This is a genomic window from Shewanella xiamenensis (genome assembly GCF_014647135.1).
Lineage (GTDB): Bacteria > Pseudomonadota > Gammaproteobacteria > Enterobacterales > Shewanellaceae > Shewanella > Shewanella xiamenensis.
Genome location: NZ_BMOP01000001.1, coordinates 173,015 through 230,685 on the forward strand (window position 1 = coordinate 173,015; position 57,671 = coordinate 230,685).

55 protein-coding genes and 1 pseudogene (2 of these 56 running past the window's edge) are annotated in these 57,671 nt (G+C 45.0%); 29 read left to right on the forward strand and 27 right to left on the reverse strand.

The window, feature by feature from the left end:
- Window positions 1-307, reverse strand: the 5' portion of a protein-coding gene (locus IEY09_RS00705) for a GGDEF domain-containing protein (protein ID WP_051714211.1). 1,634 nt of this gene lie to the left of the window's left edge; 307 of the gene's 1,941 nt are visible here — the first part of the coding sequence; the start codon lies at window positions 305-307; its stop codon lies beyond the left edge, outside the window.
- Between the two features lie 114 nt (window positions 308-421).
- On the opposite strand from IEY09_RS00705, the gene IEY09_RS00710 reads away from it, so the two are divergent.
- Window positions 422-949, forward strand: coding sequence for a phosphatase PAP2 family protein (locus IEY09_RS00710; RefSeq protein WP_037422195.1), 528 nt, complete (start codon window positions 422-424; stop codon window positions 947-949).
- Window positions 950-972: 23 nt separating this feature from the next.
- On the forward strand, window positions 973-1,407 hold the full coding sequence (locus tag IEY09_RS00715; RefSeq protein WP_037422197.1) for a DUF3069 domain-containing protein: 435 nt from the start codon (window positions 973-975) through the stop codon (window positions 1,405-1,407).
- Between the two features lie 66 nt (window positions 1,408-1,473).
- On the opposite strand, the gene IEY09_RS00720 is transcribed toward IEY09_RS00715, so the two are convergent.
- The 4 genes from IEY09_RS00720 to IEY09_RS00735 form a co-directional block, all read right to left on the reverse strand.
- Entirely contained in the window at window positions 1,474-3,162 is a 1,689-nt protein-coding gene (locus IEY09_RS00720; RefSeq protein ID WP_023268525.1) for an NAD-dependent malic enzyme, read from the reverse strand.
- 267 nt (window positions 3,163-3,429) lie between these two features.
- Window positions 3,430-3,894, reverse strand: a complete 465-nt coding sequence (locus tag IEY09_RS00725; protein WP_055647712.1) for a YehS family protein — start codon at window positions 3,892-3,894, stop codon at window positions 3,430-3,432.
- 130 nt (window positions 3,895-4,024) lie between these two features.
- Window positions 4,025-5,308 (reverse strand): Nramp family divalent metal transporter, encoded by a 1,284-nt coding sequence (locus IEY09_RS00730; protein WP_188869437.1) that lies wholly within the window; start codon window positions 5,306-5,308, stop codon window positions 4,025-4,027.
- 83 nt (window positions 5,309-5,391) lie between these two features.
- Window positions 5,392-5,934 carry a PH domain-containing protein gene (locus IEY09_RS00735; RefSeq protein ID WP_047539409.1) on the reverse strand — a complete coding sequence of 181 codons (543 nt, stop codon included), beginning with the start codon at window positions 5,932-5,934 and terminating at the stop codon, window positions 5,392-5,394.
- Window positions 5,935-6,137: 203 nt separating this feature from the next.
- On the opposite strand from IEY09_RS00735, the gene IEY09_RS00740 reads away from it, so the two are divergent.
- Window positions 6,138-8,723, forward strand: a complete 2,586-nt coding sequence (locus tag IEY09_RS00740) for a TonB-dependent receptor plug domain-containing protein (protein ID WP_037422221.1) — start codon at window positions 6,138-6,140, stop codon at window positions 8,721-8,723.
- 117 nt (window positions 8,724-8,840) lie between these two features.
- Window positions 8,841-9,470: a glutathione S-transferase family protein gene (locus IEY09_RS00745; RefSeq protein ID WP_144374929.1), complete on the forward strand. Its 630-nt coding sequence runs from the start codon at window positions 8,841-8,843 to the stop codon at window positions 9,468-9,470.
- A gap of 70 nt (window positions 9,471-9,540) precedes the next feature.
- Here the strand turns inward: IEY09_RS00745 and IEY09_RS00750 are convergent, their stop codons facing one another.
- The 4 genes from IEY09_RS00750 to IEY09_RS00765 all read right to left on the reverse strand — a co-directional run bounded on the left by IEY09_RS00750 (window position 9,541) and on the right by IEY09_RS00765 (window position 14,087).
- The gene (locus IEY09_RS00750; RefSeq protein ID WP_011623924.1) at window positions 9,541-10,041 is read right to left on the reverse strand and encodes a DUF4447 family protein; all 501 of its coding nucleotides are present in this window, start codon (window positions 10,039-10,041) and stop codon (window positions 9,541-9,543) included.
- Between the two features lie 41 nt (window positions 10,042-10,082).
- Window positions 10,083-10,490 (reverse strand): SMI1/KNR4 family protein, encoded by a 408-nt coding sequence (locus IEY09_RS00755; RefSeq protein ID WP_011623923.1) that lies wholly within the window; start codon window positions 10,488-10,490, stop codon window positions 10,083-10,085.
- Window positions 10,491-10,738: 248 nt separating this feature from the next.
- Window positions 10,739-11,524, reverse strand: coding sequence for a RelA/SpoT domain-containing protein (locus IEY09_RS00760; RefSeq protein ID WP_188869439.1), 786 nt, complete (start codon window positions 11,522-11,524; stop codon window positions 10,739-10,741).
- A 478-nt stretch (window positions 11,525-12,002) separates the two neighbouring features.
- Window positions 12,003-14,087: a M13 family metallopeptidase gene (locus IEY09_RS00765; protein WP_169547137.1), complete on the reverse strand. Its 2,085-nt coding sequence runs from the start codon at window positions 14,085-14,087 to the stop codon at window positions 12,003-12,005.
- A 345-nt stretch (window positions 14,088-14,432) separates the two neighbouring features.
- On the opposite strand from IEY09_RS00765, the gene rsuA reads away from it, so the two are divergent.
- Entirely contained in the window at window positions 14,433-15,122 is a 690-nt protein-coding gene (rsuA, locus tag IEY09_RS00770; RefSeq protein WP_037427857.1) for a 16S rRNA pseudouridine(516) synthase RsuA, read from the forward strand.
- A gap of 84 nt (window positions 15,123-15,206) precedes the next feature.
- Here the strand turns inward: rsuA and IEY09_RS00775 are convergent, their stop codons facing one another.
- The 3 genes from IEY09_RS00775 to IEY09_RS00785 are packed head-to-tail and all read right to left on the reverse strand — an operon-like array spanning window position 15,207 to window position 17,271.
- Window positions 15,207-16,163 carry a DUF4097 family beta strand repeat-containing protein gene (locus IEY09_RS00775; protein WP_188869441.1) on the reverse strand — a complete coding sequence of 319 codons (957 nt, stop codon included), beginning with the start codon at window positions 16,161-16,163 and terminating at the stop codon, window positions 15,207-15,209.
- Window positions 16,160-16,738, reverse strand: coding sequence for an anti-sigma factor (locus tag IEY09_RS00780; RefSeq protein ID WP_037427854.1), 579 nt, complete (start codon window positions 16,736-16,738; stop codon window positions 16,160-16,162). Before IEY09_RS00780 ends, IEY09_RS00775 begins: the two co-directional genes overlap by 4 nt.
- Window positions 16,738-17,271: an RNA polymerase sigma factor gene (locus IEY09_RS00785; RefSeq protein ID WP_037422238.1), complete on the reverse strand. Its 534-nt coding sequence runs from the start codon at window positions 17,269-17,271 to the stop codon at window positions 16,738-16,740. The genes IEY09_RS00780 and IEY09_RS00785 overlap by 1 nt, the downstream gene beginning before the upstream one ends.
- Before the next feature lie 403 nt (window positions 17,272-17,674).
- On the opposite strand from IEY09_RS00785, the gene IEY09_RS00790 reads away from it, so the two are divergent.
- Complete coding sequence (locus IEY09_RS00790; protein ID WP_037427852.1) at window positions 17,675-19,537, forward strand: methyl-accepting chemotaxis protein; 1,863 nt, start codon at window positions 17,675-17,677, stop codon at window positions 19,535-19,537.
- Between the two features lie 174 nt (window positions 19,538-19,711).
- On the opposite strand, the gene IEY09_RS00795 is transcribed toward IEY09_RS00790, so the two are convergent.
- The 3 genes from IEY09_RS00795 to lolB all read right to left on the reverse strand — a co-directional run bounded on the left by IEY09_RS00795 (window position 19,712) and on the right by lolB (window position 22,273).
- On the reverse strand, window positions 19,712-20,659 hold the full coding sequence (locus tag IEY09_RS00795; protein WP_037422243.1) for a ribose-phosphate pyrophosphokinase: 948 nt from the start codon (window positions 20,657-20,659) through the stop codon (window positions 19,712-19,714).
- A gap of 113 nt (window positions 20,660-20,772) precedes the next feature.
- The gene (ispE, locus tag IEY09_RS00800) at window positions 20,773-21,627 is read right to left on the reverse strand and encodes a 4-(cytidine 5'-diphospho)-2-C-methyl-D-erythritol kinase (protein ID WP_188869443.1); all 855 of its coding nucleotides are present in this window, start codon (window positions 21,625-21,627) and stop codon (window positions 20,773-20,775) included.
- 1 nt (window position 21,628) lies between these two features.
- On the reverse strand, window positions 21,629-22,273 hold the full coding sequence (lolB, locus tag IEY09_RS00805) for a lipoprotein insertase outer membrane protein LolB (RefSeq protein ID WP_088586711.1): 645 nt from the start codon (window positions 22,271-22,273) through the stop codon (window positions 21,629-21,631).
- Between the two features lie 254 nt (window positions 22,274-22,527).
- On the opposite strand from lolB, the gene hemA reads away from it, so the two are divergent.
- From hemA to prmC, 3 genes are read left to right on the forward strand one after another with little or no spacing between them, the layout of a single operon-like run.
- Window positions 22,528-23,778, forward strand: a complete 1,251-nt coding sequence (gene hemA, locus IEY09_RS00810) for a glutamyl-tRNA reductase (RefSeq protein WP_037422253.1) — start codon at window positions 22,528-22,530, stop codon at window positions 23,776-23,778.
- Window positions 23,779-23,792: 14 nt separating this feature from the next.
- Window positions 23,793-24,884, forward strand: coding sequence for a peptide chain release factor 1 (prfA, locus tag IEY09_RS00815; RefSeq protein ID WP_037422256.1), 1,092 nt, complete (start codon window positions 23,793-23,795; stop codon window positions 24,882-24,884).
- A 2-nt stretch (window positions 24,885-24,886) separates the two neighbouring features.
- Entirely contained in the window at window positions 24,887-25,747 is an 861-nt protein-coding gene (gene prmC, locus IEY09_RS00820) for a peptide chain release factor N(5)-glutamine methyltransferase (protein WP_037427846.1), read from the forward strand.
- A gap of 141 nt (window positions 25,748-25,888) precedes the next feature.
- On the opposite strand, the gene IEY09_RS00825 is transcribed toward prmC, so the two are convergent.
- A complete protein-coding gene (locus IEY09_RS00825) occupies window positions 25,889-26,302 on the reverse strand; it encodes a GNAT family N-acetyltransferase (RefSeq protein ID WP_188869445.1) in 414 nt (137 codons plus the stop codon).
- A 117-nt stretch (window positions 26,303-26,419) separates the two neighbouring features.
- On the opposite strand from IEY09_RS00825, the gene IEY09_RS00830 reads away from it, so the two are divergent.
- The 4 genes from IEY09_RS00830 (at window position 26,420) to kdsA (ending at window position 29,906) form a co-directional block, all read left to right on the forward strand.
- Window positions 26,420-26,815 (forward strand): SirB2 family protein, encoded by a 396-nt coding sequence (locus tag IEY09_RS00830; RefSeq protein ID WP_037422264.1) that lies wholly within the window; start codon window positions 26,420-26,422, stop codon window positions 26,813-26,815.
- Window positions 26,815-27,603 carry a transglutaminase family protein gene (locus IEY09_RS00835; protein ID WP_144345991.1) on the forward strand — a complete coding sequence of 263 codons (789 nt, stop codon included), beginning with the start codon at window positions 26,815-26,817 and terminating at the stop codon, window positions 27,601-27,603. Before IEY09_RS00830 ends, IEY09_RS00835 begins: the two co-directional genes overlap by 1 nt.
- Window positions 27,604-27,745: 142 nt before the next feature.
- The gene (locus IEY09_RS00840; protein ID WP_037422269.1) at window positions 27,746-28,993 is read left to right on the forward strand and encodes a DUF819 family protein; all 1,248 of its coding nucleotides are present in this window, start codon (window positions 27,746-27,748) and stop codon (window positions 28,991-28,993) included.
- Between the two features lie 64 nt (window positions 28,994-29,057).
- Window positions 29,058-29,906: a 3-deoxy-8-phosphooctulonate synthase gene (gene kdsA / locus IEY09_RS00845; RefSeq protein ID WP_037422272.1), complete on the forward strand. Its 849-nt coding sequence runs from the start codon at window positions 29,058-29,060 to the stop codon at window positions 29,904-29,906.
- A 157-nt stretch (window positions 29,907-30,063) separates the two neighbouring features.
- Here the strand turns inward: kdsA and IEY09_RS00850 are convergent, their stop codons facing one another.
- Window positions 30,064-31,833 carry a flavocytochrome c gene (locus IEY09_RS00850; protein ID WP_188869447.1) on the reverse strand — a complete coding sequence of 590 codons (1,770 nt, stop codon included), beginning with the start codon at window positions 31,831-31,833 and terminating at the stop codon, window positions 30,064-30,066.
- A 228-nt stretch (window positions 31,834-32,061) separates the two neighbouring features.
- Between IEY09_RS00850 and IEY09_RS00855 the strand changes: the two genes are divergently transcribed.
- The 5 genes from IEY09_RS00855 to IEY09_RS00875 all read left to right on the forward strand — a co-directional run bounded on the left by IEY09_RS00855 (window position 32,062) and on the right by IEY09_RS00875 (window position 38,026).
- Window positions 32,062-33,090: a porin gene (locus tag IEY09_RS00855; RefSeq protein ID WP_037427838.1), complete on the forward strand. Its 1,029-nt coding sequence runs from the start codon at window positions 32,062-32,064 to the stop codon at window positions 33,088-33,090.
- Between the two features lie 114 nt (window positions 33,091-33,204).
- A complete protein-coding gene (locus IEY09_RS00860; RefSeq protein ID WP_037422278.1) occupies window positions 33,205-34,089 on the forward strand; it encodes a LysR family transcriptional regulator in 885 nt (294 codons plus the stop codon).
- A gap of 16 nt (window positions 34,090-34,105) precedes the next feature.
- Window positions 34,106-35,329, forward strand: a complete 1,224-nt coding sequence (locus IEY09_RS00865) for a DUF819 family protein (protein WP_188869449.1) — start codon at window positions 34,106-34,108, stop codon at window positions 35,327-35,329.
- Between the two features lie 192 nt (window positions 35,330-35,521).
- Window positions 35,522-36,394 (forward strand): EamA family transporter, encoded by an 873-nt coding sequence (locus tag IEY09_RS00870; protein ID WP_069454304.1) that lies wholly within the window; start codon window positions 35,522-35,524, stop codon window positions 36,392-36,394.
- 87 nt (window positions 36,395-36,481) lie between these two features.
- Entirely contained in the window at window positions 36,482-38,026 is a 1,545-nt protein-coding gene (locus tag IEY09_RS00875) for an EAL domain-containing protein (RefSeq protein WP_188869451.1), read from the forward strand.
- A 59-nt stretch (window positions 38,027-38,085) separates the two neighbouring features.
- Here IEY09_RS00875 and IEY09_RS00880 read toward each other — a convergent pair whose 3' ends face one another.
- From IEY09_RS00880 to IEY09_RS00895, 4 genes are all read right to left on the reverse strand, one after another.
- Window positions 38,086-39,402: an ammonium transporter gene (locus IEY09_RS00880; RefSeq protein ID WP_055647726.1), complete on the reverse strand. Its 1,317-nt coding sequence runs from the start codon at window positions 39,400-39,402 to the stop codon at window positions 38,086-38,088.
- Window positions 39,399-39,737 (reverse strand): P-II family nitrogen regulator, encoded by a 339-nt coding sequence (locus IEY09_RS00885; RefSeq protein WP_037422289.1) that lies wholly within the window; start codon window positions 39,735-39,737, stop codon window positions 39,399-39,401. The genes IEY09_RS00880 and IEY09_RS00885 overlap by 4 nt, the downstream gene beginning before the upstream one ends.
- 294 nt (window positions 39,738-40,031) lie before the next feature.
- Window positions 40,032-41,015 carry a ketopantoate reductase family protein gene (locus IEY09_RS00890; RefSeq protein ID WP_188869453.1) on the reverse strand — a complete coding sequence of 328 codons (984 nt, stop codon included), beginning with the start codon at window positions 41,013-41,015 and terminating at the stop codon, window positions 40,032-40,034.
- Window positions 41,015-41,377: a VanZ family protein gene (locus tag IEY09_RS00895; protein ID WP_037422291.1), complete on the reverse strand. Its 363-nt coding sequence runs from the start codon at window positions 41,375-41,377 to the stop codon at window positions 41,015-41,017. The genes IEY09_RS00890 and IEY09_RS00895 overlap by 1 nt, the downstream gene beginning before the upstream one ends.
- A 162-nt stretch (window positions 41,378-41,539) precedes the next feature.
- On the opposite strand from IEY09_RS00895, the gene IEY09_RS00900 reads away from it, so the two are divergent.
- The gene (locus IEY09_RS00900) at window positions 41,540-42,025 is read left to right on the forward strand and encodes a YajQ family cyclic di-GMP-binding protein (RefSeq protein ID WP_011073585.1); all 486 of its coding nucleotides are present in this window, start codon (window positions 41,540-41,542) and stop codon (window positions 42,023-42,025) included.
- 96 nt (window positions 42,026-42,121) lie between these two features.
- On the opposite strand, the gene IEY09_RS00905 is transcribed toward IEY09_RS00900, so the two are convergent.
- From IEY09_RS00905 to IEY09_RS00920, 4 genes are all read right to left on the reverse strand, one after another.
- Window positions 42,122-43,507 carry an AmpG family muropeptide MFS transporter gene (locus tag IEY09_RS00905; RefSeq protein WP_188869455.1) on the reverse strand — a complete coding sequence of 462 codons (1,386 nt, stop codon included), beginning with the start codon at window positions 43,505-43,507 and terminating at the stop codon, window positions 42,122-42,124.
- Window positions 43,508-43,663: 156 nt separating this feature from the next.
- Window positions 43,664-43,984, reverse strand: coding sequence for a hypothetical protein (locus IEY09_RS00910; RefSeq protein WP_188869457.1), 321 nt, complete (start codon window positions 43,982-43,984; stop codon window positions 43,664-43,666).
- A gap of 66 nt (window positions 43,985-44,050) precedes the next feature.
- Complete coding sequence (locus IEY09_RS00915; RefSeq protein WP_188869459.1) at window positions 44,051-44,638, reverse strand: peptidylprolyl isomerase; 588 nt, start codon at window positions 44,636-44,638, stop codon at window positions 44,051-44,053.
- Window positions 44,639-44,671: 33 nt separating this feature from the next.
- Window positions 44,672-45,238, reverse strand: coding sequence for a YajG family lipoprotein (locus IEY09_RS00920; protein ID WP_188869461.1), 567 nt, complete (start codon window positions 45,236-45,238; stop codon window positions 44,672-44,674).
- Window positions 45,239-45,374: 136 nt separating this feature from the next.
- On the opposite strand from IEY09_RS00920, the gene IEY09_RS00925 reads away from it, so the two are divergent.
- From IEY09_RS00925 to IEY09_RS00970, 10 genes are all read left to right on the forward strand, one after another.
- On the forward strand, window positions 45,375-45,938 hold the full coding sequence (locus IEY09_RS00925) for a porin family protein (protein WP_144345543.1): 564 nt from the start codon (window positions 45,375-45,377) through the stop codon (window positions 45,936-45,938).
- 242 nt (window positions 45,939-46,180) lie between these two features.
- Window positions 46,181-47,212 carry a DUF2804 domain-containing protein gene (locus IEY09_RS00930; protein WP_188869463.1) on the forward strand — a complete coding sequence of 344 codons (1,032 nt, stop codon included), beginning with the start codon at window positions 46,181-46,183 and terminating at the stop codon, window positions 47,210-47,212.
- Between the two features lie 52 nt (window positions 47,213-47,264).
- Window positions 47,265-48,128 (forward strand): sterol desaturase family protein, encoded by an 864-nt coding sequence (locus IEY09_RS00935; RefSeq protein WP_037427826.1) that lies wholly within the window; start codon window positions 47,265-47,267, stop codon window positions 48,126-48,128.
- Between the two features lie 176 nt (window positions 48,129-48,304).
- Window positions 48,305-48,940: a hypothetical protein gene (locus tag IEY09_RS00940; protein ID WP_037421848.1), complete on the forward strand. Its 636-nt coding sequence runs from the start codon at window positions 48,305-48,307 to the stop codon at window positions 48,938-48,940.
- Window positions 48,941-49,108: 168 nt separating this feature from the next.
- Entirely contained in the window at window positions 49,109-50,506 is a 1,398-nt protein-coding gene (gene mpl, locus IEY09_RS00945) for a UDP-N-acetylmuramate:L-alanyl-gamma-D-glutamyl-meso-diaminopimelate ligase (RefSeq protein WP_188869465.1), read from the forward strand.
- A gap of 1 nt (window position 50,507) precedes the next feature.
- A complete protein-coding gene (locus tag IEY09_RS00950; RefSeq protein WP_047539467.1) occupies window positions 50,508-51,167 on the forward strand; it encodes a flavin prenyltransferase UbiX in 660 nt (219 codons plus the stop codon).
- Window positions 51,168-51,174: 7 nt separating this feature from the next.
- Window positions 51,175-51,705 (forward strand): hypoxanthine phosphoribosyltransferase, encoded by a 531-nt coding sequence (hpt, locus tag IEY09_RS00955; protein WP_037421839.1) that lies wholly within the window; start codon window positions 51,175-51,177, stop codon window positions 51,703-51,705.
- Between the two features lie 251 nt (window positions 51,706-51,956).
- Entirely contained in the window at window positions 51,957-52,895 is a 939-nt protein-coding gene (locus IEY09_RS00960; protein WP_172589962.1) for an ABC transporter ATP-binding protein, read from the forward strand.
- The gene (locus IEY09_RS00965; protein ID WP_011715945.1) at window positions 52,892-53,662 is read left to right on the forward strand and encodes an ABC transporter permease; all 771 of its coding nucleotides are present in this window, start codon (window positions 52,892-52,894) and stop codon (window positions 53,660-53,662) included. The genes IEY09_RS00960 and IEY09_RS00965 overlap by 4 nt, the downstream gene beginning before the upstream one ends.
- Before the next feature lie 146 nt (window positions 53,663-53,808).
- Entirely contained in the window at window positions 53,809-54,312 is a 504-nt protein-coding gene (locus IEY09_RS00970; RefSeq protein WP_188869466.1) for a hypothetical protein, read from the forward strand.
- A gap of 53 nt (window positions 54,313-54,365) precedes the next feature.
- Here IEY09_RS00970 and IEY09_RS00975 read toward each other — a convergent pair.
- Window positions 54,366-55,531, reverse strand: a pseudogene (locus IEY09_RS00975) (IS3 family transposase).
- A 149-nt stretch (window positions 55,532-55,680) separates the two neighbouring features.
- Window positions 55,681-57,671, reverse strand: the 3' portion of a protein-coding gene (locus tag IEY09_RS00980; protein WP_188869468.1) for a rhombosortase-dependent M36 family metallopeptidase. 2,191 nt of this gene lie beyond the right edge of the window; only the last 1,991 of its 4,182 coding nucleotides appear in the window; its start codon lies beyond the right edge, outside the window; its stop codon occupies window positions 55,681-55,683.

Sequence of the window (57,671 nt, forward strand, 5' to 3'; positions counted from 1 at the left end):
CGTTAGTTATTTGGCCTTCATCATCTGAAGGTTGGCTCCAGCACTTGATTTGGTTCAGTTTTTCAATACGTTCTATATCATCACTTGAGATGTACTGCTCTAGTAAAGCAATATTTTTCTCGATGGCTTCACGGGACATTGTCTCGCCGCTATCAAATAATTTGAATATTTGTTCGACCTGTGGCGGCTCTTCAGCTAAAGCTAGGTATGCTTGCCCAGTGAAGAGGAGTAGTGCTATGGCAAAGAATCGTCGGCAATATCGCAAGAGATAGATTTCCTGTTCACTTTGAAACAGATAGCTAACTATTATCCTAACATAAGTTTTTCACTAATTGTTTACATTGTGTATTGGCAATTTTTGCATTCATTCCGCTATCAAGGTATAAACGTCGCCTTGGATCTCACCCAATAAGGAAAACCCTTGAAAAAATTACTCTGTGCCGCACTGTTACTGTTCACGGGAGCGAGTTGGGCAAACTCGGATGATATCGAGACCTCGGGCGATGTGGTTCATTTACTCCTGCCGGCGACGGCTTTGGGCGCGACCCTATTCTATGAAGAGGGTAATGAAGGCTCATGGCAATTACTTAAAGCAGCAGTCTCGAGCCGAGTCATAGTCGAAGGGCTTAAGCTGGGTGTCAATAAGGATAGACCCGATGGCAGTAGTGATGATTCTTTCCCATCCGGACACACCTCGGATAGTTTTATGGCAGCCACGTTTATTCAGCAGCGTTATGGCTGGCAATATGGTCTGCCGGCGTATCTTGCTGCGACTTATGTGGGTTATACCCGAGTCGAGAGCGATAAGCACTATTTAGAAGATGTCCTCGCCGGCGCTGCGATTGGTGCACTGGCGGGTTGGTATTTTACTGAGCCCTATAAAGGGATCACAGTGACACCGTTAGCCCATAATGGGGTTTATGGTTTATATATTAGCGGTCAATTTTAAGTTGTTTATAAAAGAGAGTCATTATGGCTGAAGTATCAGTTGAGTATCGCGAAACTGCCGAGCGCATTTCTTACAATGTTGCCAATAAAGTGTTACCTATGGCGAAATTGCCCGAGAGCCTATTAGCGGCCTATCAAGGTTTATGTGCCGAGCTGTTAGAAGACAGAGAAACTAAATTTAGCCAAGCGTGGGATGCGTTACCCGCCAGTGCGCGTAATTTAATGCCACAGGCTGAATTCCATGGTTTTTATATCGCTAATGCTTGGTTGCAACTCAGCCGTGTTGCACAGGAGATTTCTGAGCAGGCGGATACGGACGAAGCGATTAACGAGAAGGAATACAACGGGATATTTACCCGTTTGGCCGATGAGTCGCTCAAAGAAAGCCTGCGTAAGTTGAAAAAGGCCCGCACCGATCGCTCTATGCTCAATAGCTTTAAACAGGTGATGGCGCCTTAAGCTGTGAGTTTTACCCAATAAAAAGCCCGTCGATTGACGGGCTTTTTATTGGAATAATGTCTGAAATTAGAAAGAAGTACGCTTATAACGGCGGTACTCTGGCTTCCAGAAATTATCTTCGATAGATTGCATCAGCAGCTCATCACTCGCAGGCAAGGATAGTCCTTGTTCAATCGCTACTTTACCGACGGCGAAGGCAATATGCTTACTCACTGAGTGAATATCTTCCAGCTTTGGCAGGAGTGGCCCTGAGCCATTAATGGCTAACGGTGAGCATTCGGCGAGCGCGCGGCTCGATGCCATTAACATCGCATCGGAGACATGGCGGGCACCCGAGGCGAGTACACCTAAACCAATGCCTGGGAAGATAAAGCTGTTGTTACATTGCGCGATTTCATAGGTCTCGCCATCAACAACCACAGGTTCGAACGGGCTACCCGTTGCCACTAAGGCTTGGCCAGACGTCCAGTGCAGAATGTCTTTTGGCGTCGCTTCAACACGGCTGGTGGGGTTTGACAGTGGGAAGATAATTGGGCGTTCGCAGTGGCTATGCATGGCACGAACAATTTCTTCGGTAAACAAACCCGGTGCGCCCGATACGCCAATCAGTACCGTTGGCTTAGCGTTATTGACCACATCGAGCAGTGAAATATTGTCGCTGAAGTTATTCCAGTTGCTGATATCGGCACATTTTTGAGCCAATTTTTGTTGGAATGGCAACAGGTTCGGCATGTTGTCGAGCAGCAGACCCCAACGGTCAACCATGCAGACTTGGCTGCGGGCTTGCTCGTCGCTGATCCCTTCAGACACCATTTGCGCAACGATGGCTTCGGCAATACCGCAGCCCGCGCTACCCGCACCTAAGAAGGCAACTCGTTGTTTGTTAAGTTCAGTGCCCGCGGCTTTACAGGCGGCGAGTAATGAACCCACAGTCACAGCGGCGGTGCCTTGAATGTCATCGTTAAAACAGCAGTAGCGATCCTTATAACGCTCAAGGATTGGCATCGCATTCTTTTGGGCAAAATCTTCGAATTGGATCAGTGTATCTGGCCAACGTACATGCACGGCTTGCATAAAGGCTTCGATAAACTCGGCATACTCTTCGCCGCCAATACGTGGATGGCGCCAACCCATGTACATCGGATCTTCCAGCAACTGTGGATTATCGGTACCTACGTCTAAGGTAATGGGTAGTGTGTATGCGGGGCTGATCCCACCACAGCTGGTGTACAGTGACAATTTACCAATCGGGATCCCCATGCCACCAATACCTTGGTCGCCTAAGCCTAAGATGCGCTCACCGTCGGTCACAACGATGATTTTTACTTTTTGGCGAGTTGAGTTATTGAGGATGTCGTCAATTCTGTCTTTGTTTGGGTAGGAGATGAACAGACCACGGTTACGGCGATAGTTTTTCGAGAAGCGCTCACAGGCCAAACCTACCGTTGGGGTGTAGATAATTGGCATCATTTCGCTGATATGATTTTGCACTAAACGATAAAACAGGGTTTCGTTGGTGTCTTGAATGTTGCGCAGATAAATGTGCTTATCGAGATCGTTATTGAAACTTCTGAACTGATCGTAGGCGCGCGATGCTTGTTCTTCAATAGTTTCAATGGCATAGGGTACTAAGCCTTCGAGGTTAAAGAAAATACGCTCTTCTTCAGAAAATGCACTGCCCTTGTTAATCAATGGCGCTTCAAGAATGGCAGGTCCTGCAAACGGAAGATAGAGGGGGCGTTTATTATCGTCCATGGGTAACCTTTGAGTTATTGTTTAAGTGGTTCGGTACGTGCTTGAGACGTGCTATAGGTCACGTAAGGTTATCACGAAATGTGATCTTTGTTGCCTGTGTCGTGCGCTATTTGTGGCTTTTTTTGCAGCACAGGCAATTCTTACTGTTTAAAACAGAGTTCTGTTAATTGATTGTAAATACATCTGCCAAGCGAAAGCTTGTTTAACGGCGAGATAAAAACAAAAACGCAGCCAAGGCTGCGTTTGTTATTTTAAGCGGAAGAAACATTAGACTCCGCGGTATTTTAGCGATAAGCCACGGATAAAGTTGCGCAGGATCTGATCGCCACAGGCTTTGAAGTTTTTATGGTCCGGGTTGCGGAACAGGGCACTTAATTCAGATTTAGACATTTGCACTTCGGCGAGCGCTAGGGTGGCCACAATATCTTCCTCACGCATTTCGAGGGCAACACGTAATTTTTTGAAGATTAAGTTATTGTTTAATTTTGATACTGGTTTAGGAATTTCAGCACCTTCACGTAGACCACGCTTTTCGATGATTAGACCATCTAAAAACTGACATAGGGTGGTATCGTTACAGGCTTTATAACCTTCTTCCTCTTCTTTGCGCAGTAAGTTAATTATCTCTTCGGTGGAGACTTCTCTACCCACTTTGGCAAAAATCTTAATCATTTTGGCGTTGCTAAAATCGAATACGAAGCGCAAACGGCGCAAAATATCATTGTTTATCATGGTCATCTCTAGGCGCGGCTGCGCAGTCTGGTTTAAGAGCAGATAGTATATACCCAAACAACCTGAAGATGCAGGATTCAGCGGTATTTGTGGTGTTAATCATTAATATCACGCTAGCGTTGAACACCTGCTAGGCCTTTACCCAGTACCAGTAAATAAAAAGTACGGCAAAAATAAGTAAATAACTTAAGCCTATCCAAGAGAGGCATTTCATTTTTGTGCCGTAGCGGTCAGCTTCTGGGAGTTGGCTGCTGGTCATTAGACGATAATTTAACCATGCAAAGACCACTGTGGTCATAAAGGCCAAGATCATCACAAACTCCAGTAATGGCAGCAGTGCGCCCTTAAAAAACAGGATTAATAACAATCCTAACGCACTGACACTGAGCATGATACCTGTCAGGCGTTTATCCGACTGGACTTCGGTGACTGTTGCGCGAATGAGTAGTTGCCAGCCCATGTTTAGGGTCCGGCTATAGCCATCGATGACGGTGACAGTGGTGCTGAAAATACATAAAAATGCCACTATGCCAATTAAATAGCGGCTTTCACCGCCCATGACTTGGCTATATAAGTTGATTAACTGGTTTGCAAATTGGGCACCCGATTCAGAAAAATGTTCGCCGCTGCCATGCATTACCAGGGCGCCCAAGGCCAGAAAGACCACTGCCAGCAGGGCGGTGACGATATAGCCTAAGTTAAAATCGAGCAGAGCTTGTGATGGTGTTACCGGCGAAGTCTTTTGTTTTTCCAGCAACCACAAGGAATTCCATGCGCTGACTTCAATCGGCGCTGGCATCCAGCCCATCATGGCGACTAAAAATCCTACATGGACCCACTGCCAAGGTGAGGGGGATATAAACTGGCTTGCTAGCGGTTTCATATGATCAAATGCCAAGGCGACGGCGATTAATGTGGTGAGTGTCAGGGTAAACATGATGATCTTAGTTAGCCTGTCCAACAATGAATAGTGACCTAAAATCAATAACAACAGTGAGCTTATTAGCACCAACAGCGCCAATACATCAATAGGTAATGGGATAAACTGGGTGAGCATAGCGGCAGTTAACATGCACACACCCGCAGTACTGGCGATAGAGGCTATCACATTGAGGCCTGTGAATAGCCATAGATAACCCCGACCTTGCTTAAGATATCCATGCAGTAAACTTTCGCCCGTGGCGGCGGTGTAACGCGCACCTGCGGCAAAGAAGGGGTATTTCAGCAAATTTACGCCAAGAATGACCCAAGCCAATTGCCAACCAAATTCTGCGCCGGCGCGAGTGGATGATACTAAATGTGAAGCCCCAATCGCGGCGGCGGCCATCAACACTCCCGGTCCCATGGCTTTTATGCCAAGGGCGAGCTGTGCAGTCCAATTGATGGAGAGTGGTTTAACTTCAGAGTTGTCCATGGCGTGGTGCGTACTTCCTTATCGGTGAAAATTTATCTGTTTGATATTAATGCATACATTCTAAATTTGGATCGAATTAACTGTTAAGCATCGTGTTTGGATGCCAGTAAGCCTTCGATACGTTTTAAACTGGCGGTTATTTCGACAAGCTGGCCGAGTAGCGCATTATCGTTTGTAGCTGGTAATGCTTCAGATTGTGGATGCTTGTCACTCAAGCGCTCCTTCTGCTCCAAAATCTGTGCTCTAAAACTAGGGGCATCGACTATGCCCACTAGACTGATTAAGGCACCCGTTCCCGATTGTCCAGCAGTTTCGACTGTGAGTTTATGTAATCCCATTAGGCGCATTATGGGACCTTGGATTAAGGCGATATCGGTGATTTTATCTAAGGGAACGGTATTTTCGGTGCGGGTTAATATGCCTCTACGCACAATAAGTTTTTTGCTGGTGAGACGCGCGCTCATATTGTTGATATAGCGACGCGTCCCCCATAAGCCAAGAGGAAACCAAAGCAATAACAAAGGTATACCTACAATGCTTAGGGTGAAGTAAGCGGCCCCAGCGAGTAACCAATACATGCCTAAGTTGGCTTCAAATTCGGCTTCATGAATCGTTTGTTCTTGCATTTTCGTCCCTATTTTATGCAGTGAGTTGTTAACTATCTTGAGATGTTTGTGCTGAAAAATACATGGTTTTTATTAGTAACAAAAGTTTAACTTTTTTCAGTGGGCCATTGACTTTGTTTCACAACACATTACCTTGAATGTTGTTAATAAAAAGTTGAATTAAAGTAAATTAATTCCAACAATACTAAAGTTAGGGAATGCAAATGAAAAGACCTCAGATTCTACCCAATGCTTGTGCTATCGCGATCGCAATGGCGTTTGCCCCGAATGTTAGCTATGCAGCTGAAAATGGTGCTGATAAAGTTGAACGTATTGAAGTGACGGGTTCTCGTATTAAGCGTACCGATATTGAGGGACCGTCGCCGATACAATCCATCGGCAAAGAAGATATTGCTAACATGGGGTTTGACAACCTGCAGCAGTTACTAGAGCGGATGCCTGCGAACGGTGCAGGTGCTTTCTCTACGCGTGGTAACAGCCAAGACTCGACCGCAAACGGCGGAGCCTCGATCAGTTTACGTGGCTTAGGCCCTGACGCCACTCTGGTATTGATCAACGGTCGTCGTGTCGCGGCAAGTGCTTTTGCTGAAGGTATCACTAACTCCTTCGTCGACATTAACAACATTCCGGTTTCAGCGATTGAGCGAATAGATATTCTGAAAGATGGTGCGTCGGCGATTTACGGTTCCGATGCGATTGCGGGCGTAGTCAACATTGTCTTGAAAAAAGACATCGAAGGGATTGAGGTTAACTTAGGTTACGGCGACACCCCTGGTACGGGTTACGATGAAACCACGGCGAGTGTTGTGTGGGGAACCAAATCCGAAAAGGGCAGTGCATCTATTATTCTTGATTACTTTAAAAACGAAACGCTGTCAGCGACCGATTTAGGCCGTTTTGGCACTGCGGATCAAAGTCCTTATGGTGGTGAGGATTTTCGTTCTTCCCGTGGTTTCCCCGGTTATTTTTATGTTGATGGCGTGAAGACTATCGACCCATCCTGTCCGCCCGATCGCGCAACAGCTAGTGGCAGTTGTCTATTCGACTACGGCCCTTACAACCTAGTGATCCCTGAAGCTGAACGTATCGGGGCTATTGGTCAATTCGATTACCATTTCAATGACGATTTGACTGCTTTCCTCGAGTTAGCGGCGCAACATAACTCCTCTATTGCGGGTGGTGCGCCCACACCTCTGGATGAAGATGCGGCCTTAACTGTACCGGGTACCCACCCTAATAATCCTTGGGGCAAAGATATTGAAATCGGTCGTTTCCGTACTGTGGATGCGGGCGCACGCCGTTGGGATATTGAGTCTGATACCCTGCGTTTAGTTGCTGGATTACGTGGCACTATCAAAACTTGGGATTGGGAAGCCTCGGTACAACGCGGTCGCAGTGAATCGATGCAAACCGGCGATCGTAGCCAAGGTTGGGTCAGAACCGATTATCTACAAGCTGAGATCGATGCAGGCCGCTACAATCCTTTTGGTGGCACGATGAACTCACAGGATGTGATTGATGCCATCACGACTAGCCTTGTCCGCCAAGGTTTATCGAGCATGACTTCATATGCGGCGAACATTTCGGGTCAAGCGTTCACGCTGGCGGACCGCGATATTATGATGGCAGCGGGTGTAGAATACCGTGAAGAAAGCGTGAGCGACGTGCCGGATGAACAGTTCCAACGTGGGCTGATTTTCGGTACCGAAGCGGTTTCTGCGGCGGCCTCTCGTGACCAATACGCGGGTTATGTGGAGTTCTCTATTCCAGTGACGGATAACTTTGAGCTGCAACTTGCGGGTCGTTATGACCACTACAGCGATTTTGGTTCAACCACTAACCCTAAAGTGGCGTTCCAATGGGGGATTACCGATGAGCTGACGAGCCGTGGTTCTTGGTCAACGGGTTTCCGTGCACCTTCATTAGCACAAATCGGTTTAGGCCCATCTCGCGAAAGTAGCTTCTTTATCGATACTTATCGCTGCGCCGCCGATGGTGTGGATTGTGAAGCGCTCGACTACAACACTGAATTCCAAGGTAACTCTGAGTTGGATGCCGAAGAGTCAGAAACATGGAACTTGGGGATGATTTGGGCACCAAGCCAGAAGTTTGATATCGGATTCGATGTTTACAGCATTACTCAAGATAACAAGATCGATAAGCAGCCATTGGGTGATATTTACACCGCAAACTGTAATGATCAAAACAGTACTGTGTGTGAGCGTTTAGCACCGCAAGTGGGTCAAACCTTAGGTCCTATCAGCATTATTCACTCAAGCTTTATCAATTTAAGCTCGCAGGATGTGCAGGGTGTTGACCTGTCAACCCACTATGGTCTTGAGTTAGATAACTTTGGTGATTTGAAGTTTGGTCTAGAGTACAGCTACTTACATAACTTCGAAAAAGACGGTCTCGATTACACTGGCGAGTACAAGTTCCCACAACATCGCTGGTTGCTCACCACGAACTGGACCATGGATAACTTCGCCGCCAACGTAAACCTGAGTTATATCGGTGAGTTTGAAGATACTCCAGATATCGACTTTGACGGCGTGTTAGACTTCGAAACTAACAAGTCTCGTATGGTGGATGCACAGTTATTAGTTGATATGTCAGGCAGTTACCGTTTCAACGAGATGTTTAAGCTGACATTAGGCGTGAACAACGTGTTCGATGAAGAGCCACCATTTGCGATTGGTGACGGCGATACCGACCTCTATGGTTATGTGATTTCTGTACACAACCCTATGGGACGTTATATCTACACCAAGCTGACAATGAACTTCTAACGAGTCATTGGCTGAGTCATTGGAAACGGCGCTTCGGCGCCGTTTTTGTATGTTACTCTGCCGCGACACAGTGTATCTTCGTTCTCGTTAATCAGTCATCACTAAAAGGACGTTAATATGATCACCTTATATGGCATGCCCCGCAGCCGTGCATTACGAGTCGCCTGGGTGCTAGAAGAGTTAGGCGCCGAGTGGGCCTTTTCGTTTGTGGATATGAATAAGGGCGAGCACCGAAGCGCCGCTTTCTTAACGCTCAATCCCTGTGGCAAAGTGCCTGTGTTAACCGATGATAATCTTGTGTTGTCTGAGTCTGCGGCTATTTGCCTGTATCTGGCGGAGAAATTTGGCAAGTTGTTACCTGAAGCGGGAAGTGCGGCATCTGGCCTTCATCATCAATGGGTGAGCTTTATTATTACCGAACTCGAGCAGCCTCTATGGACCCTAGGCAAGCATAAATTCGCGCTGCCGGAAGCGCAGCGTCATCCTTCCATCATGCCCTGCGCTGTGTGGGAGTTTAATAAGGCGGCGGCCTTGGCCGAAGCTATGCTACCCGATAGTGACTTTTTACTCGGCGACACCTTATCGGTTGCCGATATTCTGCTGGCACATACATTGATGTGGGGCACTTTATTTGAGCAGCAGATCCCGCCTAAATTGGCGGCGTATCGCGATAGAATTGCAGCGCGTCCTTCGCGTAAATCGGCGTTGGCCAAAATGGATGCTGTCGCTGCTGCGGCGCAGGCTTAATCTGATTTAGGCATTAAAATCAAAAGGGCAGAAGATTCACTTCTGCCCTTTTGATTAAGTTATTTTGCGTTTATAGCTGAGTCGCCGCCCATTTTGCGCGGCTTTCACGGCTTTCGCTTAATCCATTTTGCTCACGGAATGCCTTGTAGGCTTCGACATCGAGATTGACTAAGCTAACATCCACTTCGAGCACCAGTTTACATTCTTTCTTAATGCGCCATGCAGCGGTGTTGTACAGCTCAGTTAACGGCAGCGAGCTTAAAAATTCAGGATTATATTGGGTGTAAACGGCTTGGGTTGGATACACCACGAAGGCTAGGTGACGTTTAGGCTCTTTCTTAAACAAGGCTTCGATGCCGTCTGTGGTATTCAGTACTTGCATCTCGATAATATCGTCGAGATCTAACAGCTTTTTCTGTGCCAGTTCAGGGGCCTGTGTTTCAGCATTTTCCCACGCTAATACATCGGCTTCGCTGTGATTGGTCAGTTGTCCTACTTGAGCCGCACTGAGGCTGAGTGATTGGCGTAAGTAGCTCATTTCGATGGCGTTCAAGCCAATATTTTTAGACATAATGCGGTTCTCAAGTTGATAAAAATAAAATCTCGGTAAAATCAGTATTTGTTTTTGAGCCAAATATCTTCGACCCATTCCCAGAAGGATTCCCAATAAGTATCGGTAAAGTCACCATTTTGCCAGAAGTGAACTTGGCCATCCTGATCGATACAGTAAAAGTCATCGCCCAATTGGCAGATGGCGATTAAGTCCCTCGGCAAGCCGATTGACCAAGCATAGCAGGTGACTTCGGGTAAATAGGTGTGTGAATAGGGATCGGCTGCAGTCACAGGCTCAATCGCACCATAAATCACATCACTGGCATGGAGTAGGTATTCCTTTAATTCCCGTGGCAGCGGGATCAAAATCTGTTCCTCAACCTCCACTAACTGCTCGAATGTCGGTAACTCGAGTGGCACAGGTACGGTTTCGCTGCGTTCTTGGAGTTGCTCAATAATGTCGTGCATGGAATGTCCTTAAGGGTCGCCTTATGGCGCGGGATTATATAGGGAAACAAGGCTGGATGCGAGGGAAGGGCTGTGAGCTTGTAGTAGGGATAGTTCGGCTTTTGTTTGCGTATTTGCAGCAGTGACGCTTTGGGCTAAGTCTGGTGTGACTCCGTAAAAAAAGCGCTGGCATCTGTTTTCACAAATAGCCAGCGCAACAGTGGAAGTGGTACAGCGTTAAACGGTTAAGCGATTAAACAAACGGGTGATTAAGCAACTGAGTTAGTCAGCAGCAGTCCTTCATCGACGCGTTTGTAGTTAAGCCAAGCTTTGTGATACAGCTTATGGGACTCTTGGCGCCGCTTAGCGATTTGTGCCGTTTCAAACTCACTTAATGCACGTTGCTGTTTTATCGCATTCGCTTCAATCTGCTGAACCTGTTCATAAACCTTGTGTTCTGGGCCGCTTTTAATGTCGGCAATATCCTTAAGGTGTAACTGGACCTCGGCAATCATGCCGCTTTCGGGCAAACGCACCAGTAAGTTAAGGTCGCGATAACCTGAGGCTTTAGGCTCGGCGAAACGGTTTTTCTGTTTCACGACCTGAGCTTGCTCGCTTAAGGCGTAATAGCTTTGCATCAGCTCGGAGATACTGTTACTGACGATGCTAGCGCGGGCAAGGTCGGTGATTTGGCTGGCATCCCCCTTAAATTTGCTGGCGACCTTCTCGGCGGCGCGTTGATAGCTTTTTACGTCGGGCAAAATCACCTGCGCCTGTGTATCCGCAGTGACTCGTTGCAATAAGTTACCTAGCTCATTTTGGGCAATAGGGGCATTTGAATACAGTTTATCTAAACAGCTTAAAGATTGGCGTGGTGTGTCGAAGGTTTGGGTATTTAGTGCATATAGCCCTTGCAGATCATGGCTTTGAGCTTGCCTTGCGCTATAGCTGCTACGTTCGGCTCTGCTGTCATTGATATCTAGAGGATTGGCTACACCGGTGCGGGTCGATAATAAGAGTAGAAAGATAAAAAAGGTACGAAACAACTTATTCATAACGGCCTACTTCCTTATGGGAGTGATACACATCACAGGGATACCATAGGCTGACGTGGCTTAATTAAAGCTGAATCAATGATGAAGACTTGTTCATGTTTGGTTTATACCAATCGTATTAAATATCTGTTCATTCAGCGGGAGTTAAACGGGCTTTAGACAAGGCGAAGGCTTGAAGGCATAGTGGCGCTCTGTCGAAAGCCTTAAACGCAGTATAAAGCACGTTCAACCCCGCCCTGCGGGAGCCTCACAGGCATCTCACTCCCGTGTTACATTGACTTAAAAGGGAATAACCATTTCTGCGTCAATGCGCCTTGGATTGAGATGCCTGTGAGGCTCTGAACTGATTAGATATTTAATGTGATTGGTATTAAGTTCACATTTTTCGCACCTAAAAAAATGGCACCGCTATTGTGAGCGGCGCCATTGCGCTTTCATGATAATGTCGCGTTAACTACAATCTTGAATTAATTTGGCATTACCAAATTTTTACGCGTTTCTCTGGCGCGATATACATTGCATCACCTGGTTTCACATCATAGGTGGTGTAAAACTCTGGCATGTTAGACAGTGCACCCAGTGCGCGGAATTCCGCTGGTGAGTGTGGATCTGTCGCTACGCGGTTACGCAGAGCTTCTTCTTTGGCTTTTGCACGCCAAATTTGGGTGAAGCCGATGAAGAAACGTTGGTCGCCAGTCAGACCATCGATAACTGGGGCTTCTTTACCATTGAGTGACTTTTTGTACGCGCGGTAAGCAATCGTCACGCCTGATAAGTCACCAATGTTTTCGCCTAAGGTCAGGCTGCCGTTCACGTGCAGATCGTCAAACACATAGTAACCATCGTATTGTGCAATCAGCGCCTTACCACGGGCAGAGAATTCTTCTAAGTCTTTCGCTGTCCACCAGTCACGCATATTACCATCGCCATCGAACTTAGCACCTTGGTCGTCGAAACCATGGCCCATTTCGTGACCAATTACTGCACCGATACCACCGTAGTTAACGGCGTCATCCGCTTCCATGTTGAAGAATGGTGGTTGCAGAATTGCAGCAGGGAACACGATTTCGTTCATGGTTGGGTTGTAGTAGGCGTTAACCGTTTGTGGGGTCATATGCCACTCGTCTTTATCGATTGGTGCGCCTAACTTAGCCAGTGACTTAGCGTGCTCAACTTCGCTTGCGCGTACCGCGTTACCCATCAAATCATCGGCTTTGATGGTCAGCTTGCTGTAATCTTCCCACTTGTTTGGATAACCAATTTTCGGGTTGAATTTTGCTAGTTTTTCGGCCGCAGCTTGTTTAGTCGTATCGCTCATCCAAGTCAGATCTTTGATGCTGTCGCCGTAGGCGCCGCGTAGGTTTTCAACCAGTGCTTGCATACGCTCTTTAGCTTCAGGTGCGAAGTGACGCTTCACGTAGACTTTACCAACCACTTCACCTAATACGCCGTTAACTGCGGCAACACCGCGCTTCCAACGTGGCTCTTGTTCTTCTTGACCGTTAAGGATTTTAGAGAAGAAGGCAAAGTTTTCGTTGTCGAAGTCTTCGCTCAAGTTGCTCGCTGCGTGGGTCAGCACTTGCCATTGCATGTAGGTTTTCCAAGTTGCTAGATCGGTCGTTTTGAGGACTTCGTTCAGGCCTTGGATATAGCTTGGTTGGTTAACGATAATATCGGTTTGTTTGTCAGCACCTAATGCCGCTAAGTAGCCTGTCCAGTCGATATCTGGCGCTAAGCTTGGCAGATCTTTAACTTGATACAGGTTATAGGATTTAGTGCTATCGCGGGTTTCAACCACATCCCAATGTTTAGCGGCAATGGCGGTTTCAAGTGCGAGGATAGATTCTGCACTGGCTTTGGGATTGGCAAGACCTGCTAGCGTGAACATTTTTTCGATATGAGCAAGGTAAGCTTTACGAATATTAACGAAACGCTCTGACTCGTTAAAGTAGTAGTCTTTTTCTGGCAGGCTTAGGCCGTATTGATACAGGTGAGTCGCGTAACGGCTAGAGTTTTTTGCATCGATATCGATGTAGAAAGCCATTGGTGTGCCTGCGCCCATGATCTGGCTATGGGCGAAGTATTTAACCAGTTCGTTTTTATCTTTTAAGGCGTTGATGGCATCAAACTCGCCTTTGAGTGGCGTTACACCTAGTTTGTTTAATGTGGCAGTGTCCATAAATGAACGATAAAGATCGGCCACTTTTTGCTCGTCAGTGCCTTCGGCCAGGTTTGGCGTAGCTGCGACTTCTTCGATAATCGCTTTGACATCGTCACGGGATTTTTCACGCAGATCGTAGAAGGCTCCAATGCTAGTGCGATCGGCTGGAATTTCAGATTTTTTTAGCCAAGTACCGTTAACATATTTATAGAAATCGTCCTGTGGACGTACTGATTTATCAAAGTTTTCAAATTCGATACCAGAACCCAATGCTTTAGTGACAGCGGCAGCTGTGGCGGTTTTAGCGGTTTCGGGCGCGCTAACTTGTGCTGGTTTGTCATTACAGGCAGTAAGGCCCGCGATAAGTGAGGCACACAGTCCCCCAATGAGTACTTTTCTCATGTCGTTTCCTTCGAGTTTGTTATTGTGCCCATATCTGGGGCTATTTGGGTTCTAAATGGGATTGCTTCAGGCGCAATGCAACGTATGTTAATGCTTTAGTGGGAATCGAAACAAGGTGATTACACTTTTAAAGATGGATTTATTATCTGGCAGTTGTAACTAAAAATTACCATAACTTAAATTGACCTAAAAAGCAGCAAACATACCGTATGCAAGCATTACCGAGTTAGTATGTACTTATTTTATTTACGCCGACGCACTGATGTCGTTTTAGTTTAGGCTTTGTCCTTTTATTGATTGGGCTCATAATACGTCAGTTTTCATTTATTGAAGTTGAGTCATCAAGTGCGTTTAGACAAATTTATCTGTGAAAGTACCTCACTTACACGTTCCCTAGCTAAAAAAGCCTTACACCGTGGTGAGATTACCTGTGACGGCGTTGTGGTCAAAGACTCAGGCTTTAAAGTGCTTGAGGGGATGCAAGTATGCCTCGACGGCGAGCCTATTTCCCTCGTTGGTGAGCGTTATCTTATGCTCAATAAACCCGTTGATACGATTTGCTCGACCATAGATGAAGCCTATCCATCGGTACTGAGTTTGCTGGATATCGAAAAGCCTGAAACATTACACATTGCTGGCCGTTTAGATGCCGATACGACAGGCTTGGTGCTTATCACCAGTGATGGCCAGTGGTCGCACCGGATCACTTCGCCCAAAAAAGACTGTGGCAAGCGTTACTTAGTGACGTTAGCCGAGCCTGTGGATGAGAGTCTGATTGGCGTCTTTGCCGCTGGAGTGGAGCTTAGAAACGAGGACGGCCTGACAAAACCCGCGGTGCTTGAAATCATTGAGCCACAGTTGGTGCGTTTAACCATTACCGAGGGTAAGTATCATCAAGTAAAGCGGATGTTTGCCGCGGTGGGCAACCATGTGGTTGGCTTGCATCGTGAAAGTATTGGTAGAATTGAATTAGATTCCGAACTTGCCCTAGGCGAATGGCGCTATCTGACGAGCGAAGAAATCGCTTCGATTTAACACCGTTTGGCTAAAAAAATGCCGCTCCTGATGAGCGGCATTTTTATTGCTATTTTTATCGCTAATTCGTGTTTTCTGATAAGGCTATTGTTTTTTCAGGATCAGATTACCGCTAATAGTGTCCATCTTCACACTGGCGCTACCAGCACCCGTTTGGAAGCTTAAGGATTCATTCGGCACGTATTTTTGTCTTTGTGGCACATCTTGGCTCAAGCTGTTTTTGATTTTGCCGCCTGGGCCGCCATTGAGCTCGAAGCTGGCATCGGGCACATCGGCAAAGCTTAAAGTCATATCGCCACTGACACTTTCAAGATTGGCTTTATTAAAGGCTTTGGCTAGCGACACTTGGGCGTCGCCGCTAACGGTACGTACATTAACTTCTTTAGCGGTTTTAAAGTCGCCATTAATTTCGCCTGAAACCTGCTCGACGTTGACTTTGTCGGCTAAGGTTTGGCTGCTGAGATCGCCACTGACTAAGCGGTATTTTATTTCGCCTTTGCTTTCAGAATCTTTAATCTCGCCAGAAACTGTATCTAACATCACTTTACCTGTTAATCCTTTGGTGGTGATATCGCCTGAGACAGTGTGTAACGTCGGATTACCCCCTAAATTATCGGCGCTGATATTGCCACTAATGGTATTGAGTTCAAGCTCGCCTTGAGTCTGGCTGATTTGTAGATTAGCTGAAATCGTATCGGCATTGAGCTTAACGGTTTTAGGTACTTTAATGGTGAGCTTTGAGCCATTGTTGTCACTGCCGTTATAGTGGCGTGGCATTTTATCTTCGATATTCAGATTGTTACCTTTCTGCTCAAAGACAAAACCTTCGCTTAGCTCATCCAAAGTGCCGGTCACGCTGACTTCATTTTTATCCCAGCTTTGAATTTGCACGCTGCCCCGTTGGATTTTGATTTGCAGCAGAGTATCGCTGCTAATGGGTAACTGCTTATCCACACTTTCAGCGGCGAACACGCTGCCCATAAGGCCAAGGTAAAGTGTTGACACTAATAGACTGGTTTTCGTGAGGGTAAAATGGCTCATATGCTATTTCCTTGTGTTGAGTTTTGAATCGGAAGTTTTTGGCCTTGTTGTAGCAAATCGAGTTCACGTTGTTGCACCCAAAGCCAGAGTTGCCAAAGTTGTTTGTCGGTGGGATTAGCCTGTAATGCTTGATAAATCTGTTCGCCTGCACGACGTAATTCCGCTAAGCCTTGCTCTAACGGGGCGCTAAAGCGGCTCGTTTGCCAAGCGACTACCGTTGGGGTCTGTGCGAGGCTCGTCACCTGGGCTTGATGTGTCTGGGCTATTTGGCTTAGCAAAGCTTGCAGCACTTGCTCATCATCCGCAGCTTGGCTGGCGATTTGTTCTGGGAGCGAGGTTTTTACCGGAGCTTGAGTGTAGAACCCGAAGAACACCGCCAGCACTATAGTTGCGGCAATCGCCCATTGCGCACCTTGTAGTCGCGGCGCTTGGCGACTCGCTGGTTGCGACGCTAATGGCTTATCCATACGTTTTTCGATGCCTTGCCAAAGATCCCGTTCGGGCGTTAGTGTTTTGGGAGCATCATCAATCAACTGCTGGAGCTTGGCCTCGCGAGCATTATTAGATAAGGACATTACAGCATCTCCTGTAGTAATTGCTTGGCTCTGTGGTACTGGGTCTTACTGGTTCCCACGGCAATACCAAGTAATTGTGCAATTTCTTCATGTTGATAGCCTTCAATCGCGCAGAGTACAAACACGATACGCGCCCGCTCTGGCAGTTTTAGGATCAACTTGTCTAACCCTTGATAATGTTCATCGGCGCTTGAATGTTCATCGTCACTCTCCATTGGGATAAAACGTGCCCAAAACGACTTTTGCTTACGGATAAAGCTCAGTGCCTGATTCACGCAAATGCTGTGTAACCAAGTGGAGAACTGACTCTCTCCCCTAAATTGCGGCAATTTCTGCCACACCAAAATAAAGCACTCTTGGGTGATTTCTTCTGCCTGCGAGGCTTGGCCAGATAACCGCAGTGATAGGGCATATATCCTTGGATGATGGTGTAAATACAGCTGCTTAAATGCGGCTCTATTACCTTGGCTAGCCAAGGTGATGAGGTCAAATTCTGACATTGCATTGTTGAGTGGGAGTCTCCCTGCCGTCACAGCCTTTTCCTGTCATCTGAGTGAATGTTTATAGATTGGACGCTCTGAAAAGCACAAAAGGTTTGTATCTGATAAAAATAAATTTTTTATCAGTTCATTTAGCATCACTTGTTCGAGTTTTATAGTAAAATTAGTGGCAAAAATTTAGAGTTAAGTTTATGAACTTACAGGTTTTATACCAGTTGGTATTCTGAATCATAACTCTATGAAAGTAAAATCACAGATTATACTTTCATAGTTGCCACTATACTTGGCTGTCAATGTAAATCGAAAAATGGAGAAAGTTCCGAAGCGGATAAAACAATAAATGAAAGATGAACTTTTTATGTCAAGGCTATATTTACTGTAAAAGACGTGACTCCCAACTATCTTTTTAAGAGATGTTATTTATTAGGGGCTTTTTATGTTAATCCGCTCGAAATTGTTACTCAGTGCTGCCGTATCTGTAACGGCCGTGATAGCCATGTTTGGATTGCAGCTTTATACAAATTCAGTTGAGTCGGAACTCTCCCACGCGGCGCAAAACGTGCTCGAACTTGAGCGTGACGTGTTGTTACTGCGTAAAAATGAAAAGGACTTTTTTGGCCGTAAAGATATTCAATATGTTGAAAAACATAAACAAGTTCATGCCTCAATTGATGACATGATTCCTAAGCTTGAAAAAATCTTTAAAAAATACGATGTACCTATTACTTCCCTCGAAAGTTTTGACCGCAATTTAAATCAATATCAACAGGCCTTTAATGAGGTTGTTCAACTGCAACAAGAAATTGGCTTAACACCCAAAACAGGTCTCTATGGCACCTTAAGAACTGCGGTGCACAATGTGGAATCCATGCTGAAGGAATACGATCAACTTTCTTTGCAAGTTGCCATGTTGCAGCTTAGACGCAATGAAAAAGATTTTATGTTGCGCCGCGAAATGAGCTATGTCGAGACCTTCGATGCCAATATTGCTTTGTTTAATAGCAGCTTAAGGGCATCAAGTTTAGATATTGATGCGCAAAATAAAATTGTTGCATTGATCGAACAATATCAAAAAGACTTTAAAAGCCTCGTTAGTAAAGAGCAGCAACTGGGTTTAGATGAAAAACAGGGCACGATGGCACAGTTAATCGCCGCGAATAAATTAACAGAATCTAGCGCCGATGAGCTGCATAAACTTGCTCTCAAATCTATCGAAGATACAGAAAAGAGCAGCAGGAATATTGGAATCGCTGTCTTTCTGATGATTGCATTAATCCTCGGCATAATTACTTACTTAATAATCCGTAGCATTATTAATCCCGTTGCGCGCATTACACAGGTTATTTCACGCATCGAAGTGAGTAAAAACTTAACCCTAAGATGCGATGCATCAACGCAAGATGAGTTAGGCGAAATTGCACAGCATTTCAATAGCATGGTGGTTAGTTTCCAGCAGCTTATCGAGCAGGTTATTGAGTCTGTCTCTACTATTAACACCTCAAGTAAGAGTGTCTCAGAGAATGCCATGCTTGCTTCTGAAGGTGTTGCGCAGCAACTTAACGAAACCGATATGGTGGCTACCGCGATTACCGAAATGGGCGCCACCATTGATGAAATCGCTAAAACGACCGAGCTTGCGGCACTCAAAGCGGGTAAAACCCATGATAACGCTCAGTTGGGGCAAACTGAGGTAGAGCAGACGATTCTTAAAATTAGACAGTTATCTGAGCAAATTAATACGAGTGCTTCAGTAGTGGACGAGCTTGAGCGCGATAGCGAAACCATTGGCAGTGTGCTTGATGTGATCCGCGGCATTGCTGAGCAAACCAACTTACTCGCATTGAATGCTGCGATTGAAGCGGCGCGTGCTGGAGAGCAGGGGCGTGGATTTGCTGTTGTGGCTGATGAGGTGCGTAGTCTAGCGATGCGAACTCAGACATCGACACAGGAGATTGCTAATATTATTCAAACCTTGCAAAGCCGAACCCGTTCTATTGTGCAATTAATGGATGCGAGCCAAAAACAAGGTGCAGAGAGTGCTGAGCAGGCCGCAGCAGCGGGGGAATTACTAAAGCTTATCAATAATGACGTTCGAAACATTATGGATATGAGTACGCAGATTGCTGCTGCAATTGAAGAGCAAAGTATGGTGGCTGCTGAAGTGAATAAGAATGTTGTGGTCATCCGCGATATTGCGGAGCAATCTTCCCATGCAGCCGATGCTAATGCTTCGGCATCGGACGAGTTAAGAACCCGAGCCGAGTATTTGGTGAGTGCTGTGAGCCATTTTAAGATCTAAACGATTATGCTTGAGACGCACCTTGGGGGGCGTTTCTATAGTATTTTGAGGCGCGTTTGTGGATGGATAAGGCAGAAGTCGATTCAATCCTAAAATGTAAAATAAGACCAAAGCTAAAACGCGCAAACAAAAAACGCACCTTGAGGTGCGTTTTTTTATGCAAGTGCCGTAAGATTAGTGGCTGAACATTGCAGAGATAGACTCTTCGTTGCTTACACGGCGAATGGCTTCCGCCAATACCGCCGACATCGTCAGTTGAGTCACTTTCGCCACTTTCAGCATTTCAGGGCTTAAAGGTACGGTATCTGTGACGATCACTTCATCGATCACTGAGTTGGTGATATTTTCAGCCGCTTTACCAGAGAACACTGGGTGAGTTGCGTAAGCAAATACGCGGTTTGCACCATGTTCTTTCAAGGCTTCAGCTGCTTTACACAGAGTGCCGCCTGTGTCGATCATATCGTCAACGATAATGCAGTCACGGCCTTGAACATCGCCGATAATGTGCATGACTTGTGCAACGTTTGCCTGTGGACGACGTTTATCGATAATGGCCAAATCAGAATCATCTAACAGTTTTGCCACTGCGCGAGCACGAACCACGCCACCGATGTCAGGAGAGACAACCACAGGGTTATCTAACTTCTTCGCAACCATGTCTTCTAATAGCACTGGGCTACCAAATACGTTATCAACAGGAACGTCGAAGAAGCCTTGGATCTGCTCAGCGTGTAAATCACAGGTCAAAACGCGGTCAACACCGACGCTAGACAGGAAGTCAGCAACCACTTTTGCCGTAATAGGTACACGTGCGCTGCGGACGCGACGGTCTTGACGAGCATAACCAAAGTAAGGAATAACAGCAGTGATACGACCAGCAGATGCACGGCGTAGCGCATCAACCATCACGATCAGTTCCATGAGGTTATCGTTAGTCGGCGCGCAGGTGGATTGGATGATAAACACATCGGCACCACGTACATTTTCGTTGATTTGGACACTGATTTCACCATCGCTGAAACGACCAACCACTGCGTCTCCGAGTTTACAAAATAGACGATCGGCTATCTTCTTAGCGAGACTGGGGGTGGCATTCCCAGCAAAGAGCTTGATGTCGGGCACTGTATGAACCTCAGGCGTTTGCTTTATATTTTAGTGGCTAGAGCAACGACGATGCGGGGACGGGAGCGGACCCGTGGGCTATCGTGAAAAAAGTTGCTCTAGAAGAAAGTAGTTTATGGACGATTGAGTCGCACTATGAGCGGCGAAATATTCATCCCTTTTGCAACAAATCCTTGCATATCAGACGGTAATTTCGCCAAGGCTGCGAGAGCTTGCTGCTGCGACGAAAACTCCCCAAACACGCATGCGCCCGTTCCGGTCATTCTCGACGGCGCATATTCTAGCAGCCAGCCTAAGGCCTTGGCAACTTGAGGGTATTTAGATACGACCAGTTCTTGGCAATCATTTCTCCAAGGTTGGCTCAGTAAAGTGTCAATGCCAAGCTTAGGCGTATTACGCGGCAGCTGCGGATCTTGGAATACCGCTGTGGTGGAAACATGAGCGTCAGGGGCAATGATTAAATACCATAATTCAGCGGGATTAACCGTCTGTAAACGCTCTCCAACTCCCTCGGCAAATGCAGCGAAACCATGAATAAAAACAGGGATATCGGCACCGAGTTTTAAGCCAATTGCCGCTAATTGATCATGAGACAATTGGGTATTCCATAACTGATTCAAGGCGACAAGTGTGGTGGCTGCATCCGAGGAGCCACCGCCTAAACCGCCGCCCATGGGCAGACGTTTATCGAGCCAGATTTCTGCACCGCCAGGATAACCTGTAGATTGTTGCAGTGATTTTGCGGCTCGCAGAATTAAGTTATCGCTATCCGCGACAACGTTTGACATGTTCGAGTGCAAAATCAGTTCAGGTGTGTAAGTCACTCGAAAGTCGAGTTGATCGCAACAGTCAACAAATTGAAATAGGGTTTGCAACTCATGGTAACCGTCACTGCGGCGTCCGTTGATATGCAAAAACAGATTGAGTTTGGCGGGAGCTGGCCAATTGCGTGAAATCTCTTGGGACATGCTAAGGTTTTTCTCCGAGCAGTATTGAGGGTTTACCTAAGGCTTGCCATTGATTGAGCTGAAGCTTGAGCTGTAAATCACCGCGTTCGAGCGTTAATTGGTAAGGCACCTTAGCGCCACTTTGGGATTGCCAGCTTAAAAATGTGACTAACCAAGGCGGTGGCGTTTGCACATTTTGCAGTTGCTTAGTTTGGCCTGTACTATCAACGACGATAACGCGATCTAAACTGCCAGTTTGTCCTGTGATCCACAGGGGCAAATCATTAATCGGGATAGACCAGCCGCTGACGCGTTCAAGTAAGGCTTGGGCGTTATTATCACGAAAATCTTTGCCATCAATATGTAGGTGAGCCGAGTGAGGCGTTGCCTCCAAAGTCAATACTGTAGTACCTAACATCGTCGTGAGCGTGAGCTCGTCGCGCTCCTCGCTGTGGCGCCAATAGAGATTGGCACTGAGCTTATCTTCAGGTGTGCGGATAGCGAGTTTACCCTGTAGCTCCCACGCTTTAGCTTGGGCTGCATTATCGACCGTAATAGGGCTGAGATCGGTCATAGGCGGCAGTGTTTCACAGCCGCCTAAAAATAATAGTCCGCTCAAGGCGATACAAGAGAAAATGGATTTTGTGAAGCGCTTCAAATTATTCATCTATAACTGATATACCAAAGTCCTTATGATACGAGGGCTTGGAAAGAATACCAATGCCATTTGTAAAATTTCCATTGGCAGTCACTTGGGATAACTTCAGTCGTGCTAATCGGTAATTGTCTATCATTGATAGAAAATTTAGGTAAGAAGTTAGACCTTTATTCGGTTTTGTTAAGCGTATTCTGTTTTTAGTTGGGCCAATTCAGTAGAATGCCCTTATTAAGATAGACGCCAAGAATCTAGAAAAGAGTCAGATGAGCCTTGTAGCAATCGGTATTAACCATAAAACAGCCACGGTAGACCTGCGTGAGAAAGTCGCCTTCTCTCCAGACACAATTCATGATGCCATGAAGAGTCTGGCCAGTCGTACGCGCTCCGGTGAAGCCGTTATCGTCTCGACCTGTAATCGCACTGAGTTGTATTGTAACAATGGCGATGAGGCCGATATCATTGAATGGCTTGAAGAATTTCATGGCCTAGAGCATAAAGATGTCGCGCCCTGCCTCTACAATTATCACGGACAAGAGGCGGTGAGGCATTTGATGCGCGTTGCTTCGGGTCTTGACTCGTTGATCCTGGGTGAGCCGCAGATTCTTGGTCAAGTTAAACAAGCCTTTGTCAAAGCCAAAGAAGCCGGCACTGTCGCCTTAACTATTGACCGCTTGTTCCAAAATACTTTCTCTGTTGCTAAAAAAGTGCGTACCGAAACCGAAATCGGTGCCGCTGCTGTATCGGTCGCTTTTGCGGCCGTGAGCATGGCAAAACATATCTTCTCTTCGTTGTCGACCACTAAGGTATTGTTAATCGGTGCTGGTGAAACGATAGAGCTAGTAGCTAAGCATCTTAAAGATAACGGTGTTGCCTCAATGGTGGTGGCAAACCGTACTTTAGAGCGCGCTCAAAGCATGTGTGAAGAGTTCAATGCCACGGCAATTACGCTGGCACAGATACCAGATTTTCTCCCTAAAGCCGATATCGTGATATCCTCTACCGCCAGCCCGCTACCAATCCTTGGTAAAGGCATGGTAGAAAAAGCGCTAAAGCAGCGTCGCCATCAACCTATGTTATTGGTTGATATAGCAGTTCCCCGGGATATTGAGCCGGAAGTCGCCGATTTGGACGATGCGTTTCTGTATACAGTGGACGACCTGCATAGCATTATTGAACAGAATAAGGCTTCCCGTAAGGAGGCCGCCGAGCAAGCTGAATTAATTACTGAAGAACAATCTCACCTCTTTATGGAGTGGGTGCGTTCTTTAGAGTCGGTCGATAGTATTCGCGAGTATCGCAGCCAGAGCATGGCGATAAAGGATGAGTTAGTGGAACGCGCCCTGAATAAATTAGCGCAGGGGGGCGACACTGAGCAGGTATTGATTGAACTAGCCAATCGCCTGACCAATAGACTCATTCACGCACCCACCCAAGCCCTCACGGTGGCGAGCCGTCAGGGGGATTTGAATACATTAGGTCAGTTAAGAACAGCGCTCGGATTAGATAAAAACTAAGGTTAGCGAGTTAAATGAAGGAATCCGTTATCCGCAAGCTGGAAGGCTTGCTCGAGCGCAACGAAGAAGTCTTAGCTTTGCTTGGTGATGCGTCTGTCATTGCCGATCAGGATCGTTTTCGTGCGTTATCCAAAGAATATTCTCAGTTAGAAGAAGTGGTTGCAGGCTTTAAAGCCTACCAGCAGGCACAGGCGGATCTCGAGTCTGCTAAGGAAATGCTGGAAGAAGATGACGCTGAAATGCGTGAAATGGCGCAGGAAGAAATCAAGGCTGCTAAAGCTGAACTTGAACGTCTCGAAGCCGAACTGCAAATTCTGTTACTACCAAAAGATCCTAACGACGACACTAACGCCTTTATCGAAATTCGTGCCGGTGCGGGTGGCGACGAAGCGGCGATCTTCGCGGGCGACTTATTCCGTATGTATAGCCGTTATGCTGAAGCCAACCGTTGGCAGCTCGAGATCATGAGCTCGAACGAAGGCGAGCATGGCGGTTTTAAAGAAATCATCGTTAAAGTCAGTGGTGAAGGCGCCTACGGTAAACTCAAATTTGAATCCGGTGGTCACCGCGTTCAACGTGTACCTGAAACCGAGTCCCAAGGCCGAGTTCACACTTCCGCAGTAACTGTGGTAGTGATGCATGAAGTGCCTGAAGCTGAGGCGATTTCCATTAATCCTGCCGATCTTAAGGTCGATACTTTCCGCTCATCGGGCGCAGGTGGTCAGCACGTTAACAAAACCGATTCTGCCATTCGTATTACCCATATTCCAACCGGGATTGTGGTGGAATGTCAGGATCAACGCTCGCAACATAAAAATCGCGCACAAGCGATGAGCGTGTTAGCGGCGCGTATCCAAGCCGTAGAAGATGAAAAACGCCGCAGCGCTGAAGAGTCAACTCGTCGTAGTCTGGTCGCCAGTGGTGACCGCTCTGAGCGGATTCGTACCTATAACTTCCCGCAGGGCCGCGTGAGTGAACATCGTATTAACTTAACCCTATATCGCTTAAACGAAGTGATGGAGGGTGACTTGGATGCGATTTTAGGACCACTGATGCAAGAACATCAGGCAGATTTATTAGCCGCACTCGCTGATGAGCAGGGGTAATTTTGGCTGATCAATCCTGTATCGCCGAGGCCCTGCAATGGGCCTATGTACAGCTAGCTTCAACCTCTGAATCCGCCCATTTGGATGCAGAGGTTTTATTATTGTATTGCCTCAATAAGAATCGTGCTTATCTGTACACTTGGCCTGAAAAAGCCTTGAGCGTAGAACAGTGGAAACGCTTCCAGCAAATGGTGCAACGGCGTCAGCAAGGCGTACCTGTGGCTCACATTGTTGGCGAGCGTGAGTTTTGGTCACTGCCCTTTATTGTGAATGACACGACCTTGATCCCTCGTCCTGATACTGAGATCCTCGTCGAATCCGCCCTCAACCTACCCCTTGAAAGTCATGCAAAAGTGCTCGATCTGGGAACGGGAACCGGCGCGATTGCACTGGCTTTGGCTTCTGAACGCGCCGAGTGGCAAATTACCGCGGTGGATAAAGTGGAAGATGCGGTCGCGCTGGCAAAGGCGAATCGCACTAATCTGAAACTTGAACAGGTTGAGATACTGCAGAGCGATTGGTTTAGCGCTATTACTTCCCGTGACTTTGATTTAATTGTTTCTAATCCACCCTATATCGATGAGGCTGACGAGCATTTACATCAAGGTGATGTGCGTTTTGAGCCACAAAGTGCGCTTACTGCCGCCGATGAAGGGTTTGCTGATCTTTACTACATTGCAAAAACTGCTCGAGATTATTTAAAGCCCAATGGTTATATATTGCTTGAGCATGGTTTTGAACAAGCAGTAAAACTCAGGGCAAAACTCACAGAGCTAGGTTACCAAAATGTCGCTACCGTGCGGGATTTTGGTAGCAACGATAGATGCACTATGGGTAAGTGGATGGGATTGATTGGAATTTAATATTTGCTCCAATCTAGCTGAGTGCCAAAAAACGCCATTGATTACCCGTCAATGGCGTTGTTGTCTATGTATCTGTTGAGATTATTAGTCTTTATAAGCTCATGACAAGACGTCTTAAAATCACATTTTATCTTTAAGAAGCTACAGCACCTTAACCATAAAGAATTTACTGCCGGTTTCGGGATAGGCTTGCTGTACCCACTGCTCACGATATCCGTGGCGCTCATAGAAAGGTTTTGCTTGAAAATCTAAGGTATCGAGCAGAACAAATTGGCAGCCGCGTTGTTTGGCTTTGCTTTCAGCCTCGAGTAATAAGCGTGAGCCGATGTTTTGCTGGCGTAATGCTTCATCCACCCACAGATAGTCGATTAAGAACCAATTGCCGAAGGTCTTGCCGCTTAAGCCCGCAAGTAAGGTGCCTTGCTCATCCTGCAACTTTAAGCCTAGGTTTTGGCGTTGCAGCGTTTGCCAGTGCTGCTGATTAAATTCGACGATTTTTTGCTTTACCGTGTCGGCAAACTCGGTGGACTCATCGTCAATTATCATTAAATTCATCATGGTTTCCTGTAAAGTGCACGACGGGGCCCGTCTGTGAATCTCGAGTGTTAGGCATTGGTCTGGCGTTATGATTAGGGTAAACTAGCGCCTTTGTCACTGGCCATAAGTATCACAATGGAAACTTTTTACAGTCTTTATCCTGCTGTTAAGCACCTGCACTTAACCTTAATTGCCGTGAGTGTGCTGTTTTTTGTCGTTCGTTTTGTGTTGCATTTACGTCAGTCAGCACTGATGGGCAAGAAGGTCTTTAAAGTCGCTCCCCATGTGATTGACACTTTCTTGCTACTTTCTGGTTTAACTTTGTGCTTTATGATCAAGCAATATCCCTTTGTGGATCCTTGGTTGACCGAAAAGATTGGCGCTGTCGTTGCTTATATTGCCTTGGGTGTGATTGCAATAAAAGCCAACAGAAACAAACTTTTCAAAGTATTCGCCTTTCTCGGCGCTATAGGTTGGTTGGTCTACGCGGCTAAATTGGCGCATTTTAAACAAGCGGTATTATTGGGTTAATGGGTAAATACACTCTGCAAGATGGCATTGCTTTGCCCGAGTCGGCATTGGATGTAGGTGCTCACCTTGGCTTTTCAAACCTCGAAGCGGCGAAATGGGCTTGGTTTGAATTGGCTGGAGCCGTATTAAGTCATTATCTGGTAGATCAACAGCAACGCTTAAAGGCTTTGTTTCGTTGGTTTTATCAGGATTTAGGGTTCTGTGTTCGCGACAATTACTTCAGCACTGAAGCGGCGGACTTGGGCACTTGTCTTATCACTAAACAGGGTAATAGCACCACGCTGGCAACGGTATTGATGCTACTGGCCAAGCAGCTCGATTTAGAGCTCGAGGCCCTGCTATTACCGGGTAATACCGTGCTTCGCAGTAACGTTGGTGGTGTTGTTCGTTATCACGATCCGCTGACGGGCAAAGAGCTGACGAAACACCAGCTGCATGTGTTAGTGCGCGGTGAGTTGGGTAATGCAGCTGAACTTAAGCCAAGTTACTTAAAGGCGGCGTCGGTAAAGAAGCTGATTTCGCGCATGCTGCATGAGCTTAAGGCGGGTTGTATCGTTTCCCATCAATTTGAGGCGGCGATGGAGTGTTGTAACTTGTTGCTTCAGTGGCATCCCGATGATGTGCATTTGAACCGTGAGCGCGCTTTTATTGCGCAGCAACTTGGATGCATTAATGTTGCTGCGGCCGATCTACAACATTTTGTCGATAACAGCCCACACGATCCTGTTATCGAAATCGTTAAGATGCAGCTCAAAGAACTCAGTGAACACGCTGAAATCTATCATTAAATCTTAAAGGAGAGCCTTACAGGCTCTTCTTGTTTTTCTAAAACAATAACAAACTGGGCGAATGGGAAGTTTGCCCACTAACTGCAAACGGCAGTTTTTAGCATAAATACAATAACAACTGTACCAAACAGGGAGAATACACATGGCAAGTACGGCATTAGTTACCAATGACGCGGTAGCGCTGGGGATTTTAGCGACGATTCTGGGATTTGTGTTTTATACCAGTACGAGCAGTCATCCATTTTGGCAAAAGTTTTACCGTTTCATCCCAGCGTTATTACTCTGCTATTTCTTGCCTTCATTGCTAAACACCTTTGGGGTGATTGATGGCCATACATCACAGCTTTATCCTGTTGCTTCTCGCTATTTATTGCCCGCCTGTTTGGTGTTGTTGATTTTAAGCGTGGATTTAAAAGCCATCTTAGGACTTGGGCCCAAGGCTGTGATCATGTTTTTAACGGGCACCATCGGTATTGTCATCGGCGGCCCGATTGCTTTACTCCTGGTGTCATTGATCGAGCCATCGCTGATTGGTGTTGATGGCCCTGATGCGGTGTGGCGCGGTATGACGACCCTTGCGGGTAGCTGGATTGGCGGCGGTGCTAACCAAGCGGCGATGAAAGAAATTTATGAAGTCGGTGGCAATATCTTCTCCGTGATGGTGACAGTTGATGTAATTGTGGCCAATATTTGGATGGCGGTATTGTTGTTTATGGCGTCAAAGGCCAAGGAAATCGATGCTAAAACCGGTGCGGATACGACGGCGATTGAAACTTTAAAGAACAAAGTTGAACAGTACCACGCTGAAAATGCGCGCATTCCAAGCCTACGTGATCTTATGCTAATCGTGGCAGTTGGTTTTGGTATTACGGGCGTAGCCCATATTGCTGCCGATTTCCTCGGCCCGTATTTTGAGGCCAATTATCCTTGGACCGAGGACTACAGTTTTACCTCGAAGTTCTTCTGGTTAGTGGTGATTGTGACCACCATAGGTTTAGCAATGTCTTTTAGTCCTCTGCGCCATTTGGAGGCAGCGGGGGCATCTAAGGTTGCATCGGCTTTCCTGTATATTCTAGTGGCGACCATTGGTTTGCATATGGATGTAAGCAAAGTCCTTGATACACCATTATATTTTTTAGTGGGTATTATTTGGATGATTGTACACGCTAGCTTTATGTTATTGATTGCTAAGCTAATTAAGGCGCCATTATTTTATATGGCGGTAGGTAGTCAGGCTAACGTGGGCGGCGCGGCATCAGCGCCCGTTGTGGCTGCTGCGTTTCACCCTGCATTAGCTCCCGTCGGGGTGCTGTTGGCCGTATTTGGTTATGTGTTAGGAACGTATATGGCTTGGATTTGTGGCCAAATTTTACAGCTAGTTGCGGTATAGTCGCTCTAGTGCCAATATTCAGTTTTCCGCTGGACAGAGTCTAGTATTTGAGAGAGATGTTGCGATGAGTAATAAAATCATAAAGTTAGGTTCAATCGAAATTGCAAACGATAAACCTTTTGTGCTATTCGGTGGCATGAATGTGCTTGAGTCTCGCGATCTCGCGATGTCGATTGCTGAAACCTATGCCGAAGTGACTCAAAAACTAGGGATCCCCTATGTTTTCAAGGCATCGTTCGATAAGGCTAATCGCTCTTCTGTCAACTCTTACCGTGGTCCAGGCATGGAAGAAGGCTTAAAGATTTTTGAAGAAATCAAAAAGACCTTCAATCTGCCACTCATTACCGATGTGCATGAGCCTTACCAATGTGCGCCTGTAGCTGAAGTGGTTGATATTATTCAATTACCAGCTTTCTTAGCGCGCCAAACAGACCTTGTTGTCGCGATGGCGAAAACGGGCGCTATCATCAACGTGAAAAAGCCGCAGTTTTTAGCCCCCCACGAAATGCGCCATATCATCACTAAGTTTAATGAAGCGGGTAATGATGAAATTATCCTGTGTGAACGTGGTTCATGCTTCGGTTACAACAACCTAGTAGTAGATATGCTGGGTATGGACGAAATGAAGCAATCGGGTTATCCGGTGATTTTCGACGCCACCCACGCATTGCAACGCCCAGGTGGCCGTGCTGATTCAGCGGGAGGCCGTCGTGCTCAGGCGACTGAATTAGCCCGTAGTGGCATGGCATTAGGCTTAGCAGGTCTGTTTATCGAAGCTCACCCAGATCCAGATAACGCTAAGTGTGATGGTCCATGTGCGTTACCTTTGCACCAGTTAGAAAATTATCTGAAGCAGATGAAAGCGATGGATGATTTAGTCAAATCCTTCGAGCCAATTGATACCAGCAAGTAAAAAAAGAGAGGTTAAATTAACCTCTCAAAAATAGCTGGGGAGCTTTTGAAGTCAGGCAATAAATTGATTGCCAATAATCATGATGAATAAAGCTTGCGATGAGATGTGACGAGAGGCGATTCCCACGCCTCTCTGAACTAGTACATCTGAGCTTGAGTTACTTAGTTTCTAACGCATGTTTTGCCGCATTAGTGCCTGCAATTTTTCCAAAAATCACAGTGTCTGCAACGGCATTGCCACCTAAGCGATTATACCCATGTACACCACCTGTGACTTCGCCAGCAGCAAACAAGCCGACTAATGGTTTACTTTGAATATCGAGCACTTCAGCTTTGGTATCAATGGCGACACCACCCATAGTATGGTGGATACCAGGAGCCACTTTTACGGCATAAAAAGGCGCCTTTTCTAGTGGCAATGGCATTTGTTCGCGAGCAAACTCTTCATCTTTACCTTGTTTAAAATAACGATTGTAGTTTGAAACCGTTTTTTCTAATGAGCTTTCTTTCATGCCTGTAATTTTAGCAAGTTCAGAAACTGTATTTGCTTTTTCAAGCATATCTAAATGGTCATATCCCTGAACCATTTTAGCTTTTTTATAAAGCTCATTATCAAAGACTAACCAAGCATATTGTTCAGGCTGTTTAAGAATGGCATCGGATGCTTTATCGCGAGTCGTTAATTCACTGACAAAACGATTACCATCTTTATTAACCATAATTGCACCTACCCCTCGAACAGTTTCGGAGATTAAAATGCGGCTATCTTTTCCCACAGTTGGATGAGCTTGTACCCAATCAATATCGGTCATACTCGCTCCGATTGCTTTGGCAAGCTCAATACCATCACCAGTAGAAGTAATGTTATTAGAACTAGTCATCCCTTTAAACGTTGGACGATAAAATGCGACCATTTCCTTATTAAAACCATATCCACCGGTTGCTAGAACAACTGATTTAGCAGCAATCATATAGTGGCCAGAATGTTTTCCATGGACGACTACGCCGACAATTTTTTGGTCTTTATCAATCACAAGTTTGACAACTTTAGAATTAAGCCGAGTATCGACCCCTTCTTTTACTGAAGCTTTTCTCAATACATCAATGATATGTGGACCAATGCTTAAACCTCCTGTGGGTCTATGGGTGCGGTCAACTCTTGCGCCACCTGAGCGTTTTAAGTCATCCATGTTTGCACCTAAAGATTCTAACCATTTAATACCATCAGCAGATTGCTCAGCTAATATTTGCACTAACTTTGGATCATTGGCATAGCGACCACCTTTCATTGTGTCTTCAACAAACCATTCAATTTTATCATCCACTTTATGTTCTTTTTGCTGAGCAGTTCCTACTGCATTGTAACCGCCAGCTGCAAGCATAGAGTTACCACCACTAAATGGGCCTTTTTCGAGTAATACTACTTGCGCTCCTGCTTTTTTCGCTGCGATAGCAGCATTAAACCCTGCGCTTCCCGCTCCGACAACAATGACATCCGTCGTTTCTTTTGGACCAGCTGCAATCGCCTTGCTGATTGCATCATTGTCCCAACCTTTATCCCATGGTTCTTTAGATTGTGCACTATTAAAAGGCATCTCAAGCCCTTTAAATGAGTGGCACTCATTACAGTATAATTTGGGTTTTTCATGACCTTTATGGCAGCTTGTACAGTTAATATCACCTAAATGTGATGCGTGAGGATCTAGCTTTAGTTTAGGATTAGCCAAAGCACTGTATTCACCATGACATGATTTACATTGCTGATTTTCATAAGTTTCACTGTCAGATACTTTGCCAGGTTGAGTGTGGCAGCTCTTGCATCCTCCCATTTCTTTATGAAAAGAGGCCAGATCATTTTTGTCATTTGCAGCCCAAGATGCTGTAGAAAAGATGGAGCACAAGACAAAACTTAAAAGTGTTAACTTCATATAATTCTCCAATTATAGTTTTATTGAGGTAATCATCACTTATGATATTTTTTTATTAATTGCTAAATGGTGATGTTGCGCAATAAATTATTGTGGTTAAATAAAATTGAAATTGTTTTAAATAATTTTTAATTAATCATTTTTATATTAGAGGTGTGATTAAGGTTCAAACGGAATCTTTAACATAGAATTAGCATAATTACGTTTTTATGTTAAAGGATGAAATTTATGAAATATACCAATTGTTTTGTGCCTGTTGCTTTATTACTTTGTTCTAATCAAGCTTTATCTGAGCCCTTAGATTTTTATGGGAGATTGTGGCTTGGTGTATCAAACTCTAGTCATGGTATTTCTGGTAATGAAAAGGTTAATGGTTTTTCACTTGAGAATTTTGCCTCATACGTTGGAATTAAAGGTGATTATGATGTGCATGAAGATTTTAGTTTGATATATAAGTTCGAAGCCGGAGTTGAAAGTTTTGATAATGATGATACAAATATTTTTAAACCGCGTAACTCATATTTAGGCTTTAAGGTTAAATATGGTAGTGTCGTTTTTGGGCGAAATGATACTGTATTCAAAACTTCAGAAGGTAAAGTCGATCTATTCAATATTACATCAAGTGATATGAATATGATTATTGCAGGTAATGACCGGTTAGGTGATTTAGTCACGATCAATACTGCAAAAGTTGCAGGCATGTCTCTTGGCATTACATATGCTTTCGATGATGATTTTAATCAAAAAAATCCAATGCTTGCTGACAATCAAAACAATTATGCTGTTAGTATAGTATATGGTGATCCTTCATTTAAAAAAGGAAATAGTTATCTTTCTCTCGCCTATGCTGATGGACTAAATTTGTTAGAGGCAACAAGAGTTGTTGCTGGTGTTGCTATTTCATCTATAAAAGTGGGGGCGATATATCAGTATTCTAAATCCAGTATCTATGAAAATGTTAAAGGCAATTCATATTTATTAAGTATGAGTATTCCTGTTAATAAATATGATTTCAAGTTTCAGTACCTTAAAGATGATGCTGGTCTGGGTAAAGTTACCAAAAATGCTGGTGCAGATCTTAAAACATTAAATAATAGTGATGCGAGTCAATATTCAATTGGTGTCGATTATAATCTGATGAAGGAATTAACATTTGGTGCAGCAGTAAGCTACTTTGAAGGCGAGTACTCAGATTCAAAAGGTAATAATGAATTTGACGATACTTTGATTTCGTTTTCAACAAGATACCTTTTTTAGAACATATCAAATAAAGCGGTCTAATAGACCGCTTTATTAAAATTAGATATCAGTCATGTTAAAAAATGTATCTTTCATTTATCTTGTTCCAACTGGAGTTTATTGGGGATGTAGATGCGCATTACGTTAAGGCAGTTAATGATCTTTAAGGCTATCTGTACCGAGAGGCAGATCTCAAAAGCGGCAAAACTGATGCACATGTCAACTCCTGCAGTGAGTATGGCTCTGAAAGAATTAGAGAACTCGCTAGGATGTCGACTATTTGAAAGAGCTGGTGGTGGCTTGGAGCTAAATGCCCATGGAAAAATTATTCTGCCTTATGCTAATGAAATGCTTAGTAAGGGAAATGAATTAGAGAAGCTTTTTAATTTTGCTGAGGATGGCGTTAAAGGTTGTTTAGTGATCGGTAGTAGTAAAACGGTTGGTAACTATGTTTTATCCAGAAAGATCCCATTATTTAAAGATAAATATCCAGACGTAAAAATTAAACTCATAATAGAGAATAGTCTGGTGATTGAAAAAATGGTATCAGAGAAAGAAATCGACTTAGGTTTCATTGATGCCAAGCCTGCAAGTAGAAATCTAGTATGCGAGCAATGGATGCAAGATAAGCTTTGCATTGTAAGTGGGTGCTCACATCCTGTAGCAAAGCAAGCATGTTCTAGTCATATTTTAAGTGAACAATTGTGGGTTTTTGACCATGAGTCCTCTCTGTCACATATTAGGGCTGTTCAATTGTTAAAAAGTTTAAACGTTTATGTCAGAAATGACATTTGTATGTCTACTATTGGGGCGATTAAACGTGCAATTGGAACGGGTATAGGTTTGAGTGTTTTACCCTATGTGGCTATAAAAGAAGAGTTAGAGCGGGGGGAGTTATGTTTGATCGATTTGAAAGGATGGGATTATAAACGCACTTACTGGTCAATCCAGCGAGAGTCTGATGAACTTTCATTACAGTCTAATATTTTTTTGAATTTTTTAAATAATGCTAGTTAGAAAGTGGGTGAAATAAATGATTTCTTCAGAGTGTGGAATCGTTATATTTTTAATCTCACTTCTTGTCGTTGTGTTATATTTAAACTCTTCATCTTGTCTTTTTTTTAAACGCTTTTATAGTGTTTTTCCTGTCATGTTTATTTGCTATACCTTACCTGCTGTATTTAGTTTTTTTAATGTGGTAGATGCAAGCAGGTCAAGTGTTGATGACTATTTTAAAGCGCATTTAATTCCATTTAGTTTATTTTTGCTAATTGTGAGTACGGATTTTATTACATTAAAGTCAGTCGGTGGAAAGATTTTATTGATGTTTTTCATCGGAACTGTTGGTGTTTGTATTGGAGGGCCAATTAGTTTATGGATTGGCTCTAAATTATTTCCAGAAGAGCTTTTATGGCAAGGTGGCGATGCAGCATGGCGTGGCATGGCAACATTAATGGCGAACTGGTTGGGTGGTACAGCAAACCAACTTGTAGTCAAAGAAATTCATCAAGTTGGCGAGGCCATTTTTGCAGTAATGATGACGATAAATGTGGTTTTTTCTGGCGTATGGATGGCTATTTTGTTGTTTTTGGCTAAAAAACAAAAAGCGATTGATAGAATATTGGATGCTGATTTGAACAATTTACCTGTTTTTATTGAAGATGATATAACAAGGTTAGATGGCAAAAAGCATTTTATTGGCTGTATGTTACTCATTTCTTTTTCATTATTTATTTTTTTGTTTTGTCATTCGGTCTCCGAATTTTTATCCCAAACAGTGAACAATCGTTTTCCTTATTTATTGCATTATAACCTAGGATCAAGTTTCTTTTGGTCTATGATTTTGTCAACACTTTTAGGTATTTTACTCTCGATGACCTATGCAAGACATGTGTTTGTTAAACAAGTCAGGTTTGTTTCATTTTTTTTGCTGTACTTTATGATTATGAATATTGGATTGAATATTGAGTTTGCTTCATTTCAATCCATATTCTACTATTTTATTATTGGGTTGATTTGGTTTTTTACTCATATAATTATTCTACTATTATTTTGTTTGTATTTTAAACTTCCCATATTGTATTTTGCTATTGCAAGTCAGTGTAATATTGGGGGCGCAGCTTCAGCACCTGTTGTCGCGAGTGCTTTTCATCCTAAATTAGGATCTATCGCGGTTTTAATGGCTGTGTTGGGTTATACATGGGCGTCATTTATTGCATCAATTATTGGCTCTTTCATGCAATTTATACATCCATAATTAATATTCAAATTATTATGTATATTTTCTATTCGTTTTTATAGCGATTATTTAATCGATGACCATACTAGCGTATGATCTCAAAGGCATTTATCAGTTTTTGTGTCGTGTCTAATGTTTCCATGTGGGGTATGATGCTTTTCTTATCTTTTGCGTCGAAGCAAGAGAACATGCTTTGGTGGAAATAGGTTTATGTGGATTTTGTTTACCTTGCTCGCTGCGTTTATGCAGGCGTGGCGCAATGCCTTTCAGAGCCAACTGAGTAAAGAGGTTAAGGTCGCGGGCGTCACCTTAGCGCGGTTTATTTGGGCAGGCCCAATTGCGGCCTTGTATCTTGCACTATTATATCTTTGGGATAATGTCGGCTTACCACATTTTACGGCGGAATTTTTCGGCTTTATTATCGGCGCATCCATGATGCAGATCCTTGCGACCGGCCTGATGGTTAAGCTATTCCAGCAGCAAAACTTTGCTATTGGTGCCGGGCTTGCTAAGAGTGAGGCAATAGTCGCGGCAATCTTAGGAACATTGTTCTTTGGTACCCATTTATCCTTACTCGGCTGGGTTGGGGTTATCTTGGGCGGTATCGCTGTATTTTTGCTGAGTGCTAAGCAGGGGCTTAGGCAGCTATCCCTAAGCACTGTGCTCCTTGGCATTGCCAGTGGCAGCGCCTTTGCGCTGACTTCGCTTTGGGTGCGAGAAGCTAGTTTGAGGTTAGATGTCGGTTTTCCTCATAGTGCGGCTTGGGTGTTGTTGGTGGTGATTAGCCTGCAAACAATCGTGCTAGCCAGTTACTTGGTTTTAAAGGATAAAGAAACATTAATCGGCCTGTTACAACGGCCTAAGTTAACCTTGCTGACCAGTACTACAAGTTGTTTTGGATCTATTGGTTGGTTCAGTGCGATGTCGTTACAAACTGTCCCTTATGTGAAAACCTTAGGCCAGGTGGAAATCTTTTTTATGATGTTGATTTCAGCATTCTGGTTAAAGGAACGCGTAAAAATAAAAGAAATGCTTGGTCTAGCACTCATTGCGGTTGCTGCCATACTCGTGATGTGGGGATGAGTATTTGAGCTGTTTTATATTTATCATATGCAACGCAATGTTTAACCAAGATAAATCGCTATAATGGCAACAAGATAAGGATTCCGGATGCAGAATCGTATTAACAGCCTGTCGTCACTTTTACGCTTATTCATCTCTCAGTACGATCTTTCAGGCAAGCATTTATTCATTATGTTGTCTGTTCCTGTTGTCTTGGCTATCGCATCCAGTTTTATGGTGACGAGTTATTTGGTTGAGAAAAAGGTGCATGAAGTTGGTGAGTTTAATCTCAAACGGCTTGAGGATTTATTAAGCCAGTCTGAGTCAATTGGTCAGTATGCCAACACTCTTAGTCAAGGTGATTGTAGTGACCTGAATGAGTATATGAAGTTTAAGCCCTATTATCGTGGTGTACTGCTTTTTAATGCTTATGGTTTTTATTGTTCATCCACAAATGGTGAAATTGATTTTCCACTGAACACACTCTTACCTGAACCGACCCTAAAAGAGCCTACTTATTTTATTGTTCCTGAAACGCCTGCGCGTTTAGGTGTCCCTGCCATCATTGTTATTGCTACGCAGGTCAACCAAACGAGTGGAGCGGTTGTGATTATTGAAGGGCAATATTTTATCGACAGCTTTATTCAGCCAGAGGTGTTTCCTCGTCCTGTGCTGAATGTGGTATTGGGGTTGAAGGGCGCGACATTACCGACTGTGCCACAGTTTGGTGATGGGAAAGTTGTTGCCGTAAAGGCTGATAATTCGGAATTCGTGATCCTACTTGAGGTCTCGCAAGCGTTTTTTTGGTACTTTTTCTGGATATCTTTTGGGCTATCGCTCCCCGTTTTTTTGGCATTTACTTGGTTAGTCGGTTTACATCTTTGGCGTAAAAAAAACCGCTATTCACTGGCCGACGATATTAGAAGCGGGATCGAAAATAAAGAATTTTTCCTTGTATACCAACCTATTATTTGTACTGAAGACGGTAAGGCTAAAGGGGTTGAGGCATTAGTACGGTGGCTACATCCGCAAATGGGCTTGGTGCGGCCAGATCTATTTATTCCCATCGCGGAGCAGAGCCAACTGATCGTGCCGCTAACTAATTATATTTTTGAACGCGCTTTAGCCGATTTTAGTTTGTTTTCCGTGCAGCCAGGGTTTCGAATTGGCTTTAACGTAGCACCTGAGCATTTTATTCAAAGTGATATTGAAGCTAAATTTCGCTATTTAAAGGATGCTTTTTCTCAAATTGGTGTTCAACCTTTGATTGAGATTACCGAGCGGCAGCTATTAACTGCGGATATGTGCGAGCGAATTACAGCATTGCGTGAGCTTGGCATTTTAGTCGCTATTGATGATTTTGGCACCGGACAGACGACCTTATCGCTGCTGCAAACCTTTACCTTGGACTACCTTAAAATAGATAAGTGCTTTATCGATACCATAGGCCAAGATTCGGTCACTTCCCATGTGCTCGATACTATTATCGAACTCTGCCATAAAATGAATTATGTCGCTGTAGCAGAAGGGGTAGAAACACAGGAACAGGCGGATTATTTAATCAGTCGTAATGTGCATTTTCTGCAAGGATATTTATTCGCTAAACCGATGAAATTAGATGAGCTTGCCCTTTGGCTGAAGAAACGCAACTAACAACAACCGTCAGGATAGGTATCCTGACGGTTATAGGTTTTGCGTAGAGGTTGATGTACTTACAGGCTGTAACCCGTTTCTTCATGTTCAGAAAGATCGAGCCCATTCACTTCTTGCTCACTGCTGACACGCAGTCCTCCAAGGAGTTTGCTAATAACGATAAACAAGAGCCAAGTCACTACTGCGGTATAACTAAAGGTCGCCGCGATACCAATCATTTGGACGCCGAGTTGGTCAATCATAGTGTCGTTAACAGTGGCAAAACCATAGCCGCTAAAGATCCCAAGTTGAGTCGAACTAAAAACGCCTGCGAGCAACGTACCGAGGATGCCGCCTACACCATGGACAGGAAATACATCGAGAGAGTCGTCAATCTTCAATTTTTGTTTAATGTAAACCGTTGAAAAGAAACAGACCACCCCGCCAAGAAAACCAATCACTAAGGCTCCAGCTGGGCCAACATAACCCGATGCAGGCGTGATTGTTCCCAAACCCGCCACCATACCTGTAACGATACCAAGTGCGCTGGCTTTACCAAATTTATACCATTCAATCCCAGCCCAAGTGATGGCACCCATCGACGCCGCCAAATGGGTCGCGAGTATCGCCATTGCCGCTGTACCATTGGCGCCTAAGGCGCTGCCGCCATTAAAGCCAAACCAGCCCACCCACAGCATGCCCGCACCTGTGACAGTCATGGTCAAGTTGTGGGGCATAATCGCTGAGTTTAAAAATCCCCTGCGTGGGCCAAGTACTTTTGCCGCAACCAGTGCCGCCACCCCTGCGGTAATGTGTACGACTGTGCCGCCGGCAAAGTCATAGAGCCCAAGCTCAGCTAACCAGCCGCCACCCCATACCCAGTGGGTGATAGGTGCATAGACTAACAGCAGCCAAGTGCTTGAGAATATGAGTACCGCAGAAAATTTCATTCGCTCAGCAAAGCCACCGATAATCAGCGCTGGCGTGATAATGGCAAAGGTCATTTGGAATAGCATAAACAAAGGTTCGGGAATATCACCGCTCATACTCTCACGACCAATGCTGGCTAAAAATGCTTTATTTAGCCCACCGATAAAACCATTGCCTGTATCGAAGGCGATGGAGTAACCCACGACAAACCAGAGTATTGAGGCAATAGCAGCAATCGAAAAACACTGCATTAAAATGGAGAGCACGTTTTTGCTACGCACCAGTCCACCGTAAAATAATGCCAGTCCAGGGAGCGTCATCAGTAATACTAAGGCTGATGAACTTAAAATCCATGCGGTGTTGGCACCACTTAACTGCACCTCATCGGCGAATACTGGAGCTGTAAAGCTACTCGCGATGAGGATAAGTAACGCTTGATAACTGCACTTAGATTTTGGATTGATCATATGGCATCGCTCCCTTCTTCAGAGGTGCGAACGCGGATCACTTGTTCGAGCGGAGTGACAAAAATTTTACCGTCACCGACTTTGCCTGTGCGAGCTGCTTGGATGATGGCTTCGATTACAGCTTCTTCAAGCTCTGAGTGGATCGCGATTTCAAGCTTCATTTTGGGGAGAAAGTCGACAGCATATTCGGCGCCGCGATAGAGCTCTGTGTGCCCCTTTTGCCGGCCAAAACCCCTCACTTCAGTCACTGTCATGCCGTGGACGCCCAGTTGAGTGAGCGCTTCACGTACATCATCAATTTTGAAAGGTTTAATAATTGCGGTGATGAGTTTCAACTTTATTCTCCAACGAACATCAGGCATCAGTTCGTTGGATATAGCAGGAATTAGGCCACAACAATAAACGTTTTATTATCATTATGTTAATAATGTGGTGCACCCAAATAAATCTTATTTTTGCTGCAAAATAGTGCAAAAATAGATGAGCACGCCCTGACTTGGTGCGCGCCCTTGGTGCGTTAAATGCAAAAAAGCCAATTAGGGTGCATTTAAACACTGTTAAGTATTATCGAGAATGATTTTCTACGGCAGGCTTATATTAAATCTATTTAAAATCAATTGAATATGCAGTTATCGTGGTAACGTTATTGCCGAAAGCTGTTTAATAGCGCGGACCATCTTGGTATTAGTTGCTGCACTTAAACCGTGCGCGTTGGCGCGGTCACAAATATAGCCATTAATTTGGTCTATCTCGGTGAGTCTGTGGTTTGCAACATCTTGGTGCATCGATGAGAAGTTTGCGGCTGTGAGTTCAATCACTCGATAGACGCGCTGCTCTAAGAAGTGCCTGTCGAGCTCAATCCCATCATGTGCTGCAACGTCGACTAATTCATCTAGGATACTAGCAATGGTGTCACTAAACTCAGCTTGAGCCAAAGCGCCGTTGGGGCATTGATGCAGCGCCGTAAGAGGATTGATTGCGGCGTTTACGGCCAGTTTTTGCCAAAGACAGGGGATAATCGCCTCAACCCACTCACTGTTTGGGATGGCATGTAATAGGTTATCTCTAAGCGTTTGTGGTAGCGCCGGGCCGGTAAAATGACCCAACTGGGTTAAGCCTTGGCCGGTTTGCTTAACTTGCCAACATGACTGACGTAATACGCCCTGCGAGGTCGTGCCTAAGCTTAGGCCGCGGCCATTTAACATTGGTGCGAGCGCGAGGTGTGGCCCCATACCATTATGTAATAATAGGATATGACATTGTGGCGATAACTTGTTGAGTAAAGGACCTATTGCATCAATGACTTGATAAGCTTTTACGCACACAATCAACAGTTGTACTTGCTGTAAGTGGGCTTTGTCGGCGCTAAGCAGCGGGACTCGATAGGACACACAGTCAGTAACGGCATCGCTTGGGGACAAATGGCTAAATACCAAGTCTTGCCAATCAGTTGCTTCAAGGTTTGATACCGAGGAGTCCCGTGCAATTAAGCCTACCGCTAATCCCGCTGAATGCAGTTGATGGCAAATTAATTGCCCTACAGCACCTGCGCCTAAAATCGCGATATTAGTGACTTGAGACTCTATAGCTAATGGCACATCTTGGCCTAACATTATTCTTCCTTGAGTTGTGCGGCACTAACATATTTTCGATAGGCCCAAAGACAAAAATAAAACAAGGCAATACCCGCAAAATCAGCCAACACATCACCTATTGAAGCGCTGCGATAGGGGAGGCGGGATTGCACAATCTCAATTAACATCGCGTAAGTTGCAAGTACCAGTGAGAGCCAATACCACTTAGGACGAAAGGCGAGATAGGTCAGATACGAGAGGCAGAAAAAGCTTCCAAGATGGCCTACTTTATCGATATGGGGGATGCTTTGCGAATAGGTTGGTCTGGAGAACACCAGATAACTGATCACGACAAAGGCTACGGCTAAAGCCAGTTTGAATAGGGTGTGTTTAGTTATCACAAATACAATTTGATTATCTTAGTGTGACGCCATAATAGGAAAATGTGTCGCCAAAGTCATCCCTAAGCCGAGTTTTATCTTGCTGGGACAAAGTTAACCTTCAACTTGGGGGAGGGAGTCGGTAAACTATGGGCATTTACAATCACCTAAGGGGCGGCAACTATGCCTTCATTTGATATTGTGTCTGAAGTTGACGAGGTTGAGTTACGTAACGCGGTCGAAAACTCTCGCCGTGAACTCAGCGGCCGATTTGATTTTCGTGGTAAAGATGCCAGCATCGATTACAAAGATCATGTGGTGACACTCACCGCAGAAGACGATTTCCAGTGCAAACAGTTAGTGGATATTTTACGTACTCAATTGAGCAAGCGTAATGTTGAGCCTTCGACTATGGATGTCGACGAAAAGTCAGTTCACAGTGGCAAGACTTTCTCCCTGAAAGTACGCTTTAAGCAGGGCATCGAGACGGATATCGCCAAGAAAATCGTTAAGATGGTCAAAGATAGTAAAATTAAAGTGCAATCGCAGATCCAAGGCGACACAGTGCGTGTGACGGGCAAAGCCCGCGATGATTTACAAGCTGTGATGGCGTTAGTGCGTCAAGCAGATCTTGGTCAGCCTTTCCAGTTCAATAACTTCCGCGATTAATCATGAAAATTGGCTTGAGTTCGCGTTAAGCTAACTTAAGCGTGGAAAATACAGTAAGCCCCAAACCTTTACGGTTTGGGGCTTTTTTATATCTGATTATTCTTGGTCTGGTTTGTTACTGACGTGGGGGGCGTATTTATTCACTAAATGAATAAGTAACAACACAGGAAAGCCTATCACGCTGGCAGCGACAAAGAAGTTCACATAACCATAGGCATCGACATAGGCGCCCGAGAAACCCGCAATAAACTTAGGGAAGAGCAGCATAATCGAAGAGAGCAGGGCGTATTGGGTTGCGCTATAGCCGCTGCTGGTGAGGCTTGATAAATAGGCGATAAAGGCCGCGGTGGCAATCCCCGCACTGAAGTTATCAACCGAAATGGCAAAGGTTAAAAAGCTGATGTTATAACCAATGACCGCTTGCCAAGCAAAGAGCAAATTAGTGACAGCAACCAACAGCGCGCCAAGAAATAATATCTTCATGGTACCGAAGCGGGCTAACAGGACTCCGCCAAAGGCTGCGCCAACCAAGGTCATGATCAGGCCATAGATTTTACTCAGATAAGCAATTTCTTCCTTCGTGAATCCCATGTCCACATAAAACACGTTGGCCATAATTCCCATCACAATATCCGAGATGCGATAGCAGGAAATCAGCAATAAAATTAAGATAGCACTACGGCCATAGCGTTTGAAAAAGTCGATAAAGGGCAGGATGCTGGCGGTATAAATCCACGAGAGACTCGCAGCTATAGGTTTAGGGTAACGCTCGCTTAAGCGTTGTTTAACCGCTAATTCCGTCTCATCGGCGGCGCGGGTATCGACCTGTGGCTCTTGGCTAAAGAGCGTAGTTAGAACCCCAATAAACATCAGTCCAGCCATGACTAAATAGGAAGTTTGCCAAGCGATTAAGTTATATTCGGTATTGCCTGGCTCAACCCAAGCTGCGATGGTCAGCGCGCCTGCGGTCGCCACAATCATGGCGCTGCGATAACCCACCTGATAGGCGGCCGCTAATGCAGCTTGCATTTTTTCGGGAGCCGATTCAATCCGAAAGGCGTCAATCACGATATCTTGGGTCGCAGACGCAAATGCAACCATTAATGCAAACAAAGCTAAGCGTTCGAGATCTTTAACGGGATCACTAAAAGACATCCCCAAAATTGCACCGACCAGTAACAACTGCGCGAACAACATCCAGCCGCGTCGCCGGCCTAAAAAGCGCGTCAGTAAAGGCAGTGATAATCTATCTACTAACGGTGACCAGGCCCATTTGAAGGCATAGGCTAAGGCTATCCAACTGAAATAACCGATAGAGGTGCGATCGACACCTGCTTCCCGTAACCAAAATGACAAGGTTGAAAAGACTAGCATTAATGGTAGGCCAGCAGAAAAACCGAGTAATAGCAGGATCAAAACGCGTTTATGGTAATAAACACTCAAGGAATCTAAGGTGCGACGAGTAAAACTGGGTACGGACATATGTATTAGCCGAAGAGTCGAATCCGCCTAGCTTACGGGTAAGATGTGGTTAGGTTCAAGGGGCAAGGTATCTCCTTTTGATACTCAGAGCGATTTTGTTTGCAAAAGCTAAAAATAAAAAGACTCAGCAAGCTGAGTCTTTTAAGAAGGGATTGTTCAAGGTCGGATACCGATACAACCCGAGGGCATTTGGCCTCCCAAACAGAGGAAGTCACAGCAAGCATGCAACTGCTGACACAGGTACTGATTGCCGCGGATCATCCAGTCTGGCCACTTACTAAAGCTATGGAGCAAGTGCCAAAACACGGTTTCCATTTCTGTTTGCGCTTCACTTGTTGGAATGAGTTGTTGCCATTCTTCAAGTGTGTCCCATAAATAGAGCTGAACTTCTTGGAAATCGAGTTCATCACTCAAAAACGCTTTTCCATATACAGCAAGTTGGGGCGCTTTATTATCGATAAATTCTTCAATCGTCACCCTTGCCTCCTTTCGTTAAGCTTTTACAGTATAGAGGCAGGATTAGCGTTGTTGCTAAATTTTTAATTATTTTTTCGGGAGCAACTTAGCTGTTTTCAATATGATAGGAGTGACAGGTACATCGGGCCAATTCAGTTTGGCATTCGTCGTGGTTTCTACTACAGCCATGGCTTCGAGAACTTGCTTACCTTCAATCACTTCACCAAATACCGCATAACCCCAACGACGTTTTGAGGGGTCAAGCTTAGTGTTGTCTGCAACGTTAAAGTAAAACTGGCGGGTGGCCGTGTGGGGGTCATTGTCGCGCGCCATGGCAATGGTGCCCATGCTATTGGATAAACCATTGCCCGACTCGTTGACTATCGGCTTGCCCGCTGGCAGCTCTTCTAATTGCGGATTCAGTCCACCGCCTTGCACTACAAAGTCACTGATCACCCGATGGAAAATCGTGTTGTTGTACTCACCTTTGACCACATAGGTGAGGAAGTTATCAACTGTAATGGGGGCTCGGGTTCTATCGAGTTCGACGACAATCTTACCTAAGCTAGTATCAAACTCGACTTGGGGATACAAACTATCGGGTTGAATGTCGATTGCCGCCCAGCTGCTATAACTTGCACAAAGAACTAAAAGTGCAGATATCCAACGAAACATTATGATTTCCTTACTAATTATCGATTGGTATGTTTATTTTTGTAGAAACTGGTTTAACTCTGGATCATTTAAAATTTCCCCGGTGAGTTGGCCTAGAAGCTTATTCATATCCATTTCTAAGGTGGCAAAGTCTGGGGTTAATGGGCCTTTTAAGGTACCTTTGGCTTTATAGCGTTTGACTAATTCTTGACTTGAATTTCGCGCTTGGACGGCGATACGTACGCTGTGTTTGGCTTCGTAACCAAAGGTTTTTTTGGTGACATCCATTTGCAATTCTTCTAATTGAACTTGAACCGAGTTGGTTGCGCTTGGATCTATTTGGTATCCCGCTTGGGTGAAACCATTACGAAACACTTCATCGAGTAATAACTTAGGTGGCTCACTTGGACCGACTAAACGAGTCTTGGTGCCTTCTTCCATAAAGCGCGCCACGTATTCGGCGTTACGAGTATCGATAGTATCTAATGAGATTTGCAGCGGTCTTGAAGTCTGTTGGCTGATATCGGGAACCAATGGGCTAAACGCCATATGAGTCGGTTTTTGGCTTGCACAGCCCACAAAGAGTAGGGGGAAAGTCAGCGTCAATAGTAACCGTTTCATGGAGAATCTCATGCTAGTAAAAAGTGGCTACAGCATACCAGAAATCCCCCTTGTTGCCACAAGGTACTCGGGTTCAGTTTTTGTACAGGTGTAAAGGTTATGATGTGACGACATTTAAATACTGAATTTAAACAATATGAAATACTTAACAATCAATATTTGGCTGTTGTCATTTGCACTATTCGGTGGTTTGGCCATCGGGAAAGCCAATGCCACCGATTCCCCCCATGTGTTAGGCGGCAGCTTAGGCTATGGTACCCAAGAGTTTGAAACTAAAAGCGGTAAATATGATGCGGGTGATACATTTACTGGCGACTTGTATTACCGCTATATGCTCAACGAGCATTTTGGATTTGAAGCGGGATATTTAGCGGGCTCTGGTGGCGTGGCGAGTGCGCTTGTTAGTGCGATCAGTGATATAAAAGACTTAGATTACCAAGGCGTGAGAGCTACTGCTTACGGTGAGTATGCTCTGTCTCGTGGTAATAGTCTGTATGCCAAACTTGGTGCAGCCTACACTAAAGTGAGTTATGAGTTTGAAAAGCAGGAGATGGATTCGGACGATGTGGGCTTTTACGGCGCTATCGGTTGGCAATATCGTTTTCGCTCTGGCTTTGGGCTAAACCTCGAATACCAATATGTGCCGATGAAAGAGCTAGAGTTGCAAGGGGTAAACTTTGGTATCAGCTATCGTTTTTAACGGCTAAGGTGTTCCACTGGATTCGTCAATATTTGATTAAGTGGGTTCGTCTCAACTAATCGCCTTTGGGCGCTTTTTTAATGGTTTTTTGAGGAAACTAAACCGAACTCCTCTCGGTCACAAAATCACAACAATTTGAGCTTGCACTCTTTTAATGCAATGAATGACAGGTTAGAGTAAAAATTCAACATTAAATAAGAGAGCATAAATGCTCCCTCGAGTGCAAAAGCAAAGGCGAAGTTATGTCTAGGATTATCACCCAAATCGCCCCCGACAGTTTGATCAATGCCAAAGGTCAGCCACATTTTGGTCATTTCGACGGTATAGTCAGTCGCTTAGGTTTAGCGGATTTTGCCTATTTCGATACTATGGATAAGCCCGCATCGGCTTGGGCGAAACGGTTTGACTATAAGCAGTTCCAATTTATTTCTATCGTTACGCCCCGTTATATTATTGGTGTTGCGCTCGCGGATATCGCCTACCTCGGCAGTGGATTTTGTTATTTATACGATATTAAAAACAATAGGTTAACTCAGCAGGACTGGCTAAAATCCCTTGGGTTTGGCTACCGGATGACGCCTTCTCCAGCCAATGGCACGGCAACCATTGGCGGCAAAGGTAAGCGCATAACCTTTAAAATCCAAGAGGGGAGTTGGCATTTAGTCATTGATACTAAAAGCATTCAAGCCGATTTAACCTTACATGCATTGCCTTTAAGTTTACCTATGGCCATGTGTAGCCCCACGGGATACAACGGCTGGACCTATACCCAAAAACACAATGGTTTGTCGGTCAAAGGACAACTCACCATAGACCATGAACCGCAGCCATTAAATTTCGCCCTCGCAGGCTATGATTTTTCCGCGGGATTTATGCGCCGAGATACCAGTTGGCGTTGGGCATCGCTGAGTGCGCAAATTGACGACGGAGTGATTGGATTAAATCTTGCTGCGGGCGTGAATGAAACTGGTGCTAATGAAAATGTGTTTTGGATCAATGGTGAGCGGCATTTACTCGGACCAGTACAATTTGAATTTGACCGTCATGGCCAGCAGGGCACAGATCTCTGGCGTATTCATAGTCACGATGGCCGTGTCGATTTAGAGTTTACCGCGAGAAATTGCCGTAGTGAGAAACGCAATTTTATCTTGCTGAAGAGTAACTTCCGTCAATATCTGGGGCTTTTTAGCGGTTTTATCATTGACAATCAGGGGCGGAAATTCCAACTCAACAATGTATTGGGATTAACCGAGGATCATTACGCTCGCTGGTAGAACATAGGCAAATTTACGCTTTAATACAATAATAACAATAGGATAAAGGTATATGGATATCGCAGCGTTAATTAATCATCCCGAAGTACTGTTACTGGTACTTGCCCCGCTGTTTTTTGTCTGCATGTTGCTGGAATGGTACTTAGGTGACAGAAGACAGAAACTGCCCGTTAGCGCCCGTTACTATCCAAAGGAAGTGTTGTGTAATTTTAGCCTCGCCGCCATGCACCAAGGAATGGATATTTTGGCGGGCTTGCTGATCGCTAAATTGTATCTTGCGGTATTTGGTTGGAAATTATTCGATATTCAAATGGGGCCATTCAGCTTTGTGCTGCTGATGATTGCCCAAGATTTTTGCTATTACTGGTTCCATCGTGCGAGCCATAGAGTGCGTTGGATGTGGGCGGCCCACGTGGTGCACCATAGTTCGGAGAATATGAATTTTAGCACCGCGTTTCGCCAGAGTTTGATGTATCCCTTCGCTGGTATGTGGGTGTTTTGGTTGCCGTTGGTAATTTTGGGTTTCGACCCTAATTGGGTGGTTTTTGTGGTGCTGCTCAATTTGGGATTACAGTTTTTTGTGCACACCCAAGCGGTGAGAAAACTCGGCCCATTGGAATGGCTGTTTAATACGCCTTCCCACCACAGGGTGCACCATGGGCGTAATCCGCAATATATCGATAAAAATTATGCCGGTATCTTGATTATCTGGGACAAACTTTTCGGTACCTTTGTTCCTGAAGAGGAAACCGTGATTTACGGCATCACTAAACCCGTCAACAGTTTTAATCCAATCAAAGTGACCTTTAGCGAATGGCGCGATATGTTTAGTGATGTCACGACTAAGGGGCTGGGCTTTTCAGAGCGGCTTAAGCTGTTATTCGCCCCTCCTGCCAGTCAGCAAAAAGATAAGTGAGTTGCTTAAATTCAGGAATCATCCATCTTCAAATAGTGCAAATGGGTAATTGGAGTCAGATCTTAACCTTGCTAGCCTACTTTTCTTTTTTTGCAAATTAATCGCTGAAAAAATATACAGAATCACGCTTTGATGGTAATTTTTTGTACAAGTGATTCATCTGAGTAGGTTGTCGTATGGTTGATGAGCCGCATTTAACCTTAGAGGAATTAGCTTGTTTTAGAGAGCTATTTTCCCCCAATCGCATAACCCATAGCACTGAGGACGCTCATCCTGAGCCTTTGGTTAACCATGTATTAACGGTCAAAACCGAGGTGCCACAGGCGCTTGCCTCGCTATTGGGTAAGGCCAAGTTGACCCTATTGGCTGAAGTCGGCTCCTATAAGCTCTGGTTTCCCCTTGAGATGCGTCTCGATGATTTTGGCCAATTACAGCCAACTCTTGGGGTGCCTGAAGTGTTAGACGCAAAAGGGGCTGAGCGGAGTTGGCGTTTGACTCAGCCTGAAGATGTGTGGATCTTCGACCAAGATCAGGGCGAACAATGGTCTGTGGTGTCTTTATCGAGTTCTGGCATGGCGATTCGTGCTAAATCGTCACAACAGTTTGAACAGTTGGTCGATAGCCAAGAACTGCAATTACAGTTGCCCGAGGGTGAAACCATGCGGGTTAAAATCGAGCCTATCCGCCATGAAGAGGGACTGGCGATTGTCAGATTTCAGGCCGAAGCCGAAGAGCGAGAAGCCCTACGTCAATTCCTCTTTAATCGTCACCGCAGTCAATATCCCAAGCTCTATGCCAGCTTGCGCGGATAAGTGAGCCTAGTGGCATAATTCTGTTAGTTAAACTTCAGCCAATTGTTAAAATTTATTCCGTTCTCAGGATCTTTGCCGAAGATGTGGCTTTTCCGAGCTCCTAACCTGCCAATCTGCTGTGCTATGGATTAGAATAGCCTTGAATTCAAAAACATCAGAGCGAGCGGTATGCACGTACATATTTTAGGAATTTGTGGAACCTTCATGGGTGGCCTAGCACTCTTGGCTAGGGCAAAAGGGCACAGAGTGACAGGCTCGGATGCCAACGTCTATCCACCGATGAGTACGCAGCTTGAAGAGCAAGGTATTGAACTTATTCAAGGTTTTGATCCAAGTCAGTTAGGTGAAGCGGGCAGTTATCCCGATCTTGTGGTGATTGGTAATGCCATGAGCCGAGGTAATCCTTGTGTCGAAGCGGTATTAAACCTTGGGATCCCTTACACCTCTGGACCACAGTTTTTAGCCGATCATATTCTGCCTGAGCGTTGGGTATTAGCCGTATCTGGTACCCATGGAAAAACCTCCACTTCAAGCATGCTGGCGTGGATCTTAGAGGACTGTGGTTATCAACCCGGTTTCTTGATTGGCGGCGTGCCACAAAACTTTGGCGTGTCGGCCCGTTTAGGGGAATCGGCATTTTTTGTGGTCGAAGCCGATGAATACGACAGCGCCTTCTTCGATAAGCGTTCTAAATTTGTGCATTATCATCCCCGTACGCTGGTGATTAATAACCTCGAATTTGACCATGCTGATATTTTTGCCGATTTAGCGGCGATCCAAAAACAGTTCCATCATTTGATCCGAACTGTGCCAGGACAAGGCAAAGTGATTTGGCCAGCCGATTCCCACGCGGTAAAGCAAACCATTGATATGGGCTGCTGGAGCGAACAAGAGACCTTCCATACCACTGATGCGACTAAAGGTTGGCATGCTAAGGCCTTAAGTGATGATTGCCATGAGTTTGAAGTGTTTTTCGATGGCCTGTCCCAAGGTGTGCTCGATTGGGCACTGATTGGTCAGCACAATATTGAAAATGCAGTAATGGCCATCGCTGCCGCGCGCCATGTTGGGGTTAAACCGAGTGCTGCGATTGATGCATTAACCCGCTTTGTACCGCCGAAACGTCGCCTAGAGTTGTTGGGCACTGTCCACGGCGTCAGCGTATACGATGATTTTGCCCACCATCCAACGGCGATTGCGACCACCATTAAGGGCATGCGTGCCAAGGTCGGTCAAAGCAAAATCACTATTGTATTAGAACCTCGCTCGAACACGATGAAGAGTGGAGTGCATAAAGACACTTTGGCCCATTCCATGCTGCAAGCGGACGAAGCCTTTTTATATCAAGCCGATACTATCGATTGGAATATGAAAGAGGCGATGGAAGCAGCGGTGATCCCTGTGACTGTCCTGCATCAAATTGATGATGTTGTCGCTAAAGTGGCTGCCTCGGCAAAAGCGGGTGACACTATCGTGGTGATGAGTAACGGTGGTTTTGGCGGCTTACATAAAAAGCTGTTGGCGGCGCTTGAAGTTAGCCCACAGTTTGTTCAGCAGGCGGACTAATATGGCCTATGCCAAATCTGAGAAAGCCATTAGCTTAGCCTGGACAGGAGCCTCGGGTGCGCCCTATGGTTTGAAGTTATTAGAATGCTTATTAGCCTCGGGCTACCAAGTTTTTTTAATGATCTCAAGCGCTGCACGTGTGGTGCTGGCGACTGAACATGGCTTGCAACTCAGTGCTAACAGCGATAAAGCTAAGGCGCAATTGTTAGAGGTGCTTGCAGAAAAGAATGCGACTTTATCTGGCGAGTTAGTGGTATTAGGCAAGGATGAGTGGTTTTCGCCGCCAGCCTCCGGCAGTGCTGCACCCAAACAAATGGTGATCTGTCCTTGCTCGACTGGGACACTGGCAGCTGTTGCGACGGGAATGAGCAATAATTTGCTCGAGCGCGCGGCAGATGTGGTGTTAAAAGAACGTGGTCAACTGATCCTCGTTCCGCGGGAAACTCCCTTTAATGCCATACACTTAGAGCATATGCTCAACCTATCGCGCTTAGGTGTCACTATTATGCCTGCGGCGCCTGGCTTTTATCATAATCCCAAATCGGTTGAAGATCTGGTAGACTTCATGGTCGCTCGAATCCTCGATCATTTGGGCGTTGACCATGCATTAACGAGTCGTTGGGGTTATGACAAACACTCCCCTACTGACATCGACAATTGAGACTGATATGAAACACACCACCGAAGTGATGATCTCCGCTGAAGAGATTAGCCAAAAATTGGATCAAATGGCCGAGCAAATCAATGCCCACTATGCCAACAGCGAGCGTTTGCTGATGGTGGGATTATTAAAAGGCTCAGTCGTATTTATGGCTGATCTGTGCCGCCGTATTAAAGGCCATGTTGAAATCGATTTTATGTCGGTTTCGAGTTATGGCAATTCCATGACCAGCTCACGTGATGTGAAAGTGCTGAAGGATGTGCAATCGGATATCGCGGGCCGCGACGTGCTGATTGTGGAAGACTTGATTGACTCGGGCAACACCTTAAACAAAGTGCGCGAAATGCTGTTATTGCGTGAGCCAAAGAGCTTAGCCCTGTGCACTCTGTTGGATAAACCCGAGCGCCGCGAAGTGGATGTAAAAGTCGACTTTATCGGTTTTACTATCCCAGATGAGTTTATTGTGGGTTACGGCATCGATTATGCTGAGCAATATCGCAACTTGCCTTATATCGCTAAAGTGGTGCCGCTCGAATAAGCCCAGATGCGTTATGACTCAAACTCCCGCCTAGGCGGGAGTTTTGTTTTGTGTAGAAAGTTGGTCACACCAATGCGGTTTGGTATAACTGACCTATGTATGGTGCTCTATTAGTTATTTTTAATAAATTAATAACTATTTTTTCAATCAATTAGAGTCATAATTCGTTTTTATACAGCTTAGCGTATTGCATTTGCTGTTTTCGTCACCATTTTAGTATTTCGTTTATTCTTTCAGGATCAGGTAGCACTATGGCCAAGCATGCCCATGCTCTCGTACTCGAGGGGCTAAAAAAAACCTACAAAGGCGGTGTAGAAGCGGTAAAGGGCATTAGCCTTACCGTTGAACAGGGAGACTTTTTTGCACTGTTAGGCCCTAACGGCGCGGGTAAGTCGACTACCATTGGGATTATCAGCTCCTTGGTGCAGAAAACCGCTGGTTCTGTGCAGGTTTTTGATTTTGATATTGATAAGCAACTCGAAGAAGCCAAGCTGTGTATTGGTTTAGTGCCGCAAGAGTTTAACTTCAACCAGTTTGAAACGGTACTGCAAATTGTGGTGAATCAGGCGGGTTATTATGGCGTACCTAAGGCCGTGGCTCTTGAGAGAGCCCAAAAATACTTAAGCCAGCTGGATTTGTGGGAGAAGCGTAATAGTCAGTCTCGCACCTTGTCGGGGGGGATGAAGCGGCGGTTAATGATTGCCCGCGCCCTGATGCACGAACCTAAGTTACTGATCTTAGATGAACCAACTGCGGGGGTCGATATTGAGCTACGACGCTCAATGTGGGAATTCCTCAAGCAAATTAATCAGCAGGGTGTGACGATCATTCTAACTACCCACTACCTTGAAGAAGCAGAAATGCTCTGTCGCAATATCGGCATTATTGATAAGGGCGTGCTGGTGGAATGCACGAGCATGAAGGCCTTGCTGAGTAAGCTGAATCTCGAAACCTTTATCCTCGACCTACGCCGCGATATCGATGTCGCCCCCACTCTCGAGGGTATGGTGTGCCGTTTAACCGATCCGCATACCTTAGAGGTCGATGTGGCAAAGGAGCACAATCTCAATGATGTGTTTACCCAATTAACCGCGGCCAATGTGGAAGTGTTGTCGATGCGCAATAAGTCCAATCGATTAGAAGAATTGTTTGTGGAGTTAGTGAAGAAAACCCAAGGAGCTAAGGCATGAAACAGCTGTATTTTATCGCCTTCAAAAGCATATTAACCAAGGAAATCAATCGTTTTACTCGGATCTGGATCCAGACCTTAGTTCCGCCTGCAATCACTATGACCTTGTATTTTTTGATTTTTGGTAACTTGGTCGGTAGCCGCATTGGTGATATGGGGGGTGTATCTTATATGGAGTTTATCGCGCCAGGCCTAATCATGATGTCGGTGATCACTAACTCCTATTCGAATGTGGCGAGTTCTTTTTATAGCGCGAAATTTCAGCGCAATCTCGAGGAGTTAATGGTCGCGCCCGTACCTCACTATGTGATGATCGCAGGCTATGTAGGGGGCGGTGTCGCTCGGGGGTTATGCGTTGGTTTAATCGTGACGCTAGTCGCCATGTTCTTTGTCGACATCAGTTTGCACCATGCAGGCTTAGTCGTCATGACGGTATTTTTAACCTCAGTGTTATTCTCCTTAGGGGGATTAATTAATGCGGTATTTGCCAAGAGTTTCGATGATATCAGCATCATCCCGACGTTTGTGCTCACGCCATTAACTTACCTTGGTGGCGTATTCTATTCACTGTCGTTACTGCCATCCTTTTGGCAAGGCGTGTCGGCACTGAACCCTGTGGTCTATATGATCAACGTCTTCCGTTACGGTTTCTTAGGTTTTGCCGATATCAGCATTCCGCTTTCTATTGGCATCATGGTGGGCTTTTGCGCTGTACTTTGGGGTGTTGCGTATTACCTTATTTCAAGAGGTATTGGGCTGCGTTCGTAGATAACTATTTAATGTTGTGACTTTGGAAGGCATAAAAATTTATGCCTTTTTTATGCGCAAGCTTTTGTTTAAGGAGTATATAGCTTCATTTTTGATGATACCTTGCTAAGGTAATACTTTAAGTTGGTTTGAAATGAAGGATGAGCATGTATAGGACTTTATATATACTAATTGTGGGTTGCTTATTGGGTTGTTCGAACGCTAAAAATGAAGTAAGAGCCAGCGACACTCTTTCAACTAGCAATGGTCAAGTAACAACTTTGTCGACGGAGGGGGATAATTATCCACAAAACAATCCCTCATCAACACAGTCAAAAGGCTTGGTTCAGGAAAATAAATTATACAGTTATCAATTTAATGAACGTCAGTTTACCGCGCATACAGCTCGACTAGTTAAAGGAACAGTGGTTTACGATACGCAAATATCGACGTTTGGACAGCTTAGAGGCTCATTCGTGCTGGTTTCTAAATCCGATTTAGTAGCATTATCCTCTAGTTTTCGGATTGAGCGCATTGCAGGTAATACTTATCGACTAATACCAATCGATAGCTCTCTTTTATTATTAGATATTCTTAAAAGGCTACAGAAATTAGGTCAAGTTGAATTAGAGGTGGATTACACTTCGCGAGATAAAAATTCAGAAATGTAGTATTTAAGGAATTATTTTATCTCGTCCTGAAATAAGTTGACACTTATTTCCACCTAAAACGCCTGATACACCTTATCGAGCGTTTTGTATTTTAAGGCCAAATAGGACCTCCGTTGATTATAAATAGCTACCGCTTCTGTCACCATTTGTCGCGCCTCCTCCAGCGTTGCGGGCTTATGTGTTAAAAGTTCCTGCTTCAAGATGCCATTCACTCGCTCTGCTAAGGCATTTTGAGAGCAGTCATATCCGTCTGTCATTGAGCATATCACACCATGATGTGCGTGAACCGCTTGATAAACGTTTGAGCAGTACTGTATCCCTCGGTCTGAGTGGTGTATCAGCGGTTTATCTTTGTTTTGTCGCTGCTTCTGTGCCCGTTTGTAGGCCGTTAGCACCCCGTCTGTTTTAAGATTATCATCAACATGATAACCCACGATTTTTCGTGACCAGGCATAGGTCACCAAGCTTAAATAGGCTTCATTATCTTGCAGTGGCAGATAGGTAATATCAGCCACCCAGGCTTGCTCTGAACGGCTGATGTTCACTTGTTGCTCACTGGGCTTAAGCAAGTTGGGATGACACCTAAATCGATGATGACTATGGGGCGTTTTAGGGTATGCCCGTTTCGGCGTGACCAACAAACGATGCGCCCTAAGACAGCGAAATAACCGGTCTCATCCTATCACTATTTGATGCATTTTGTTCAGTAAATACTGCTGTTTGCGTGTACCGACTCGCGGTTGAAATAACCGTTCATATTGCACCGTTTGCAACACTTGTTGCTCCCTTTGCTCCCATTCTGTTTGCCGCTGGCATTGCTGATAATACGCTTGGCGACTGATGCCAAGGTAGCGACAGCATTGAGTGACGTGATAACCTATGGCCGTTTTTTCTTGGAGCGTTTCGCGTGTGGCTTTTTTACGACGGATATCCCGTAGTCAGTTCTGAGTTTTTTGACAATGGCTTCGAAGAACGCGGCCTTCATGCGGGTATCTTCAAGTTCGGCTTCGAGGGCTTTTATCTTTTGCTCGGGGGTGAGCGTGGTGGGTTCAGTCATCAACTGTCCTCGCATTGATGTAGACGGTGTCCCTTGGGACCAATCCAGTTTGCCATGCTTGCGTAACCAAACTAACACGGTGGAGCAACCTTGAATACCGTACTTGTCTTGCGCCTGCTTATAGGTCAGCTCGCCTTTTTCCACTTGGTCGACAACCGCCAATTTAAAAGCGAGGGAATAATCGCGTTGAGTTCGTTAAATTGTTGAAGTCATTACACTCTCCAAAATGAGTTTGAAAAGTGTCAACGCTATTTAGGACGGGTCACAGCCAATAAAAAAGCCGCAAATTGCGGCTTTTTATTATTAGCGCGTTATTTACGTCGACGTAATGTAGCTAAAGGCAACAAGATAAATGTTAACCAACCTAAACTACCTCCGGAAGACTTATTCGGTGTAGGAGTTGGTGTAGGTGCCGGAATATCATTCACCTTAACTGATATAGTACTCACTACATCGTCTGTTCCATCATTTACAGTTAGTGCAAATTCAAGAGTCTCATTTGCACTAACTTGCGGGGCTGTGAAGCTTAATGATGCCGTATCTGCCCCAGTCAGGGTGACTGCAGTACCTGAAGTTTGTGCCCAAGAATAGGTGAGTATATCATCAGAATCTGCATCAATCGCAACAGCCGTTATGCTAACATCTTCACCCTCTTTTACTTCAGTTGCACTTGGAGTCAAACTGACAACAGGAATGTTATTATTTTTTACTGTTATCAACACAGTGCTTACAACATCATCTGTTCCATCATTTACAGTTAACGCGAATTCTAAAACTTCATCAGCATCAACATTTGGAGCTGTAAAACTTAACGAAGCAGTATCTTTGCCTGTAAGTGTCGCTGCAGTGCCTGACGTTTGAACCCAAGTATAAGTGAGAGTATCACCTGCATTCGCATCAATAGCAGCAGCAGTGATGCTCACAGCTTCGCCTTCTTTTACCTCTGTTGCGCTGGTGACTAAGCTAACATTGGGTAAACGGTTAACGCATGGATTTACATCACCTGCCGTTTGCTCATGGAAGACACTAGTCACAATATTTGTAAAGGTGACGTTATCAATAATCCAACCAAACTCATTCGAATTGGTATCTGAGACAATACGGAAACGGAAACGAACTTCGTTACCATTTAACTTAGTTCCAAAGTTTACTGTTTCAATATCACCAGGGAAATCCATAAAGCCAGTAAATGCTTGGCGACCAGGTAGCAGATCCGCTAACTCACCAGTATAGCCAGCACCTTCAAAGACACCGCCCATTTGAGTTACATCTGCCCAATCCCCTCCGTTGACGCTAATTTCAACTACACCACCGTCGTAGTTTTCTTCAATTTCAAAATATTGGAACCAGCTGATTTTGAAATCACCACCGTAACCAACAGTTACAGGTTTAGTTTCATAAGCGACATCTGATGCAAAGCCATTATTGGCAATACGTAGATATTGAGTGTCAACAGGGAAGTAATCGGCATATTGGCTTTCAAGTTTCGCAGTGCCCTTGGCCATGTCACCGCCTCCAAGCACATGTTCCTTAAAGTCAACTCGCCCAGCTTGGCTTTCCATATTACTCGTAGACTTATTGCCTTCAGGCGCTTTGTCTTTAAAGTCCATGTTAACGACAGTTGTAAAGCTATATTCGTTTACATCGGTTCCCTCTAAAGTTGGGAACGTCAGTTTTAACTCTACAGTATCGGCTGTTGTAGCTTCGTTAAGAGTCATCTCTATCGGAGTACTAGTAACTTCTGCAAATAAGTCTAGAGCTCCAAAGGTGACTTTACCGTCGTTTGCCAGCGTAATATCTTGGCCGCTGACAACTTCAACTTTTCCTTCTAGCCTTTCAAAAGTTTTACTTCCTCGGTTAGTTATCGTGAAGCTGACAGTCCCCGTTTCGCCTTTATCTAAAATGCCGTCTTTACTGCAATAACCGACAGTTAATCCTTCATAGTCTGCATTGATTTCATGGTTAGTCACATTAAAGGTGGATAATTCAGTTTTATAAGATTCGACCACACCACGGTGTTTGGTGTCATACCGTTCAGGTGAAACGGCTCCAAGGCCCATACCTCTACGAGCAAAGGCTTTTAGGAATAGTTCATAGTCCTTAGGCTCATTTGCATACGCTGCGGCTAACAAGGCATCACGGGCTTCGGTATAAGTTGGTGCAATAGGCGTCATTTTATAGGCTGCAACGAGATAACTCATCATCATGCTGCGCGCTTCTGCAAAGGTATAGCGTTCATCATTGATTAAAGAGACATAACAATCCCATAGCATAGCGGCCCATGGTTCACCTGCATCATGGA

What these genes read in the sequence shown, in the direction of transcription:
- IEY09_RS00715 (WP_037422197.1), top strand. Translation starts at nt 973, where the DNA reads ATGGCTGAAGTATCAGTTGAGTATCGCGAAACTGCCGAGCGCATTTCT.
- IEY09_RS00720 (WP_023268525.1), bottom strand. Translation starts at nt 3,162, where the DNA reads ATGGACGATAATAAACGCCCCCTCTATCTTCCGTTTGCAGGACCTGCC.
- IEY09_RS00725 (WP_055647712.1), bottom strand. Translation starts at nt 3,894, where the DNA reads ATGATAAACAATGATATTTTGCGCCGTTTGCGCTTCGTATTCGATTTT.
- IEY09_RS00730 (WP_188869437.1), bottom strand. Translation starts at nt 5,308, where the DNA reads ATGGACAACTCTGAAGTTAAACCACTCTCCATCAATTGGACTGCACAG.
- IEY09_RS00735 (WP_047539409.1), bottom strand. Translation starts at nt 5,934, where the DNA reads ATGCAAGAACAAACGATTCATGAAGCCGAATTTGAAGCCAACTTAGGC.
- IEY09_RS00740 (WP_037422221.1), top strand. Translation starts at nt 6,138, where the DNA reads ATGAAAAGACCTCAGATTCTACCCAATGCTTGTGCTATCGCGATCGCA.
- IEY09_RS00745 (WP_144374929.1), top strand. Translation starts at nt 8,841, where the DNA reads ATGATCACCTTATATGGCATGCCCCGCAGCCGTGCATTACGAGTCGCC.
- IEY09_RS00750 (WP_011623924.1), bottom strand. Translation starts at nt 10,041, where the DNA reads ATGTCTAAAAATATTGGCTTGAACGCCATCGAAATGAGCTACTTACGC.
- IEY09_RS00755 (WP_011623923.1), bottom strand. Translation starts at nt 10,490, where the DNA reads ATGCACGACATTATTGAGCAACTCCAAGAACGCAGCGAAACCGTACCT.
- IEY09_RS00760 (WP_188869439.1), bottom strand. Translation starts at nt 11,524, where the DNA reads ATGAATAAGTTGTTTCGTACCTTTTTTATCTTTCTACTCTTATTATCG.
- IEY09_RS00765 (WP_169547137.1), bottom strand. Translation starts at nt 14,087, where the DNA reads ATGAGAAAAGTACTCATTGGGGGACTGTGTGCCTCACTTATCGCGGGC.
- IEY09_RS00775 (WP_188869441.1), bottom strand. Translation starts at nt 16,163, where the DNA reads ATGAGCCATTTTACCCTCACGAAAACCAGTCTATTAGTGTCAACACTT.
- IEY09_RS00780 (WP_037427854.1), bottom strand. Translation starts at nt 16,738, where the DNA reads ATGTCCTTATCTAATAATGCTCGCGAGGCCAAGCTCCAGCAGTTGATT.
- IEY09_RS00790 (WP_037427852.1), top strand. Translation starts at nt 17,675, where the DNA reads ATGTTAATCCGCTCGAAATTGTTACTCAGTGCTGCCGTATCTGTAACG.
- ispE (WP_188869443.1), bottom strand. Translation starts at nt 21,627, where the DNA reads ATGTCCCAAGAGATTTCACGCAATTGGCCAGCTCCCGCCAAACTCAAT.
- lolB (WP_088586711.1), bottom strand. Translation starts at nt 22,273, where the DNA reads ATGAATAATTTGAAGCGCTTCACAAAATCCATTTTCTCTTGTATCGCC.
- hemA (WP_037422253.1), top strand. Translation starts at nt 22,528, where the DNA reads ATGAGCCTTGTAGCAATCGGTATTAACCATAAAACAGCCACGGTAGAC.
- prfA (WP_037422256.1), top strand. Translation starts at nt 23,793, where the DNA reads ATGAAGGAATCCGTTATCCGCAAGCTGGAAGGCTTGCTCGAGCGCAAC.
- IEY09_RS00825 (WP_188869445.1), bottom strand. Translation starts at nt 26,302, where the DNA reads ATGAATTTAATGATAATTGACGATGAGTCCACCGAGTTTGCCGACACG.
- IEY09_RS00830 (WP_037422264.1), top strand. Translation starts at nt 26,420, where the DNA reads ATGGAAACTTTTTACAGTCTTTATCCTGCTGTTAAGCACCTGCACTTA.
- IEY09_RS00835 (WP_144345991.1), top strand. Translation starts at nt 26,815, where the DNA reads ATGGGTAAATACACTCTGCAAGATGGCATTGCTTTGCCCGAGTCGGCA.
- IEY09_RS00840 (WP_037422269.1), top strand. Translation starts at nt 27,746, where the DNA reads ATGGCAAGTACGGCATTAGTTACCAATGACGCGGTAGCGCTGGGGATT.
- kdsA (WP_037422272.1), top strand. Translation starts at nt 29,058, where the DNA reads ATGAGTAATAAAATCATAAAGTTAGGTTCAATCGAAATTGCAAACGAT.
- IEY09_RS00850 (WP_188869447.1), bottom strand. Translation starts at nt 31,833, where the DNA reads ATGAAGTTAACACTTTTAAGTTTTGTCTTGTGCTCCATCTTTTCTACA.
- IEY09_RS00855 (WP_037427838.1), top strand. Translation starts at nt 32,062, where the DNA reads ATGAAATATACCAATTGTTTTGTGCCTGTTGCTTTATTACTTTGTTCT.
- IEY09_RS00860 (WP_037422278.1), top strand. Translation starts at nt 33,205, where the DNA reads ATGCGCATTACGTTAAGGCAGTTAATGATCTTTAAGGCTATCTGTACC.
- IEY09_RS00865 (WP_188869449.1), top strand. Translation starts at nt 34,106, where the DNA reads ATGATTTCTTCAGAGTGTGGAATCGTTATATTTTTAATCTCACTTCTT.
- IEY09_RS00870 (WP_069454304.1), top strand. Translation starts at nt 35,522, where the DNA reads ATGTGGATTTTGTTTACCTTGCTCGCTGCGTTTATGCAGGCGTGGCGC.
- IEY09_RS00875 (WP_188869451.1), top strand. Translation starts at nt 36,482, where the DNA reads ATGCAGAATCGTATTAACAGCCTGTCGTCACTTTTACGCTTATTCATC.
- IEY09_RS00880 (WP_055647726.1), bottom strand. Translation starts at nt 39,402, where the DNA reads ATGATCAATCCAAAATCTAAGTGCAGTTATCAAGCGTTACTTATCCTC.
- IEY09_RS00890 (WP_188869453.1), bottom strand. Translation starts at nt 41,015, where the DNA reads ATGTTAGGCCAAGATGTGCCATTAGCTATAGAGTCTCAAGTCACTAAT.
- IEY09_RS00900 (WP_011073585.1), top strand. Translation starts at nt 41,540, where the DNA reads ATGCCTTCATTTGATATTGTGTCTGAAGTTGACGAGGTTGAGTTACGT.
- IEY09_RS00905 (WP_188869455.1), bottom strand. Translation starts at nt 43,507, where the DNA reads ATGTCCGTACCCAGTTTTACTCGTCGCACCTTAGATTCCTTGAGTGTT.
- IEY09_RS00915 (WP_188869459.1), bottom strand. Translation starts at nt 44,638, where the DNA reads ATGTTTCGTTGGATATCTGCACTTTTAGTTCTTTGTGCAAGTTATAGC.
- IEY09_RS00920 (WP_188869461.1), bottom strand. Translation starts at nt 45,238, where the DNA reads ATGAAACGGTTACTATTGACGCTGACTTTCCCCCTACTCTTTGTGGGC.
- IEY09_RS00925 (WP_144345543.1), top strand. Translation starts at nt 45,375, where the DNA reads ATGAAATACTTAACAATCAATATTTGGCTGTTGTCATTTGCACTATTC.
- IEY09_RS00930 (WP_188869463.1), top strand. Translation starts at nt 46,181, where the DNA reads ATGTCTAGGATTATCACCCAAATCGCCCCCGACAGTTTGATCAATGCC.
- IEY09_RS00935 (WP_037427826.1), top strand. Translation starts at nt 47,265, where the DNA reads ATGGATATCGCAGCGTTAATTAATCATCCCGAAGTACTGTTACTGGTA.
- IEY09_RS00940 (WP_037421848.1), top strand. Translation starts at nt 48,305, where the DNA reads ATGGTTGATGAGCCGCATTTAACCTTAGAGGAATTAGCTTGTTTTAGA.
- mpl (WP_188869465.1), top strand. Translation starts at nt 49,109, where the DNA reads ATGCACGTACATATTTTAGGAATTTGTGGAACCTTCATGGGTGGCCTA.
- IEY09_RS00950 (WP_047539467.1), top strand. Translation starts at nt 50,508, where the DNA reads ATGGCCTATGCCAAATCTGAGAAAGCCATTAGCTTAGCCTGGACAGGA.
- hpt (WP_037421839.1), top strand. Translation starts at nt 51,175, where the DNA reads ATGAAACACACCACCGAAGTGATGATCTCCGCTGAAGAGATTAGCCAA.
- IEY09_RS00960 (WP_172589962.1), top strand. Translation starts at nt 51,957, where the DNA reads ATGGCCAAGCATGCCCATGCTCTCGTACTCGAGGGGCTAAAAAAAACC.
- IEY09_RS00965 (WP_011715945.1), top strand. Translation starts at nt 52,892, where the DNA reads ATGAAACAGCTGTATTTTATCGCCTTCAAAAGCATATTAACCAAGGAA.
- IEY09_RS00970 (WP_188869466.1), top strand. Translation starts at nt 53,809, where the DNA reads ATGTATAGGACTTTATATATACTAATTGTGGGTTGCTTATTGGGTTGT.